The organism is Acidimicrobiia bacterium (assembly GCA_016650365.1).
Classification (GTDB): domain Bacteria; phylum Actinomycetota; class Acidimicrobiia; order Spongiisociales; family JAENVV01; genus JAENVV01.
This window is the reverse complement of record JAENVV010000141.1, coordinates 1-45,010: the sequence shown is the minus strand read 5'-3', so window position 1 is coordinate 45,010 and position 45,010 is coordinate 1. Positions and strand designations below refer to the sequence as shown.

The following is a 45,010-nucleotide window of genomic DNA, read 5'->3' as shown; positions in this document are numbered from 1 at the left end:
GCGGCAGGCATCCAGGCCGGTTCGTTCTACAACCTCTTCCCCACCAAGGACGAGGCGGTCCTGACCGTCGTCCGAGATGCGATCAGCACGTTCGATCCCGACCCGGACGGAGAGGGAAACGATACGGTCGAAGCTCTCGTCGATGCGTATACCGGTTTTGTCATCAAAGACCCTGAACTCGGGAGGGTCTACGCCCATATGGCCGTTACGGCCGCCCTCACCCAGGACCACCTCGCCGGACGCATCCAGAGACATCACGAACAGCGTGTCGAACGATTCACAAATGCCTATGTGCGAGAACACCCGAACGTACCACGGTCCCTGGCCGGTGACCGCATGGAGATCCTGCTCGGGGCCCTCAATGGACTGAGCATTCGATGGTCAATCAACCCAACCTTCGACATCTGTTCCTATGCCAGCCTCATGGTCGACGAGCTCTCGACAACGCCCTGACCGAATGGCTGCGCTAAGTTCGGATCATGGACTTTGAGACCCTGCTCTTTGACGTTTCCGACCACCTGGCCACCATCACGCTAAACCGGCCTGAGGCAGCCAACGCCATCAACCTCACCATGAGCCGGGAGCTCATGCAGGTCGCCATCGAGTGTGACGAGAACCCTGAAATCCGGGCGGTCCTGATCACGGCACGCGGCAAGATGTTCTCCGCTGGTGGGGATTTGAAAGCGTTCATAGCCGCGGAAAGCATGGCCCACTTGCTCAAGGAGATGACGATCTATCTCCACGGGGCCATCTCGCGTTTCGCCAGGATGAACGCACCGGTGATCGTCGCTGTCAACGGAACGGCAGGCGGTGGTGGCTTCAGCCTCGCCATGGTCGGGGACCTGATCCTCGCTGCCGAATCAGCCAAATTTGTTTCGGCGTACACCAAATCGGCGCTATCTCCAGATGGCGGATCGACCTATTTCTTGCCGCGGGCCGTCGGACTCCGCCGGGCGGCCGAACTCATGCTGACCAACCGGGTACTGACGGCAGCCGAAGCGCTCGATTGGCGGTTGATCACCCGGGTGGTCGCCGATGACGACCTGCTTGCCGAGGCAGTTGCACTTGGCAAAGAACTCGCCTGCGGACCGACGCTGGCTCACGGGCGGGTCAAACAAATGCTACTAACAACGTTCGGCGAGTCTCTCGAGACGCAGATGGAGTCCGAGGCACGGAACATCGCCGACATGTCTCGCAGCCGCGATACAGCCGAAGGAATCGCCGCCTTCCTGGAGAAACGTCCGCCCGACTACCGGGGTGCATGATCTGCGCCTAGATCGGCGGCGTTATCTCGAAGTCACCATCGAAGTCGTAAAGCTCAAACGATGCCCGGTAGAACTCCGTCACAGAAGAGTTAAGTCGAGTTCCTCCGAAGGCATAGGCAGCCTTGCTGACAAAGCCCGCCTCGTCGATCCACACGTCGATCGATCCGATATCAAGACTCGAAAACTGGTCAAGCTCGGGCGAGCCACCAAGCCAGGTCTGCACGTCGGATGTGCCACCTTGATAATGCGTCGCCGGGCGCCCATTCACGTCTTCGATACCGACGTCGGTCAACTGGGCCAACACAGGCGTCAAGCTGTCCGGGGTGAGAGCGGTGACGCTGGTCAGGCCCAAGACCTGCTCGGCCGCCGGGTTCTCTTGCCATCCCGATCCATCATCGATCCAGAAGATTTCACCGATGCCGATGACATGCGCCACCCGTTCGCCAGAGGTGATGGTCGCCTCGATACTGGCGGGCTCACGGCTGTACGCAGAAGCGATGTTTGAAGAAATGATCACATCGGTACCGGCCTCGTCCCGGCTCAACAGAATCTCGGTCGACGATCGAAACCGCTCGAGGTCGGTTGATACAAACACATCACCACTTGGGGGAGCCGCTCCTGGCCCGTCACCCTCGTCAGGGACAACCACCCCCGTGGTCGTCGGACCCGGCGGAAGCGTGCTGCTCGACCGGACTGTGGTAGCCGGCGGCGGCGGTGCAACGGTGGTGGTGGTCACGGCCGAACTGCAGGCACCTAACAGCACAAGAACAGCAACGAAACCACGGCGCATGGAAGACACGGTACTCATACGTTGAATCGAAAATGCATTACGTCACCATCGACCACGGTGTACTCCTTGCCCTCCACCCGCATTCTTCCAGCCGCCTTGAGAGCTGCCTCCGATTTGAGCTCAAGCATGTCCGCGATGCGATACACCTCGGCGCGGATGAAGCCGCGTTCGAAGTCGGAGTGGATGACGCCCGCCGCCTGAGGCGCCTTGGTTTTGGCTTTGATCGTCCACGCTCGGATCTCCTTTTCGCCAGCCGTAAAATAGGTCTCCAGGCCCAACAACAAATATGCAGCCCGGGCGAGCACCGCCAGACCCGGCTCATCAAGACCCAACTCGGCAAGGAACTCTGGACGTTCCTCCTCGGGCAGTTCGGCGATGTCGGCTTCGGCCTGAGCACACAGGATGATGCAACCTGCCCCCTGTTCGGAGGCGAGTTCCTGCACCAAAGCCGTATAGGCGTTGCCGGCGAGACCGGATTCGTCGACGTTGGCTATGTAGAGGACCGGCTTGAGCGTGATGAGCTGTGCGTCCCACAGTGAGGCCCGCTCATCGGCAGTAAAACCAATCGCTCTCGCCGGGATCCCGTCGTCGAGGGCCTTGATGAGTCGCTCCGTGACATCACGGGCAAATGCCGCGTCTTTATCCCCTGTACGGACCGCTTTGGAGAGCCGATCAAGTCGCCGATCGACCACAGCCAGGTCCGCAAGGATCAACTCGGTCTCGATCGTTTCGATGTCGCGGCGGGGATCGACGGTACCCTCGACGTGAGTGATGTCATCTGAGTCAAAACACCGAACAACATGCAGCACGGCATCTACTGAACGGATATGGCCGAGGAATTGATTACCAAGGCCTTCGCCCTCAGAAGCCCCCCGGACCAGACCGGCAATGTCCACGATCTCAACTGCAGCCGGGATCACCTTGCGGGTTTCAATTACGGACTCAAGCTGTTCGAGTCGCCGGTCAGGCACCGACACGATCCCCACATTCGGCTCGATGGTGGCAAACGGATAGTTGGCTGCCTCAACCCCGGCCGCCGTGAGAGCGTTAAAGAGGGTCGACTTGCCTACGTTTGGGAGACCAACAATTCCGGCCTGCATGCTGAATCCTTATTGGGTGAGCGGAAAACGTTAGCGGCCCTCGCCCGCCCCAAGATCACCGGATGCGATACGGTATAAAAGACAGGAGGCACAAATGACCACGCTGGCTGGCAGCATCACAAGACCCGAGGGTGCTTCGCATATACCACCCACCCCCATTGGCGAGCTTGAAGCGACCCTCGAGCTGCTCAGCAGCCATCGTCGAGCGTGGCTCGAGGTGGACATCGACGAACGTATCGCGCTACTTCAGTCCGTTATCGATAATGCCGTGGAGGTCGGTGAGGCCTGGGTTCGGGCTGCCTGCGACGCCAAGGGGATCCCGTTCGACGAACCGGTGGCCGGCGAAGAGTGGCATGCCGGGCCGGTACTCACCGCTCGCAATGCCCGACTGCTCATCCGGTCCTTGGAGGCTATCAAGGCGACCGGGACCCCGGTTATCCCTGGTCCGATAACCACCCGACCAAACGGGCAGACGGTCGCCCAAGTGTTCCCTGTCGATAATTGGGACAAGGTGCTCTGGCAGGGATACACCGGCCAGGTGTGGATGAAGCCAGGGATCACTCCCGGAAACCTCCGCTCGACGATGGCCGCCGCCTATCAGCCCAATGCAATACGTAACCCCGAGCTGGCCCTCGTGCTTGGTGCGGGCAACATCTCGTCAATCGCTCCCACCGACACCCTCTACAAAATGTTCGTCGAGAATGCCGTGGTTGTGTTGAAGATGAGCCCTGTCAACGAGTACATCGGTCCGTTCCTCGAACAGGTTTTTGCCGGCTTAATCGGGCGGGACTTTATGTCGGTGGTCTATGGCGGCGCCGATGTTGGCGCCTATCTCGCCACCAACCCAAACGTCGACTCCGTCCACATCACGGGCTCGGACAAAACGCACGATGCCATCGTTTTTGGTTCGGGGACCGATGGTGCCGAGCGCAAGAAAGCCAACGAACCACTGCTGACAAAACCGATCTCGTCTGAACTTGGCAACGTGAGCCCGGTCATCGTCGTGCCCGGACCCTGGTCTGAGAAGGATCTCGCCTTTCAGGGAGAGAACATTGCCGGAATGCTTACCCACAACGCCGGCTTCAATTGCATCGCCACCCGAGTCGTGATCACCCACGAAAAATGGAACCAGCGGGAAGCTCTTTTGGATGCCATCTCCGACGCGCTGCACGCGACGCCTGATCGGCGCCCGTACTACCCGGGGGCCAGAGAACGTTGGGAACACTTCCAGGCTTCACATTCCTCCGTCCGCACCCACGGGGATCATGCTGAAGGCGCCGTTCCGTGGACTCTGATTCACGATCTCGACACGGAGGACCCGGAACACTCCTGCTTCGCCGTCGAGGCGTTTGCAGGAGTCTTCGGTGAGGCACCGCTCAAGAGCGAGCGCTCCGTGGTCAGCTACATCCGCGACGCCGTGCGGTTCGCCAATGAAACCGCCTGGGGCACCCTCGGGGCTTCTCTCATTGTTCACCCGAAGTCACTCAAAGACCCCGAAATTGCCGCAGCCGTCGAACAGGCGGTCGCCGACCTGCGATATGGCACGGTCGGCGTGAACGTATGGGTTGGACTGGGCTTCGCCTTCATGAGCACCACCTGGGGAGCATTCCCCGGCCACCCGCTGAACGACATCCAGTCGGGGCGGGGCATCGTGCACAACACGCTCATGTTCGACCAGGCCGAGAAGTCGGTTGTACGGGGACCGTTCCGCCAGCCACTCAAGCCACTCTGGTTTGCGTCGAACAAGCAAAGCCACAACATCGCCAGAGGTTTGGTAGCGATGGAGTCAGACCCGTCAGGGATGGCACTGGCCCCCATTCTGGGAGCCGCCATCCGCGGCTGAAATACTGACCGCATAACAAAGAAGGGCCGCGGAAACCCGCAGCCCTTCTCTTGATTTCAGGTACTCCTACTTGGTGATCAGTTCAGCTTCCATACCACCATTGAAGTGATCCTCAATGGCACAAATGACCTGATAGGTACCGGCCGCTGGAGCCGTGAACGTGAAGGTCCCCGTATTGCCAGGATCAACTTCCTCTTCCCAATACACGAAGTCGGCCAGAAGCTCTTCCTCGGTCTCGGGGAGGTCGGCTTCACTGGCAATGGTGACGCCATCCTGGAGAATCACCCATTCATGACCCACAGTGCCATCGTTCGTGATGTTGATCGTGATCTGCTCACCTGCGGCAACGGTCCATGACGTCGGGTTCATTTTGAATTCGTCGAGTGTCACGTCGATCTCGCTGGCAGGTGCGGACGACCCACAACCCGCCAAAGCGAAACCAAGCACGGCGATCAGAATCAGTATCTTTCTAAACTGCATTAGTGCCTCCCGGACTATATATATATATTGGAGTCACCGTACCATTCTGAATCAACGAGCCGTCGCCAAAACCCACTGGTTGTTCTACGGCAGGGGAAACAATTCTTCCCTCATGCCAGCCTCGAAATGGCCGGGGATCAAACACACCAGGACCGTGAACGGATCGGTTTGGTCAATCGGAACCGCCACATCCAGAGTCTCACCCGGCTTCAGCTTGTAGACAATGGTGGTTTCATCAAAAGCCTGCTGGGCGAGCGCTACGTCAACAGCGGTCGGCAAAAGTGCCATGAACTCAGATAGGGCAGCGTCTGTGGTCAGTCGAAATTCGTGCGAGACCAGACCCTCGTTGACTATATGAAAGCCAACGGTTTCACCGCGAAAGAACTCGGTCGTAGCGAGATGGAACTCAAATTCCTTGATCGAGACGTCGACGGTCCGGTTGGTTCCCTCAATCAATACCCGAGGGGCGGGTGCCGAAGACTCGCCAGCGCAGGCGGCCAACGCAACAGCCAGAACGACAAGCACCTTCCAGCTAGCCACGAATCCTCCCGTATCGTCCGCTCCAGCCACGTTAGCAAGGGGCAGTGCGAAGAGGGTCTACAAACCGCCGCAACTTTCGGGATTCCCGGGTATTCGATAGTCCCTGCGACTCCTGACTTCGTCAGGCGTGCAGGATCATGTCAGCGGCCTTCTCGGCGATCATGATCGTTGGGGCATTGGTGTTCCCACGGGTGACCGTCGGCATGACGGATGCGTCTACGACCCGGAGTCCGTCGACTCCGAACACGCACAACTGTGCATCAACTACCGCCTCAGACTCATCTGATCCCATCCGGGCCGTACACGTCGGGTGGTAGAGCAATTCCGCCTTGGCCCGAATGTAGGAGACCAGCTCGTCGTCCGTCTTGGCGTCGTCGCCCGGGTGGAGCTCAGCGCCCCGATAAGCGTCAAGAACCCGCGAGCGGAGGATCTCCCTCGTCATCTTGATCCCATCAACCATCGACCGCAGATCGTCTGGATGGCTCAGTGCCGTACTCAAAATATCGGGATGAACTTCGGGATCCCTGCTTCGTAGTCGCACGTATCCGCGACTCTTCGGCGCCACCAGGGTCGGCCCGGCCGTCATGGCGTCTCCGTCATGTAGGTCGAAACCGTGACGATTGAAGTAGCCAGGTGCAAAATGAAACTGGATGTCCGGTGCGTCGAGCCCGTCGCGCGTATGGACGAAACCGCCCGCCTCGCCGACGTTCGATGAGAGCATGCCCTTCTTGAAAACGAGGTATTCGACCAGCCGAGCAGGCTTCTCGGCATGCGCCAGGCTTACCGGTTTGTGGACCTCGAAGGCATTCATGACCACGGGGTGATCTTGCAGATGATCCCCAACGTTCGGGTTGTCAACCAGCGCCTCAAATGCCAAAGTTCGTCAGGTGATCAGCAGGACCGATGCCGGACAACATCAGCAAGTGAGGGGAATTGTATGAGCCGCCCGACGCAACGACCTCGACATCGGCCCGGGCAGTCTTCATCTCGCTGCCGTGGCGGTAGCGCACTCCAACCGCCCGGCCATTCTCGATGAGAATCCTGTGTGCCACCGCGTTGGTTTCGACCGTGAGGTTGGGTCGCCCCATCACCGGTCGCAGATATGCCCTGGCAGTGCTCCAACGGACCCCTCCTTCTGAGTGACTTGGTACGCTCCCACCCCCACCTGATCGGCTCCGTTGAAGTCAGGATTTCGCGGGTGCCCTAAGTCAACGGCTGCTTCGACAAACGCTTCGGACAGTTCGTTGATCGATCGCTGATCGGCAACATTCAAAGGTCCGCCGATGCCGTGAAAAGCGTCCGCCCCCCGTTCGTTGTGTTCCGCTTTCTTGAAATAGGGAAGCACCTCCTCATAGGACCAGCCGCCACAACCGGAGGACGCCCAAGCGTCGTAATCAAGACGGTTGCCCCGGAAATAGATCATGGCATTCATCGAGGAAGACCCACCGAGCATCTTCCCCCGAGGCAAGTAAAGCTGACGATCGTCTGCATCGGGTTCTGGCTGCGTGAAGTAGTTCCAGTCCCGTTTCGACTGAAAGAGCTTGGAGAATGCGGCCGGCGGGTCAACATTCAGATGTCGGTCGGATCCGCCAGCTTCTAGGAGGAGAACCCGCCGTGCAGGATCGGCGCTCAGGCGGTTGGGAGGACCGAACCAGCCGAACCCGCCCCGACGATTACGTAGTCGAAGGTGGACATCCGCCGAGCTTACCGCACCCCGTTTCTGGGTCGAGTGTGCGTCCGATTTGTCATAGCCAATCTGGATGCACACTCGTCCTAGAAAGCGGGCGGGTTACTTGCGGTCCCGCACCGCTTCGACGTTGGCGAGGGCTTCGCGTAGGTCAGCCAACCAATCGGTTTCGTGCTGGCCAACCAGTTGCACGCACCAGGCGAGGGCTTCACTCCGACTTCTGGCGACTCCACCGTCGATCAGGGTATCGAGCAAGGCCCGTTCCTTGAGGCGAAGCCGCGTCATGGCCGGAACGGCCAGGTGGGTGAATACGGCGCGGGATTCCCCACAACTTGCCCCCCAAGAGACCTTCCGGTCGAACGTTCGCTGCGCTTCGTCCGCAATCTTCATTCGCTGCGGCCGGGTATCTTCCCGAAAACCCTCGATCCGACTCCGCTCGGCGACCCGGAGGTGATCCGCGTCGAGTCCTTCGGACGGTGGGCCGGGCAACGTACCCAAGACGAGGATCTCATCCCGGTCGCCACTCACCGCAAAGTCCTCAAACCAACCTTCCGGAAGTCTCCCCACAAACCAGGCTTTTACATCGTCCATGCTTATCCCTTCGTCAAGATTCCTTGATTGTAATAGATATTACATCATTACACGTGATTCTCGAACCTTGGTTGAACTTTCCGAACGCACACGGAAGCCGACGTAAGCTCCGCTCGAGAAGCACGTCCGACTCCACACCTTCGGCCAACCCGTCTCGGACGGATTTTCGCTCAAGAGCATTGAGGAACAGCTTCTGTGTGGTCGCGGCCTGACTGCTGAAGGGATTTGCCCGTAGCTTTCGCCTGACGTCCGAGCGACACAACCTCATCAGACTCGGTACCGTTGTCCAAGGAGGATGACGATCTGATATGAGTTACGCCCGGACGTACGAAGCATCCCAGCTCGATCCAGCACAATTCTGGGCGAAGGCTGCTGAAGAAATCGACTGGCTCATCCCCTTCGAAGTCGTACTCGACGACACCCGCCGCCCGTTCTACCGTTGGTTTAGAGGCGGTGTGATGAACACCTGCTACAACGCTCTCGATCGCCATGTGGCTGGCGGACGGGCGGCGCAAAACGCCCTCATCTACGACAGTCCCATGACCGGACAGATCCAGAGCATCACCTATGCCGAGCTACTTGAGAGAGTGGCGTTGTTCGCCGGAGCCCTCAGAAACCTCGGAGTCGAAAAAGGCGATCGGGTCATCATCTACATGCCAATGGTTCCCGAGGCCGTCATTGCCATGTTGGCATGTGCTCGAATCGGGGCCGTTCACTCAGTGGTATTCGGTGGCTTCGCAGCAAAAGAGCTGGCAACCCGGATCGACGACGCTCAACCAACGGTGATCGTGGCGGCCTCGTGTGGATTGGAACCGGGCAGAACTGTGGCGTACAAACCTCTCCTTGACGAGGCAATCGCCATGTCGGCCCACGACCCTGGGGCTTGCATCATCCTGCAACGGCCCGAGCTGGAAGCCGACTTGATCAAGGGCCGGGACGTAACCTGGGAGCAGGCGATCGAAGGGGCCGAGCCAACCGAATGTGTGGCGGTCATGGCGACCGACCCGTTGTACATTCTCTACACCTCGGGCACGACCGGGGTTCCCAAGGGCGTTGTTCGCGACAACGGTGGCCATGCGGTAGCTCTCAACTGGTCAATGCGGAACGTGTACGGAGTGGAACCCGGGGATACGTTCTGGGCAGCTTCCGACGTCGGCTGGGTGGTCGGGCACTCGTACATTGTCTACGGTCCCCTCCTGGCCGGATGCACCTCCGTCCTATTTGAAGGCAAGCCAGTCGGAACTCCCGATCCGGGGACCTTCTGGCGGGTAATAGCCGAGCACAACGTCAAGGTCCTTTTCACCGCACCAACGGCTTTCCGGGCCATCAAACGAGACGATCCCACCGGCAGCTACCTCGCCAACTACGACCTCTCGGGTTTCAAAGCTCTTTTCCTGGCCGGCGAGCGTTGTGACCCCGACACCCTCAACTGGGCATCCGAAAAGCTCGGCGTTCCGGTACTCGACCACTGGTGGCAAACCGAGACGGGCTGGGCCGTGGCAGGCAATCCCCTCGGCATCGAACTCTTGCCAGTCAAACCAGGTTCGGCCGGTGTTCCGATTCCGGGCTATCGGGTGGAGGTCGTTGACGACGAAGGCACGATCGTTCCGCCCGGCGAGATTGGCTCGGTCGTGATCCGACTCCCCATGCCGCCTGGCACGCTGCCAACACTTTGGAATAACGAAGCCGGATATGAATCCTCGTATCTCTCCCGATATCCAGGCTATTACCTGACCGGCGACGCCGGGTTCAAGGACAACGACGGTTATATCTCGATTATGAGTCGCATCGACGACATCATCAACGTGGCGGGCCACAGGCTCTCGACGGGCGGGATGGAGGAGATCCTGGCCGATCATCCCGACGTCGCCGAATGCGCGGTGATCGGGGTAGATGACGACCTCAAGGGTCAGGTCCCGATCGGGTTCGTAGTTCTCAAGAGCGGCGTCGATCGAGACCATGCCGAAATCGTTGCCGAGCTGGTCGCAGCCGTCCGACAGCGGATCGGCCCGGTGGCCGCGTTCAAGGAGGCCACGGTCGTTGCCCGGCTGCCCAAGACCCGATCGGGGAAAATCCTACGATCGACCATGCGGAAGATCGCCGAAGCACAATCGTGGTCGGTCCCGGCCACGATTGACGACCCCGTCATCCTCGAAGAAATCGGAGAGGCGCTCGCCACTATCGGATATCCGAAGGTTTGACGATGGAACATCATGCCGATTTCGCGGTGGCTCTGACCCAACATCTCGTCGTCACCACCAGTGCAGATCCCGATGACGGACACGGGCCGATCGAGGGCCATGTCATCTCTCTGGGATGGTGGGTCCAGCCAGGTGCAGATGCCAACCCCGACCATGAGCCTGCCGGAACGCTCTACCTCGTTGTTGACGAACGTCGACCCCGCCCGATGTGGGTACGACAGGCACACCTCACGTCCGTGCGTCTCGCCAGATGATCGAATGGTTCCGGCAGGCAACCGTCGATCCTTCACTCGTAGTTCTTGAGGGTTTCCACGCCGTGAAACACGCCCACCGTTTCGGGGCGGAAGTGGTGGCAGTGATTCACGATCAAGAGCGGGTACTCGATCAACTGACAGCCGTTGCTCCCGACATGATGCGGGTCGTCCAACAGGCAAGTCCCGTTGACGCGGAGACCTTTGCCAGCCTGTTCCGGCACCCACACCCGACCGGCCTGGCGGCGGTCGCCAGGCGGCCACTGCCGATTGATGTCAACGAGATCACACGGACCTCGCCAATAGTATTCCTCGACGGCCCACGCCACCTCGGCAACATCGGGGCGACCATTCGCATCTCGGCGGCAGGTGGAGCCTCGGGGCTCATCGTGACTGGCGACGTGAACCCGTGGCACCCGGCGGCCCTCCGGGGGTCGGCCGGACTCCATTTCGCCTTGCCAATAATTCACGCCGCAGAGATGCCGCCCACCGACCGACCCATCATTGCGTTCGACCCCGAAGGCGACGATGCCGCCGGATACATCCCTCCAACCGACGCCATCCTGGCATTCGGGAGCGAGCGCACGGGATTATCCGATACAACGAAGGCCGCCGCTGACCACCTCATCGCCTTTCCGATGAGAGGCGGGGTGTCGAGTATCAACCTGGCAGCCTCAGTCGGAATCGGTCTCTACATGTGGCGCCTCAATCAAGCCACTCAAGCCGAGGTATAGGCTGAGCCTCATGAGCGATCCACTCACAGCCTGGCACCGGTTCATCGCCGAAAAAGACATTGCCTACCTCGACAATCTTCTCGACGACAACGTCAGCTTCCGACCGCCAACGTATTGGAAGACCCGGATTGGGAAACCAATCACCATGCTGATCTTGTCGAGCGTGATGGAGATTTTTGAAGACTTCGAATACCGCCGACAGTGGATCGACGGCGAAAATTGGGCGCTGGAGTTCTCGGCCCGTATTGGCGACCTGGCCCTCAAAGGCGTCGACCTCATCCGACTTGAGAACAACAAGATCGTCGACCTCGAAGTGCTCATTCGCCCACCGAATGCCATCAATGCTCTCCGCCACGAAATGGTCACACGATTGGCCGCCCTCGGCGGCGAATGACGAGGTATTCCCACATCCGACCAAGGCACACGCCTTGTACGCGAAGGGAACGCCCCCGTCTAACCCATACTGCCCCCGACCTCGTCATCGTTGAGGCGTTCGAGCGAGACCTGGCAGCGGCGCTCAGCTAGGGCTTGCACTCCCAATGACCCCAGGCGTCGCCCGGATGACCACTACGAATAGAGAAGTCAACGAGATACGCAGCAACAGCCACGTTGGCCTCCGGATCAAGCCGGGAGTAGCCGTTCCATCCTGACAGGACGCTCATCCACGCCCAGGTGCCGTCAAGAAACTGGAACAGGCCAGTGGCACTGGAGTTCTTATTCTTGGCATTGGGGTTGCCGCGCGACTCACAGGCCATAACCCGCATCGCTTCATCAACCCGGTCGGCCGGAAAGTACTTCTCAACCAACCAGCGCCACTGTTCAACGGACCCTGTCCACCTCTGCTTGGCCTGCTCCTGTTTAAGGGTTGCTTGCGCCTCCCGGTAGGCAGTATCAGCAGCTTCAAGGTTGCGAAACGCTTCGGCGACTCGTTCATCTGCCAAAGCGAAGAGCCCATCGAGCTCGATTCGCATCGCGGCCAACTCATTGTTGAGGGCGGCCAACTCATCGAGTGCCAACTGCAGCTCCACTGTGTGTTCCGCCAGGTCGGCCCGGCGAGTGTCGAGTTCCTCGAACAGCCCTTCGTCGAGATCCGAGGCTCGCTTGATGGTTTCGTTGGCGACCGACATCGACTCAAATGACCCACTGAGGAAGAGCGCGCTACCTGGCGCCGCCAGACTCCGGATGTATGCACCAACCGCTCGCTCTTGCGATTCGCGGTCGAGATTGATGACCTCCGAGCGGACAACGTCCATGTCGGATCGTTGCGCGGCGATCTCCAACCCGACCGATTCGAGATCGGCGTTCACCCGTTGGTACGTGGTCAGGGTTTCGCTTAGCCGGAGCTCAAGATTGGTCGCCGTCGCCTGATCCTGGACGTACACGCCTTCAGCCGTCTGGCGGGCGCCCTGCGTTTCGGCGGCCACTCGCTCCGCCTTCTCAAGTTCAGTCTCTGCATTCGCCACCAGGCCGCCGAACAGGAGCCCGGCGACAAGCACACACACAAGAAGAGCCGTAAAGGCCCGGAATCGAGACACGCCGCGCAGGCTACCGCCAGATCAACTTGATCTGGGGGACCTACCTTCGGCCGCTGAATTCGGCATGCGGGCACGGCGCACGCCAGACTGGCGACATGACAGCAGTATCCGATCTCGACTGGCGACTCATTGCCAGCGCCGTTCTGGTGATTACGGTCTCGACGCTCCCCGCCTTTATCACGGCTGCCGCCATCGCCCAGGCCGGCCCCGATATCGGATACGGCCCCCAGAAGCTGGGCATCCTCACCTCGATCTACTTCCTTACGGCGGCGGTTTCGTCCTCGAGGATCGGCAATCTGGTAGAACGCGTCGGGTGGCGTCGAACGATGCGATTCAATGCGATCGCGGCATCAATCCTTCTCCTGGTGGTGGCAACGGCAGTTCGCAACATATGGACGCTTGGACTGGTACTGGCCGTCGCCGCGGCGATCTACGGTGCGGCCAATCCAGCCGCCAATCTCGCCCTGGCGAGACACATCCCCGAGGATCGCCGCGGCCTCGTCTTCGGTATCAAACACGCCGGGATTCCCACCGCCAGCTTCCTGGCTGGGATCGCCATCCCTGCGGTCGTACTGACGCTCGGATGGCAGTGGGCCTACGCATTCGGAGCGATGATCGCCGTCGGGGTGTTCTGGCTAATCCCCACCGATACCGGTCGCCCGACGGACAGTCAACCGACCGATCAACGAACGCCGATGACGTCGCGTTGGCTGGCCGTCCTGGGGATCGGGAGTGGCTTCGCCACCCTGGCGGCCGGGATCCTGGGCACCTTCCATGTCGATGCGGCCATCGCATATGGTTTCTCGGAGGCCGATGCCGGCACACTGCTGGCGGTCGCTTCGCTCACAACGATCGTCGCCAGGGCCACCTACGGACACCTGGCCGATCGGACCGGGGCGAGCGGTCTTGGGTTCATGATCTGGCTTTCGGTTCTTGGCGCGGCGTGTTTCTTCGCGCTCGGTACCAGTCGTTCGATCTGGTTCGCGGCGATCACCCTGGCGGCGTTTTCAACGGGATGGGCATGGCCGGGGTTGTTGACCTACGGCGTGGTGCGGGCCAACGCCGGTCGGCCCGCCGGATCCACTGCGATCACCCAGGCGGGAATCTTCCTGGGAGCGGGTGCCGGCCCGGCGCTATTCGGTTGGCTGATCGAAAATCGGTCATATCAGGCTGCCTGGAACGTCACCGGTATCAGCCTGCTCGTTGCCGCCGGACTGGTAGCTACCGTTCGGACACGAGGCGTACCTGTCGCGTAACGTTCAAACCATGAAATCGAACGCCGCCACTGTGACCCAATACCTCGCCGAGCTTGCACCCGAACGACGCGAAGCTATCGAGACGGTCCGCAAGGAGATTCTCCGACGCCTCCCCGAAGGGTATGTCGAGACGATGGGCTTTGGCATGATTGCCTACGTCGTACCGCTCGACGTTTACCCCGATACCTACAACAAACATCCGCTCATGTACGCCGCCCTGGCCAACCAGAAGAACCACATGGCCTCTATCTGTCTGCCATCTACGGCTCACAACCACACCGCGCCAAGTTCAAAGTGGCCTACGCAGCCACGGGCAAGCGATTCGATTGTGGCAAAAGCTGCGTACGGTTCCGACGACTCGACGACTTACCATTACAAGTGGTTGGCGATGCCATCGCCTGTCGAGGGTTCGAGCCCGAGGCCGTCCACCCGGCCAGGCGGTCTAAACCCGACCAGCCTCGACGTCAGCCACCAGGACGAGACCCGAGCGATCATCGAGCGTTGTGAGCGTGACTATGGAGTCGCCAAGCAGACGATCAGAACGGGCGACGAGCGAGCCCAACTGGGTGTACACCGCGTCCCCCGGGCACGAGGTGCTCGCTACATCACGATGCCCGAACACGGTATCCAAGCCGACGCCGAACTTGGAGGAACCCCAGGCGATAAGACCGACTGTAGAAGCGAGCTGCGGTTCCGATGGCAGCTGGCTGTTGAATTCCCCTTCACAGCAGATAAGCAAGTGGCCGGTCGGGTCATAGTTGGTGGAGGTATCTCCGACCGCCCAGACAGGACGGCCCTCGTAAATGTGCCCGTTCCGATCGACGATGTAGTGATAGGCAAGATCGGGCCATCCCAGGTCCTGCTGGTGATACGCCTGATGCTCGCGCATACGGCCGGGAGCATCGCTGTTGTCCTCAAGAAGCGAGGCCGTGTGATGGATCGTGATGCGGGTGATTTCGTGTTCGACGAACGTGCCCACCACCGGCGATGCGCCCCAACCTTCTTTGGAAATGATGACCAACTCGAGCGGGGCGAGGCTGTCAGGCGCGGTCGTAGGAACCGGAGGCGGGACCGTCGAACTCGAAGCAACCGACTCGAAGGAGGCTTGTCCGAGCGTAACCGGCAGGGCGGCGCCGGCCTCTTGCCGTAGCCAACCAACCCCGGCGCCGACGGTTCCGAGCCCAACAATCAATTTGAGAAACCGACGACGACCAAACATGGAATGGCAAGGTTAGGCGATGGCCTCGACCCGAATCACGGACCACGCCGCCACCGACTCTCACCGCTGTCACAGACGGGACCTCTAGGGTCAATACCGTGCCTAAACGAGTGCAGCCAAGTGACCCGGTGCCCGGACAGCCGCACGATCTGATCTCAGTGCTGCTCGATCGATCGGCTCCCTACGGCGATAGTGACCATGGCGCCATGGACCTCGGAGCCTATGACGACCCCGAAGTAGCTGGTGCCCACGAGCAAATCTGTGCGGACCCGACCGAAGACCGCGAGCGCGTCGACAGCTGCCGAGAATCGCTGCTGGAGATAGGTCTCAGGCGCACTGTGAGTCTGCACTAAAACCGCCCTACCGTTCGCCCCACCCGCTGGTCAGCGGGTTGGCAGAGTGCTGATTGCCTCAATCCGGGCCATAGCCATCCGCACGGCCGCCTCGTTGGGGGTTATCGAAAGAGCTCTGGCCGATTCCAAAATGGCCAGAGTCCGGTCGCCAAGCCCTTGAACCTGGGCAATAGCCCGCTCGGGTTTGTACCCATGCAGTTCGTCGGCGACGTTGATGACCCCTCCGGCATTGGCGACGAAATCAGGGACGTACACGATGTTGCGTTCGGCGAGTCGCTGAGCGTCTGCATCGGTGGCCAGTTGATTGTTGGCCGATCCGACGATGAGACGACAGTTGAGCTTCGGAATGCTTTGCACATCAAAGACGGCTCCAAGAGCACACGGCGAAAGAATGTCGACGTCGGCAAACAAGATGTCTTCCTTCGGGATCTCTTTGACGCCAAACCGCTCCACGGCCCGGTCGACCGCCGGCTCCCAGGCGTCAGCGACGAGGACCTCGGCTCCGGCTTCAACGAGCAGTCCGACGTAGTCCATCCCGACCTTTCCGACCCCCTGGACGGCCACCCGGCGGCCCCGCAGGTCGGTTGAACCGAAGACGTAGCCGGCCGCCGCCTGCAGAGAAAAGAACAAGCCGAGGGCAGTAGCGGGCGAAGGGTCGCCCGATCCGCCATTGACCGATGACGTTCCGGTGACCCATCTCGTCTCGCGCCGGACGCATTCCATGTCCTCGATCGTGGTCCCGACATCCTCAGCGGTGACGTACCGGCCGCCCAGCGACTCGATCAACCGGCCGTAGGCCAGGAGAAGATCCTCGGTCTTGATCTGGCGGGGGTCCCCGATAATGACCGCCTTTCCGCCGCCGTGATCGAGTCCTGCTGCGGAGTTCTTGAGGGTCATCCCCTTGGAAAGACGCAAGACGTCTCGAAGCGCCTCTTGGTCGGAGGTATACGGATAAAAACGGGTGCCACCCAGGGCGGGCCCGAGGGCAGTCGAATGAATGGCAATGATGGCCCGCAGGCCGCTCGCGTCATCAGCGCCGTACAGAACGTGGGTATGCCCGTCACGGTCCGCTGAGGAAAATACACCCATGGTGAGGGTCCCTTCCCTGATCGGTTGTTAGGTACCAGGCTACCTCTGGCGTCCGGTCAGTGGCCACCACCAAACGCGCACAATTGGTGAGTCATTCGACCCTCGTTCAGCCCTCCGCGGGCACACGGGCTACTCGACGTAGATGATGGTCTTGCGCTTGGTGACCTTCCCCCGGCGGAGCGGGAGTACCGTCGTCAAGATCTTGTAGGTCGTGCCGAGGAATGGAATCTTGGCGAAGATTCCTTGCGGTCCTCGCACCATCCGCCCGGTTTCCACATCGTATTTGGCGTGGTGCCAGGGACACACAAGGCAGCCGTCCGACGCGATCGAACCGTCTGCCAGGTCGGCCATCAAATGGCGACATCTCCTCGTGACGGCGAACAATTCGCCATCGGCGTTGCCGACCGCGTATGGTCCGGCGCCGACGACTTTGCCGGGTGGCAGCTTGGCGACCGAACAGACTTTGATCTCTTCTGACATAGCGCCTCCTGGTGGTTCTCTCGCGAAGCCTACTGCGTGCGTACGTTGGCTGAGGATGGATGATCGCCATCGTCCGGTCAGAGTTGATGGAGCCGACCATCTTGGAATCTATGATCTAAAGGTCGCCCCGAGGAGTGTCACCGTGCAATTCACCGACGAGCACCACCAGTTCCGAAAAGTCGTGCGAGAGTTTTTCGAACGTGAGATCAACCCACATGTCGATGAGTGGGAAGAACTCGGCATGATGCCGCTGCATGACATCTTCCGGCAAATGGGGGCACTGGGTTTCCTCGGCCTCGAGTATGACCCGGAATTTGGCGGTCAAGGTGCCGATCATCTCTTCACCGTGGTTCTCGCAGAGGAAGCTGGCCGCGCTCACAACGGGTCAATCGGCATGGCCCTCGGAGTTCAGGTCGACATGGCTACCCCATCCTTGGCCCAATTCGGGACCTCCGAGCAGAAGACGAAGTTCCTGGTGCCGGCACTGCGCGGGGAGATGGTGTGTGGCGTTGCCGTAACCGAGCCCGACGCGGGGTCCGACGTCGCCGGCATCAAAACCCGCGCCGTTCGCGATGGTGATGAGTGGGTTATCAATGGGTCCAAGATCTATATCACGAGCGGCCTCCAGGCGGACTGGCTCTGTGTGTTGATCCGCACGTCCGATGAAGGCGGATACGAGGGAATGTCACAGGTCATTGTCGAAACCAAAACTCCCGGCTTTGACGTCTCGAAGAAGCTGGACAAGCTCGGTATGCGGGCTTCGGACACCGGCTTGCTGTCATTCACGGACATGCGAGTTCCGGTGGCCAACACCATCGGGAACATTGGAACGGGCTTCCAACAGCAGATGTCTCAGTTTGTCGTCGAACGAATGTGGGCGGCGTACTCGTCGGTCGGCGGTATGGATCTGGCACTCGAACGCACCAAGAACTACCTCAAGGAACGCCAGGCATTCGGCAAACCATTGATCAAGAACCAGTACATCCAGTTCAAGCTGGCCGAACTGGCGGCAGAGGTCGACCTGCTTCGCCACTACAACTATGCCCTGGCCGCCTCGCACATGCGGGGAGAGAACCCGGTCCGCATGGCCACGATTGCCAAGCTGAAGTCGGGCCGCCTGGCCAGAGAAGTTGGTGACTGGTGCCTCCAGTTCCACGGTGGCGTCGGGTATATGGAAGAGACCTGGACCGCCCGGTACGTGCGGGACGCTCGACTGGGATCGATCGGCGGCGGTGCCGACGAAGTCATGCTTCAAGTACTCGCCCGGATGGACGGCTATTCCTGAGTCGACTCGGGCAGCTCGAGCAGTTGGACCAAGTTGCCGTCGGGGTCCGCAAACGTCGCGACCCAACCGCCCCACTTCTCGCGTTCGGCATACCGGACGATTTCAACGCCTGCCCGGGCGAGATGAGCAACCGCCGCCTCGACGTCCCCGGTGGCAAAGTTGATCATGATCCGTTTTGGATCCTGGGATGGCCCTTCGACTTCTGAATGAACGGCCACGGTCAGGCGCTGATTTTCAAACTCAAAATTGATAAAGCCCTGGCGATCAGATCGAACAGGCAATCCAAGAGTATCCCGATAGAACCTGGCCATCGCCTCGAACCGATCGAGGGAGGTGAAGATCAAAATTCCGGCCGGTTGGACAGGCCCGAGGGACATCAGTGGGTGACTTCTGCGAAGCCGCGTCGCCAATACACCAGTGGGTCACGTTCGGCAAGGAACTGTCCGGCCTCTACCCGGCCGATGAAAACAAAATGGTCACCTGCGTCGATCTCAGATTCCAAGCGACACTCAAAGTAGGCATACACCGACTCCGACAATATCGGTCCGCCGACTTCAGTAGCAGGCTCGTCATAAGAAATACCCAGAAAACGGTCAGCGGACTTCGAGGCCATCGTGAGAGCCAGGTCCCCGGTACCGGCGGCCAGGAAATTGACCGTGAAGCCCCGGCGATCGCGGATCGCTTCCAGTGATGAGGAGTCCTTGCCAAGACATACCAACACGAGCGGCGGATCAAGGCTCACCGACGAAAACGCACTCACGGTCAAACCAGTTGGTCGGGCGTCGCTGTCGAAGGTGGTGACGACGGTTACCGAGGCAGCCACGTTCCCCATGACCGTCAGGAAGGTGTATTCATCCACGTGCTCAGGCTCCTCAGGTCGACCCGGTGAGGGTACCTGGCTCGCTCAAAACCTGCGCGATCACGTCACCAGAAGATCGTTGAGGTAGAGGCTGATCTCGTGGGCGAGATCAAGCTCGTCGCAGAGCTGCTCTTTCCCCAAAAATATGTCTGCAAGTGAGATTCCGATTCGGCCGACGACCACCACCCGCCGTTCGGCTGCGTCGGTCACTGCCCCGAATGAGTCAATAGCCGACACCTCGACCGGAAATCGCATTCCCCCGATCCCGGCAAGTTCTGTCGCGAGAAGCAACAGATCCGGCTGCTGATCGAGAGGCGGCAAGGCCCAGTTGAAACCCAGTGTCAGACCAAAAACATCGTCGGGCGCCTCAACGTCGACTGGCATATCCTGGACGTGATCCTCGAAGTCGAGGATCACACGAGGATCGACATCAAGCGCCATATGAAGGTCGAGCGCACCACCGCACGTTTGTTCGGGATGGACGTCGATCTCCCACATCTGGCTGAGCGAATAGGTTTCGATGAAATGGCGCTCGTCGTGGACATGGAACCCATGATCCATGGCGTGACTTTTCAGATCGGCAACAAAGCCGGCGATATCAACTGCAGCCACACGGTCCTCTCAACAATTCGGCCAGGGAGTCCAGCCACTTTGGGTATACAGCCAATAGGCAACGGCCGTATTTGCTTCACCATCGTAGATGCTGGCGCCCGACCATCCGGCTGCGGCAGCCCGACTGTCCCACGCGGAGATCGAGTGTTGGAAAAGCCCGCCATACCCGTTCGGGTTGTAGGCATTCGTGTTGAGTCCGCTTTCGCACACGGCGATCCGGATCGCCACATCGACCTCGTCGCCGGAGAAATATCGACTGAACAGGTCACGGGCCTCGGCCTGGGTCAATACACCCGAATAGGCCGATCCCGTCGTCGTCGTGGTTGTGGGGGGTTCGGTCGTAGTCGTGGTCGGCGCCTCGGTGGTCGTCGTGGTCGGCGGCTCGGTAGTAGTCGTTGGCGCATCCGTGGTCGTCGTGTGCACGTGTGTGGTGGTCGTGGAGGGGGCAAGCGTGGTCGTCGTGGGGTCGATGGGCGTAGTCGTGGTCACCGGCGCCTCGCTCGTGGACGAGGTCGTCACCGCAAGGGCACCGGACCGTTCACGGGCGGCCGGAGCCAAAGAATTCACCGCCCTGGCTTGGATCACAAGCTCCTCGACCGTGATCGGGGCAGCTTCACCGAAGGTCGGGTCAGGTACCGCCATGATCGTCGTCGTCGACGATGTTGTGGCCGCCGCCTGAATCCGCGCGTTCGCTCCACCGGTGAGCCAGATCAGCCCGAAGATCAATCCGGTGAGTAGAAGTGCGAGAACCGCACGAACAGATGCCTTGTCCGCCACAGACACCCGCAGAAGGGTACCGGCGACAGGTTGCTATTCACAAATGAAATTGGCGTGCTTGTATTGCTACATGACGTGGCCCTTCAGTCCTCCACTCGAAACCATGGAAGCGAAAGTGTCCGAAAAGTGGCCAAAAGGGAGCTTCGCGTACGAACCAAAATGGGATGGATTCAGGGCAGTCGTGTGGTCGAACCCGGGCGGTCGGATCGACTCACGAAACCAACGGCCCCTCCTTCGGTACTTCCCCGAACTCGAAGGTGCCATCGCTCAACTCCCGGAAGGCACGGTGGTTGACGCCGAGATCGTGGTTGTCATAGATGATGTGACCACCTTCGACACGCTCCAACTTCGTCTCCATCCGGCCGCCTCCCGTGTTGAAAAACTCTCGAACGAGATCCCCGCCCGACTCGTCGCCTTCGATCTCTTGGCCGACCGGGGTGAGGACATTCGCATGCTCCCGTTTTCAGAACGCCGCGCACGACTTGAAGAGCTGATGCGGTCGCTCGATCAACCCTGGAACCTGACCCCTTCCACCACCGACGAAGCCACCGCCAAACGATGGTTCGACGAGTTCGAGCCAACCGGCTGCGACGGGATCATCGTAAAGCCGCTGGACCAGGCCTACATCCACGGAAAGCGAGCGGTGATCAAGATCAAGCATCGCCGGACCATCGATTGTGTCGTGGGCGGCTATCGGGTTCACAAAGATGGCGACAAGATCGGTTCGCTGTTGCTGGGCCTCTACAACGATGGCGGTGACCTGCATTTCATCGGCCACTGCTCGGGTTTTCAAGATGCGGACCGGGTAGAGATGCTCAACCAATTCGAAGCGCTTCGCTCCGACGAGTCCTTCGGTGAGGAAGCCAGGGTGCCTGGCGGAGATAGCCGGTGGTCGGCAGGCAAGGATCTGTCCTGGGTTCCCATCGTGCCCGGAGTCGTGGTCGAAGTCAGTTATGACCAGCTGGAGGGCTATCGGTTCCGGCACGCCACCCGGTTTCACCGGTGGCGCCCCGACAAAGATGCGGTTGACTGCACGATGGACCAGCTCGAACGGCCGGACGGCCTGGGGTTCTCGGACATGATCGCCTATGGCTAGCGAAGCCTTCATTGAGGTAGACGGCGAATCGATCCGCATCTCGTCGCCGGACCGAATCGTCTTTCCAGAGCGGGGTTGGACCAAGCTCGACGTCGCGAACCACTTTGCGGCAGTCGCCGACGGCGCCCTCAACGGGATCTTTGGTCGCCCGACCATGTTGAAGCGGTATATGAAAGGGGTGCGCGAACCGCCGGTCTACCACAAGCGGGCCGACAAGAACTCGCCGTTCGAGACCGTCGAAATTCGGTTCCCTTCACAACGGCCCGGCATCATGAACGTGCCGCGAACCAGAGCTGACATTCTGAGATTGGTCCAACTCGGGTGTCTTGACTTTCATCCGTGGCCGGTGCGGGCCGAGGACATCGACCATCCAGACGAGCTCCGGATCGATCTAGACCCGACCGACGGATTCGGTTTCGAAGACGTCCGCGAGGCTGCTCGGGGTGCCAAGGCGTTGTTCGATGAGGTGGGACTCGTGAGCTGGCCTAAGACATCCGGCAGCCGGGGCATCCATATCTATGTGCGCATCGAGCCGATCTGGGATTTCTTCCAGGTCCGGCGGGCGGTGCTGGCATTTGCGAGAGAGTTAGAACGGCGCATGCCTGGTGCCGTGACGACCAAATGGTGGAAAGAAGAACGAACCGGGATCTTCATCGACTTCAATCAGATGGCCCGCGACAAGACCGTATCGTCTGCCTATGGCGTTCGACCAACCGGATATATATCGACCCCGTTCGACTGGGACGAACTCGATGAGGTGTCGATCGAACGGTTCCCCATGCAAGGATTTGCCGATCGGTACGCCGACGTCGGCGATCTCACCGCCGGAATGGATCATAACGCCGGCTCTATCACAACCCTCCTGGAGTGGATGGCCCGCGACGAAGACAACGGAATCGGTGACGCTCCCTGGCCACCTCACTACCCGAAACAGCCTGGCGAACCTCCTCGGGTCCAGCCGTCCAAACAGCGGCGCCCCGACGAGGACTATTAAATGCGGTTTCGTCTCTTCGGGTTTCCAATCGAGTTCAACATCACCATCCTGTTGCTGTTCTATTTCGTCGGCCAGGGATTCGAACCGGCCATCGCCGTTGTGGCCGGATTGGCCGCGGTGCTCTCCATCCTCGTCCATGAACTCGGCCACGCTTTCATCGCGAAAGGGCTCGGCGGAAAGGTGCAGGGCATCACCTTGCATGGCCTCGGAGGTGTCACCTCCTGGACCGGGGGTCGCAACACCGGATGGCCGCGCATCGCAGTCGCAGCGGCCGGATCGGTCACTTCGATCGTCATCGGGGCAGCCATCTGGTTGCTCGCCTCGTTCGGTGTCCTCGGTGATCTCGCTCAACTGGTCCTCGACGCCCCCTGGCGGGTGTATCTCGGCGACGCTCTCAATGCAGGCAACTCACTCGTGTTCTTTCTCGGAGTTTTCGTGTGGGCCAACACGATCCTCGGCGCTTTCAACCTTCTCCCGATCGGAGGCCTCGACGGTGGGACGATCCTCAGCGAGCTCATCGAGAAGGCCCTGCCTGGTTCGGGACGGCTTCATGGCGCCATCATCGGGCTGATCGTGGGGGCGGCCGTGGCCATCCTCCTGTATCAACGGGGGTTCACGTTCGCCCCGATCATTATCGGTATCTTTTCGGTGCAAGCCCTGGTCAGAGCGTTTTCTTCACGACCGGTCAAGTAACCTTCCGGCGATGGACATCATTGAAACGATCCGATCGTCGGTCATCGGCGATTCCGATGTCGTTGATGGACCGTTCGGTCCTCGACTGGTCACCTACGCCGATTACACGGCCTCGGGCCGTTCACTGACCTTTATCGAGGACTTCATCCGGAACGAAGTTCTTCCGCTATACGCCAATACCCACAGCGAAACCTCGGGCACCGGTCGCCAAACGACCCGGTTCCGCGACGACGCCCGGCATCTCGTCCGGCGCGGGGTGGGCGCTACCGATGAGCACGCTGTGGTGTTCGTTGGTTCTGGAGCGACGGGGGCGGTCGACCTGATGATCAGGGTCCTCGGCTTGCGGATCCCGGCCGAACTGGACGCGCAGTACCAGTTGACCCAACACATCCCGGCGCAAGAACGGCCGGTGGTCTTCTGCGGACCCTACGAACACCACTCAAACGAGCTTCCGTGGCGCGAATCGATCGCCGACGTCGTGCGAATCCCGGAGGACCGCGACGGCCACATCGACCTTTCGGCACTCGAGGTCTCCCTCAAGGAGTACGAGGCGCGACCACTTAAGATCGGAACATTCTCAGCTGCTTCCAACGTTACGGGCATCATCACCGACCACGCCGCAGTCGCGGCACTCTTGCATCGTTACGGCGCCTACTCATTCTGGGATTACGCGGCGGCCGCCCCGTACATCGGCATTGACATGGACCCCGTTAGCCCCGAAGACGCCCATAAGGACGCCATCTTCATCAGCCCCCACAAGTTCATCGGGGGACCCGGCACCCCGGGGGTCCTGGTGGCTCGCAAGGAACTCTTTCAGAACAAGGTCCCCGCCGTTCCCGGTGGAGGCACCGTGGCCTACGTCAATACCGAAGAACATCTGTATCTAACCGACATCGAACATCGTGAAGAAGGCGGGACACCTGCCATCATCGAATCAGTACGGGCCGGTCTCGTGTTCCAGCTCAAGCTGGCCGTCGGCTCCGACCGGATACGAGCCCTTGAGCATACGTTCATCAAGCGGGCCATCGCCTCGTGGAAGACCAATCCGAACATCGAAATCCTCGGGAACATTGACGCTGACCGACTATCGATCGTGTCGTTCGTCATCCGCTACGAGGGTCGGTACCTCCATCACAACTACGTGGTCGCCCTTCTTAACGACTTGTTCGGCATCCAAAGTCGGGGAGGCTGCTCCTGCGCCGGTCCGTACGGGCATCGATTGCTCGGCATTGATATGGATACCTCACATCAGTACGAACAAGAGATTCTTCGTGGCTGTGAAGGGATTAAGCCTGGCTGGGTGCGAGTCAACTTCAACTATTTTCTCGCAGAGGAGACCTTTGACTTCATTGTCGAAGCCGTTCATCTCGTCGCCAACGAGGGCTGGAAGTTGCTCTCGTGTTACCGCTTCGACTCCCATACCGGTGTATGGCGACACAAGGACGCCCCCGAGGACACGGCATTGAGCCTGACCGACATCAGCTATGAATCGGGTTCGATGACCTATCCGGATCGGCGCCGAACCGCCGACAGCTCGGCCCTCGGTGACTATCTTGATGAAGCCCGGATTCTCCTGGACCGGGCCCAGACCGAACCTCCCTGCGAACCTGCTCCCCACCTTGACCTCGAAGCCGAGGCACTACGGTGGTTTCCAGTCGCTGCCGAGATCCGACCGCGACCAAACGGTTCGTGACCGAAGTCGCTCCGTCGCCCAGTCGTCGCGACGAAATACGATCTGGCCTTATTGATACGCTCCCCCTGCTGCTGGCTGTCATCCCCTTCGGGTTCGTCGTCGGCGTCGCGGCGGTTGGCGCCGGTCTTTCAACACCGTTGTCCATCGCCGCGTCCGGAATCATCTTTGCCGGTGCGGCTCAACTTGCGACCATGTCACTAGTGGGCGCCGGGGCGGCCTGGCCGACCATCATCGGTACCGCCCTAGTGATCAATGCCAGGCACGTCATGTACTCGGGAACCCTGGTACGACCACTCGGACATCTCCCCAGAGCCTGGCGCTGGTTGGTGTCCTACCTGATGATCGACCAGGTATTTGCGTTGACCGTCACCCGATCACGCGATGGAAACGACCATCCCGACCTCCATTGGTACTCGGTGGGCATCGGCCTTACGCTCTGGATCGTTTGGATGATCGCCACCTCGGTTGGGGTGATCGTCGGGGCAAGTATTCCGGGTTCCTGGGGACTCGGGTTCGCGGCTCCCCTCGTATTCATTGGTCTCATCTTTCCCGCACTAATCGATCGGGCGTCAGTTGCCGCAGCCGTGGCATCAGGAATCACCGCCATACTCGCCGTCGCGTTACCGTTCAATCTCGGACTGCTGGTCGCCGCGCTGGTCGGGATTGCGACGGGTGTTGCCGTGGACCGAACCCGATGAATCCCTGGCTGATTATCTCCGTCATCGGGATCGGCACCGTGCTGCTACGGGGGAGCTTTTTGGCGATTCTCGGCCCGGGGAGCATCCCGCCTGCCCTCGAACGGGCGCTCCGGTTCGTCCCGGCGGCCGTATTCCCCGCCATCGCTTTGCCCGCGGTATTGGTGGTGGATGGCTCGTACGCGATCGGCTTCGACAACTACCGCATTTATGCGGCGGTGGTTGCTGGAGTGGTCGGATATCGAACCAAGAATCTCTCATTCACAATGGTGGCCGGACTGGCCACCCTGTGGGTACTCGAAGGCCTTTTCTAACGATTCACAGTTGGCGACACATCGTCGTAAAATGCCCGATCCTGGCTTCAAGGACCACGGCCACAGGGAGACCTCATGACAGACACAATTGTTCAAGCCGAGCACATCGTTCATACCTTCGGTGGGACCATCAAGGCCCTCGACGACATTTCGGTTTCGTTCGAAAGAGGCATTATCTATGGATTGCTCGGCCCGAACGGCGCAGGCAAGACCACCCTCATCCGGGTTCTCACAACGCTGCTCAAACCAGACTCGGGATCGGCGTTCGTGGCCGGCGTGGATGTCATTCACAACCCGACCGGCGCTCGAGAGAAGATCGGGTTAGCCGGACAGAACGCCGCCGTGGATGGGTACCAAACGGGACGTGAGAACCTCATCATGGTGGGCCGTTTGTACAACCTCTCCAAAAAGCAAGCCAAGGAACGCGCCGACGACGTGCTTGAACGCATCAACCTCACCGAAGCCGCCAACCGTCAGGTGTCGACCTACTCGGGTGGCATGAAAAGGCGCCTTGACCTGGCTGCTTCGATCGTCGGCCATCCGGAGGTCCTGTTTCTCGACGAACCGACCACCGGAATCGACCCCCGCTCCCGGCTCGGATTGTGGGAGATCATCAACGAATAGGTCGCCGATGGGACCACCCTGCTCCTCACGACGCAGTACCTCGAAGAGGCCGATCGGCTCGCCAATCGCATTGGCGTCATCGATCAAGGAAAGCTGATCGCCGAAGGCACGGCCAACGAGCTCAAAACCCAGGTCGGCGGCGACGTGATCGAAATCCACACGGACGATGAGCTGGCCACGGTCGTAGAGACCTTGAGGGGGGTGGCCGCATCCGAACCGATCGTCGACCAAGGGCGCAAGACCGTAACCATTCCGGCTCCCAGGGCCGCTGCTTCGCTACTCGAAGCGGTGCGGGTGCTCGACGACGCCGGAATCGAAGTGCACGATGTGGCGCTCCGGCGTCCAACCCTCGACGATGTGTTTCTCACACTGACCGGTCACGCCACCGAGGAACTTCCCAAGCCAGAGAAAAAGAAAGGTACGAGGAGCGCGCGATGACCACCTTGACCCAGACCGCAACCCATATCGGGATCATTACCCGCCGCAATGTGCTGCGCAACATCCGACTGCCCCAGCTGCTGCTGTTCTCGACCGTGCAACCGGTCATGTTCTTGCTGCTGTTCAACTATGTCTTCGGTGGCTCAATCGCCCAGGCAATCCCACCAGTATTCGGCAACTACATCAACTTTCTACTGCCAGGCATCATCATCCAGAACGTCGTATTCGGCGCGACCGCAACCAGCGTTGGCCTAACCGAGGACTTGCAGGCTGGAGTAATCGACCGGTTCCGATCATTGCCGATGGCTCGATCAGCCGTCCTGGCGGGGCGTACCTTCGCCGACATCTGGCGGTCTGGATTCGTGATCACGCTGATGACCGCCGTCGCCTACCTGATCGGGTTTCGGCCGCTTAACGGGTTCTTCTCCCTGGTTCTGGCCGTCGCGCTCGCCCTCGGATTCGGTTATTCGATGTCATGGGTCATGGCCTGGATCGGGCTCAAAGTCAAGACGCCGGAAGCTGCTCAATCCGCAGGCTTTCTTCCCGTCTTTCCCTTGACGTTTGCGAGCTCGGTGTTTGTACCGACCTCAAGCATGCCATCGTGGCTGGCGACGTTCGCCGAGAACCAACCGGTATCGGTCCTGGCAAACACGGCGAGGGCGCTCATTCTTGGCGACGCCTATATCCAAAGCGACCCGAGTCTGGTTGCCAGTGGGGCGACGACCGGATCACTCGTTCTCTTGTCACTCGCCTGGATTGTCGGGATCGTGGTAGTTGCGGCACCCTTGGCGGTCCGCTCATATCGCAAGACTGCGGAGTAGTCGCTCGCATCAGGGGACCGGTCGCCTGACGAGTGTGCATACGAATCGCGCTATCGAGTGTGGATGCACACTCGTTCAGGAAACCAGTAGGTCCCAAGAGCGGGGCGGACGCTACGATTCCGGGTATGCAGCACAAACACGAGTTCTACATCAATGGCCAGTGGGTGGCCCCCTCGACCACCACGACACTCGAGGTCATCAACCCGGCCACCGAAGAGGTCATCACCACCATCGCCATGGGTGGCCCGAAAGACGTCGACGCGGCAGTCGCAGCAGCCAGAACCGCTTTCGCTTCCTATAGCGAGACGAGTCGGGAAGAGCGCATGGAGCTCCTCGACTCGATCATTTCGGTCTACAAAACCCGAATGGATGATCTGATTTCAGCTGTCAGTGACGAGATGGGCGCACCCGTCGCCCTCTCATCCAAGTCCCAGGTGCCGTCGGGCTTGAACCACTTCAAGACCGTCCGCCGGGTGCTCGAAACCTACGAGTTCGAAGAGGAAATCGGCACGACCCTCGTCGTCAAAGAGCCGGTCGGGGTTTGCGCGTTGATCACGCCATGGAACTGGCCTCTAAACCAGATCGCTACCAAGGTGGCGCCGGCGCTGGCGGCGGGCTGCACCATGGTCCTGAAACCTTCAGAACTGGCTCCATTGAATGCCATTATCTTCGCCGAGATCCTTGACGAAGCCGGAGTGCCAGCCGGAGTCTTCAACCTCATACAGGGCGATGGAATCAACGTCGGCGTGCCACTCTCTTCGCACCCCGAGGTAGATATGGTGTCGTTCACCGGCTCGACCCGAGCCGGGGTCGAGGTCGCCAAGAACGCAGCTCCGACGGTCAAGCGGGTAGCCCAGGAGCTCGGCGGGAAGTCGGCCAATATCGTCCTCGACGACGCCGACCTGGAAGCGGTCATCAATCGCGACGTCAAATTCATGTGCCGCAACTCGGGCCAATCGTGCAACGCCGGAACGAGAATTCTCGTGCCGCAGGATCGGATGGCCGAAGCTGCCGGCTACGCGAAAGCGGCTGCCGAGGGCATCGTCGTCGGCCACCCGGGCCACGAAGCCACGACAATCGGTCCGGTGGTTTCCGCGGCGCAGTACAACAAAATCCAGGCACTGATCGAAAAGGGCATCGACGAGGGCGCCGAACTCGTGACCGGTGGGCCCGGCCGGGCCGAAGGCCACGACCGTGGCTACTTCATCAAGCCGACCGTGTTTGCGAACGTGACCAACGATATGACCATCGCCCGGGAGGAGATCTTCGGGCCCGTCGTATCCATCATCGGGTACGAAGACGAAGCGGACGCCATTCGCATCGCCAACGACACCAACTACGGGTTGTCTGGCTATGTATCGTCGGGCGACCAGGATCGTGCCCGCCGGGTGGCTCGTCAGATCCGGACCGGCATGGTGCATGTCAACGGAGCCCTAGGCGATCCCAATGCACCGTTCGGCGGTTACAAGCAATCCGGAAATGGTCGCGAGTGGGGCGAGCACGGGTTCGAGGAGTTCCTCGAGGTCAAGTCGATCTTCGGCGCCAACGTATAAGCGCTTCAGACCGTCGCCTCGGCGAGGGTCTTGATGCCATCAACCACGCCCTGCATGTTGGCGGCCTGTTCGGAATCGCGTGCTGCGATGATTGCATCATGCTGGCCGTTAGGCCACTCGGCCCCGGCCCGAGCCGGCGGTGAAACGTCAATCGGGTACCGGCAGGAGTTTCAGATAGGCGGAAGGTCCAGGTTGCTCCAGGATTGTTCGGGTCCGAAACGGCCCACCCGAACGACCGGAGCGGCACATACTCGACGACCCACGACGACGTGTCCCACTGAAAACCTTTCCGTTCGTTGTAACCGACGAACTCAGCCCCGAGCGCCGGGCCGTCAGTGGCCCATTCAGCCCGCTTGAACTCGTCCTGAAATCGAGCCGGCAGGTTGATGTCGGATACCAGCTCCCAAACCCGTTCCGGAGGCGCGGCAATATCCACCGAAACCTCGACAACCGGGCCATCTGCAAGCCGAACCACGTGACCTCCTCCGATTCAACTATACGGTCGGCTTGAGCCGGTCGCCATGACCGGTTCGTACCACCACAACGGTTGGCTATCGTCGGCCAGATGCGCAATGACGAAGTGCTGACACTTCAGCGACCAACCCGCCTGGAGATCGAAAAGATCAGCGGATCGCGATTCATCGGAGATGCGGTGGCCGTCAGCGACGAGGCCGGCGCCTTGACATTCGTCGACACCATCCGCCATCGCGAACCGAACGCCACGCACCACTGCTGGGCGTTTCGCCTCGCCGACGGTCGCGAACGAAGTTCCGACGCCGGAGAACCAGGCGGAACCGCCGGACCACCGATCCTCCGTCGAATCATCGGATCGGGCCTGCACGATGTGGTGGTCGTGGTGACCCGCTATTACGGCGGGACCAATCTCGGCAGGGGCGGTTTGGTCAGAGCCTATGGCGAAGCGGCCGCCGCCGTTTTGAACAACGCTCCCAAGCTGACGAAGCCAGTCTTCACCTATTGGTCGGTTACCCACCAGTACGACCTGTCTGCCCCAGTCGCCCAGGTGCTGGCCAGGCATGAAGCGGTGACCGTTTCGGCCGACTATGGAGAAAAGGTCGTTCTCGTGCTGGCGGTTCGCGCCGGCCTGTCGACCGGGTTCGTCGACGCCCTCACCGATGCAACCGCCGGAGCCGTGGTCGCTCAGCCGACGACGATCTCCTGAATCGATCCGATCACCCCATCGCACAATTCCCCGATCGGGCTCGAGTGGTTGCGGGGTGCCACCGCCAAGATCCCCGCCGCGCCCGCATTGCGTGCCGCGCCAAGGTCGGTGTACGAGTCACCAACCATGAGCATACGGCGGACCGGGATACCGACCCTATCGCTCAAATAGGTCAAGCTGGCCGGGTGCGGCTTGGGGGCTACCAGGCCGTCGCCTCCGATCATGTCCGAGATCAGATCCGCCACCCCGAGTTGATCGAGGTGTTTTTGTATGGTCACCTCAGCGTCGCTTGAAGCAATGCACAGCACGAGTCCCGCCGCGGCCAATCGTCGCATCGACCCTTCAACGTCACCGATGGGTGCCACCGGTAGGTCCCGGATAGTCGAGGCAACCATCGTTCTTGCTTCCTCGATGCACCGATCGACTTCAGCGGACGCCTCATTCAGTGCCTGGCGGGTGGCGTATTCGATCTCACGAAAGGTCCCTGTGGCCGCTACGCCACCCGGGACAAGAAAGCCTCGCCGATCAACGCCCAGCGCCGCCTGAAGCAGGGCAATTCGAGTGGGATTGCCGCCGCCAGCCGCCTCAACCCAGGCCTCAGTGATCCCCAGCCAGGTGGTGTCGAGGTCGATAAGGGTGCCGTCCTTGTCGAAGACAATGGCGTCAACATCAAATGACGCTCCGGCGCCCGAAACGATCATGCCACCCTCATTGGCACCAGCCTAGATGCCGATTGGAGCCACTCTCTCAGGTCCGAGTCGAAATCCTGATAATGTCTCGCTTGATGAACACCCCTGCGAAATCATGATCTATGACTACGTCATCGTCGGTGGAGGCTCCGCCGGTTCAGCCCTGGCCAACCGTCTGAGCGCCGACCCGGCCAACCAGGTACTCGTGTTGGAGGCTGGTCGACCTGACCGCAAATGGGACATTTTCATCCACATGCCGGGCGCCTTTTCGATTCCCATCGGCAACCGCTTCTACGACTGGAAGTATGAGTCGGAACCCGAACCGGAGATGGGTGGTCGCAAGGTCTACCACGCCCGCGGCAAGGTCCTGGGAGGATCGAGCAGCATCAACGGGATGATCTTTCAGCGCGGCAACGCCATGGACTATCAACGGTGGGCTGCCGACCCGGGCATGGATACCTGGAATTACGCACACTGCCTCCCATACTTCAAACGGATGGAGACCTGTCTGGCGGGCGGCGACGATTGGCGAGGCGACAAGGGTCCGTTGGTCCTGGAACGGGGTCCCGCCGAATCCCCTCTGTTCGACGCCTTTTTCGAGGCTGTCGAGCAAGCCGGCTACCCGTTGACCGACGACGTCAACGGTTTCCGACAAGAGGGCTTTGCCCGGTTCGATCGCAACATTCACCGCGGCCGCCGCCTCTCCGCAGCTCAGGCCTACCTACATCCGGTGATGAATCGACCCAATCTCACCGTGATCACCAGGGCCATGACGACGAGGATCCGCTTCGAAGGCACGACGGCGGTCGGCGTCGAGTACACCAAGGGCGGCCGGTCGAGGTTTGCCGCCGCCAAAGATGTCATTTGCGCAGCCGGGTCTATCAACACTCCACAGCTACTTCAACTGTCAGGCGTGGGCAACGCTGCCGATCTTGAGAAACTTGGCATACCGGTGGTGGCGGACGTACCAGGCGTTGGCGAGAACCTCCAGGATCATCTTGAGGTCTACATCCAGTATTCCTGCACCCAACCCGTATCCATGGCGCCGGCACTCGACTGGTGGCGCCGGCCAAAGATCGGGTTCGACTGGCTGTTCAGACGCAAGGGCGCCGCCGCCACCAACCACTTCGAAGCCGGCGGATTCATTCGTTCAAACGACGACGTCGAATGGCCCAACCTCATGTTCCATTTCCTTCCGATCGCCATTCGCTACGACGGAACCGTGCCCACCAAGGGACATGGGTATCAGGTGCATATCGGCCCGATGTTTTCGGACGCCCGTGGATCGGTGAAGATCAAATCGACAGATCCTTTGGTCAAACCGGAACTCCGGTTCAACTACCTCTCAACCGACCAGGACCGGCGAGAGTGGAAGGAAGCAGTGCGGGCGGCGCGCACAATTCTCACCCAACCGGCATTCGATCAATTCAACGGCGGTGAGCTTTCACCTGGCCCTTCGGTGTCCACCGACGAGGAAATACTCGACTGGGTCCGCAAGGATGCTGAGACCGCCCTCCACCCGTGCGGCACAGCCAAAATGGGAACCGGTCCCGAAGCAGTCGTCGACCCCCTCACCATGAAGGTGCATGGGGTAGAGGGGGTCCGGGTCGTGGACGCTTCCGTGATGCCCTTTGTCACCAACGGGAACATCTACGCTCCCGTCATGATGTTGGCCGAGAAAGCTGCCGATCTGATCCTGGGCAACGACCCATTACCTCCCGCCACCGCAGGTTTCTACCGACACGAGCCATAGAGCGTTCACCGGCCAAGGTAACTCCAAATCCCAGGCGAGTCGAGACCGCCTTGTTTTCGGTAGAACTGCGGGTCACACCAGCCAACCAGAGCCGCGATGGCATCACCTACTCTGTGCTGATGCGAATCCGGACCGGCATCATGCTCGCACTTGTCGCGGCCACCCTGTGGGGGGTAGCCGGAGTCTTGGCGGCAGCCGTCTTCGCAGAGATTCCCGTAGCCCGGGTCGCAGAAGTGCGGGCTCTCGCCGGCACACTGGCCTTTGTGCCATACGTTCTGTGGAAAAGAGAGTTCCCGTCGCGCCGGACCTGGCCGTATGTCGTTGCCTTCGGGGTAGCTCTGGCAACCGTGACCTACACCTTCTACCTGGCTATCGACCTTATCGGAGTCGGGCCAGGAGCCACCATCCAATTCATCGCTCCCGTGTTCCTGCTGGCATGGAATCGCTGGATTCGCGGCGACGCAGTTCCGGCCGTGGCCTGGTCGGCCGCGGGCGCCGCGATCATCGGCGTCGGCCTGGTGGCCAGGGCGTGGGAAGGCGCCGCTCTGAACCTTCCCGGGCTGGCAGCCGGACTCATTTCATCGGTGGCGTTCGCCTTCTACCTCGCTTTGGCGGAACGACTCAGCAAGGACCTCAGTTCACCGGGAATCATGGCCTACGGGTTCGGGGTGGCAGCGGCCATCTGGATTGTTGCGGTGCCGATCTGGAACTTCCCGACGGATCTTTCCAATACCGCCTGGTGGCAACTGGGCGCCGTGGTCATCATCGGAACCATCGTGCCATTCGCGCTTGAAATCAAGGCACTGGGACTTGCCCCCGCCCCGCTTATCGGTCTGACCGCGACATGGGAGCCGCTGGTTGCCACGGTCCTGGCGTGGGGATTCCTGGCTCAGAAACTGACCATCGGCCAAATCGTGGGTGCCGTCATGATCCTCGGAGCCATCTCGCTCATCCAACGCAACGCAGGCGAACATCAGCCAGAACTCATCCCGGCTGCCTGAGAATATTGCGACTAACCGATCCTAAATAGGCCGACGGTTCGTGCCGATACAGAACAAATGCAATCAGCGCCGCCCGCCGTCCCTACCGTGCTTGCCGCAGCTCCGCTCGGCTCCCAGGTCGCCTCCACACTGTTCGCCAGCCTCTCAAGGGTCATTCGCGGTAAGCCCACCGAACTACGCCTCATCATCGCCACCCTGCTTTCCGGAGGCCATATCCTGGTGGAAGACGTCCCGGGCGTTGGCAAGACCCTCCTCGCCAAGTCTCTGGCAGCCTCCATCGGTGGCACGTTTCGCCGGGTGCAAGGCACCCCCGACCTCTTGCCTGCCGACCTCACCGGCGTTGCCATCTACCGTCGATCAACGGAGTCGTGGCACTTCCGTCCGGGCCCACTCTTCGCCAACGTCGTGATCGTTGATGAAATCAACCGCGCCACTCCCCGCACCCAGGCCGCCCTCCTTGAGGCCATGGAGGAAAGACAAGTATCCGTCGACGGCACCACTCACCCCCTGCCCGACCCCTTCTTTCTGATCGCCACCCAGAACCCCTTTGAGCACGCAGGAACGTTTCCCCTTGTCGAAGGGCAACTTGATCGGTTCAGTGCCATCTTCGAAATGGGCTTGCCTGACCGTGAAACGGAGCGGGGCCTTCTGATGGGCGACGGAGGGGCCGGTCAGCTTTCCGGGTTGCAGGCAGTCGTCAGTCCAGAGAACCTTGCCAGGGCGATTCAGGAAGTTCGCAGCCTGCATTGCAGCGAAGCTGTCGCCAATTACATCCTTGATATCGTGACCGCCACCCGCCACCATCCAGAGATCTCCCTCGGAGCGTCCCCCCGCGCCAGTCTTGGCCTCCTGGCCGTGGCGCGCGGCCATGCCACCACCGTCGGCCAACGCTTCGTCACACCTGACGACGTGAAGGCCGTCGCCGGTTCGGTGCTGTCACATCGGATCATCTTGTCAGGAGGGACCAACGTGACCGCTGCGCGATCGATCATGGACGACGTGCTCCGCTCCGTCACCGTTCCCCGTGGGTAACAAACGGATTCGCATACGACCTACCCGGGGGGTGTACGCCATCGGGGCGCTCGCTACCGCGTTTCTCGTCGCCTCTCGTACCACCGGCGCTGGTTGGCTAACCGTGCTGCTCGCTATGGCGGCCGGACTCCTCGCCATCGGTGCGATTGGGCCCTGGTTGGCCATCCGGCGCGTCACCATCTCCGCGGTCGCCCCGAGCGATGCCGTCGCTGGCCGACCGTTCTCGATCAAGCTGGCAGTCGACGGCCCCTCCTCGTCTATTCAGGTCCGCCTGCTCAAACCAGCTTCTGAATGGGTCGAAGCGAACCTTCCGAACGCTGGAGAGCTCCAGGCAGTAGCCGACCGACGAGGGGTCATCACTCAACTGGTGGCTGAGGTGTCGACCGCCTCGCCGGTGGGTCTTATGTGGGCGAGCCGCCAGATTGTCGTCGCTCTACCAACCCCGGTGGCGGTGGCACCACGAGTCGAGCCGGTTGTGTTCGCCGTCACCACCTCCAGTCCTGCCACCGGTTCGGAAGCGATCGGGCGCCGGGTTGGTGCAGGGGAGACGGTTCGCTCGATCCGCGACTACCGGCAGGGCGACTCTCTTCGCATGATCCATTGGCCGGCAACTGCTCGACTGAACCAACCCATGGTCAAGGAATTGGAGTCACCCGACGCCCCCCACCTCGTGGTCCGCCTCGATCTCAACTGCACTCCAGACGAGGCTGACTGGCGAGCCGGCATCGCCTACGGCCATGTGCAGAAGGGCCTGGCGGCCGGGGTCCCCGTCCGACTGCTGACGGCCGAGCGAAGCGGCCCGCACGGCGGTGCGGTCGGTTCCATGCTCGAAGCCGGGCGGCGACTGGCGCACGCCACCAACGGTCGCCCAGCCGAACTCCCCGACGACGAACGACCGGTCACGATCGTCGACGTGCCATGAAACTTACCGAAACCATCCGACAGGCCAACCTGGCCACAGACCCCGAACGGTTCACGGCCGTGAGGGTCGCCGTGGGTATCACCGTTATCGTCTCGGTATTGGCTCTGATCGCCCAGGGGTTTGTACGTACGGCCCCCGCCCTGGTCGCAATCATCGGTATTCCTGCGGGGTTCCTGCTTTCGTATCGCATGCGCCACACCGATGCCTTGAAGCTTAAAGCGGTCCTCGCAATCGCACTGATCATCTCGGTCATCGGGTTCTTCGGAGAACTGGTTTCGTCGTTCCAGGACGGTCTGGTTGATATTCAGGTCCCTCTGGCCGAACTCTTTTTGTGGGTGCAGGTCATTCACTCGCTCCACGTGCCGGCCCGTCGGGACCTGATGTTCTCCCTGGCATCGTCGGCGGCCATGATGGCCATCACCGCCGCCCTGTCGATTTCGTCGAGCCTCGGGATCTTCATCGCCCTCTGGGCAGTCGGGGTGATGGTCTCCCTCATGCTTGCCTACCGCAGCTCAATCGCCGACCTACCGCCCCTCGGAGACCCCGTGGCTTCCATCACGCCTGGAGCGACCAAAGCCGCCGCCAGATCGGTGGCGATTCTCGGGCTGACCTCGATTCTTGTGTTCCTCGCCTTGCCGAGCGCCCGAGCTTCCCGTTCGTTCACCTTCCCTGCCGAGCTTCCCTCGTCAACCGCACTGGGTAGTCCCGGGTCACTGTCCAATCCCTCACTGGGCAGCCGCGCCAACCGAAACCAATCGGATACGTCGAACGGGGTGGCGGGCTCCGGCTACTTCGGTTTTGCCGAACAGCTCGATACGTCGGCAAGAGGCCGACCGGATGACACCCTGGTGATGAGAGTGCGGGCATCTGCTCCAGCCTTCTGGCGAGGGCAGACGTTCGATGTTTGGGATGGGGTCACCTGGACCGTTTCTGACAACGCCTCAACGACCATCGGCGGCCAGGCGCCCATCCAGGTGCCGCTGACCATCGGAGACCTTCCCCAACCGGCCGATGACTTCATTCAAACGTTCTACATCGAACAACCGGGTCCGAACCTCGTCTTCGGCGCCTACCGAATGTCCGAGGTCTACTTCGACGCCCGATTCTTGTTCCAGCAGCCAGACGGGGCACTGCGAGCCGGATCAGATCTCGGGCGAGGAGCGGTTTACACGGTGATCAGCCAGCGGCCGTACGTCACCGAGTCGCTCCTGAAGGTGAGCGACCCGCTTCGAACGGATTTGCCCATTTCGATGGATCCCTTCCTACAACTACCGGACGGGATTCCCCAACGGGTGCTCGATCTGGCGCAGGAGATCACCGCGGATTCGCCAACCACATACGACAAGATCCAGGCGCTTGAGGACTGGATGGCTCAGAACACCACATACAGCCTGGACATTCCACCCCTACCCGACGGCGCCGACTCGGTTGACGAATATCTGTTCGAAACCCGCCAGGGATTCTGTGAACAAATCGGAACCAGCCTGGTTGTGATGCTCCGGTCCCTCGGCGTCCCAAGCCGGTTGGCGGTCGGGTTCATCCCAGGAGAACGGAACTCTTTGACCGGGTTGTACGAGGTCCGAGCGTCCGATGCCCACTCGTGGGCTGAGGTCTACTTCCCTGGAGTCGGTTGGCAGGGGTTTGATCCAACCGCCCAGGTACCGCTCGCCGGGGAATTCGAACCACCGGCCACCGCCGGGTCAGCCGTCGTCGCCTGGATTCGTGACAACGCTTCGCTGGTAGGTCGGACATTGGGGATTACGCTTGCCCTGGTACTCGTTATCGGGTTCGGCGGCATGCTGACAATGGTCATCGGCCGAATCGTGACGGAGCGCCGTCGCAAGGCCAACCGCAGCTGGGTCGAACGGATCACCGAAACCCTCGAATACGCCGGCTCGACCCACGATCGACCGAGACAAGACCACGAGACAATCCGAGAGTACGTCGCCGCCCTCGCAGCTGGACCGCTCCCGGATCCGCGACTTCGTGAGGTGGGTGAGATCATCGCCAGGGAAGCCTTCGGACTGATCACCGATCATGAAGGCCGCGCCACCGGGGAACGTCTACTTGAAGAGATTACCGGCCGCTCGCCCAACTGATCGCCTGCACCTTTGCTAGCAACCTACCCGGCGGGCCGGGAGTAGGGTAGGGCGGTTGTCAAGCGGGATACCAGTGGACTACTCACGTAAATGGTTTGTGATGGGCGCCGTGTCAATGGGCGTCTTCCTGTCGACCATCGACGGCAGCATCGTCAACATCGCCCTACCCACGTTGCAAGAGGAGTTTGGAGCCCAATTCTCGTCGGTCCAGTGGGTGGTCCTCGCCTACCTACTCGTGCTGGGGACCTTATCCCTGCTCATCGGCCGCCTCGGCGACATGATCGGGAAGAAGCGCATCTACACCACCGGGTTCGTTGTATTCACAGTCGGTTCCCTGGCATCGGCCACTTCACAATCGGTCGGGATTCTCATCGGGTGGAGAATCATCCAGGCCGTGGGGGCCGCCATGATCCTTTCACTCGGTATCGCCATTCTGACCGAGGCCTTCCCCCCCACCGAGCGCGGAAGAGCCCTGGGTCTCATCGGCACGACCGTCTCGGTAGGCATCGTCGTTGGACCGACTCTGGGCGGCCTGATTCTTTCGGCCTCGACATGGCGATGGATCTTTCTCGTCAACGTCCCCGTAGGAATCGTCGGCACGATTACCTCGATCCGATACATTCCCAACACCATTCCAGGCGGGAAACAGAGGTTTGATTTCGCAGGGGCCGGCCTGTTCGCGGTGGCCATTACCTCGTTCATGCTGGGAGTAACCCTGGGCGGGTCGCGAGGGTTCGGGTCGGGAATCGTACTCAGCCTGTTGACGATGGCTGTCGTGCTCGCCATAGCCTTCGTGATGTGGGAGCGGAAGGTTGATCAACCGATCATCGACCTGGCGATCTTCGAGAACAAACTGTTCTCCATCAACATCATCACTGGACTGTTGGCATTCGTGTGTGTCTCCGGGGTCTTCTTCATCTCGCCGTTCTATCTCGAGCGGACGCTGGGATTCGAATCCCGCCAGATCGGTTTGCTTCTGGCCGCCTCACCGATCCTGCTGGCGATCTTCGCTCCAGCCAGCGGCTGGTTGTCCGACAAGATCGGCGCGCGCCCCATCACGATCGCCGGGCTCCTTGTGTTGCTCTTCGGCTACTGGTCCTTCCGCCGGTTGGGCGTGGACACCACGCCGACCGGGTTTGTTCTCGCACTCGCCCCGATCGGGGTTGGAATGGGTCTATTCCAGTCACCAAACAACTCGATCATCATGGGATCGGTGCGACCAGAACGGCTCGGCATAGCCTCGGGCCTCCTCAACCTGACGCGCATTCTCGGTCAGATAACCGGCATCGGCGTCCTCACCACGTTTTGGTCTATCCGGGCTGACGCGGCCGGCGGCCAGAACGACCCGGCAGGGATCGTGAGCGGCCTCCACGACACCATGTTGGTCGCAATAGCTTTGATCGGTTTCGGGTTTAGTCTGGCAGTGTGGGGATACCTCGCAGAGCGACGGCAACAGACGGAAGGGGCCACCGTATGAGCACTGAAAACCAGGACACCAATCTCACGCCGGAGCAGTATCACGTGATCAGAGAGGGTGGGACCGAACCCGCTTTCACGGGAAAGTACTGGGACAGCAAGGCGACCGGCCAGTACAAATGTGTCGGTTGTGGTCAACCGTTGTTTGGCTCGGATACCAAATACGACTCGGGATCCGGTTGGCCGTCCTACTGGGAGCCGCTTCCGGACGCCCGGCTGACTGAAATCGTCGACCGATCACTCGGAATGGTTCGAACCGAAGCCAGGTGCGCCAACTGCGACGCCCACCTCGGTCATGTCTTTCCAGATGGACCACAACCAACCGGCCAGCGGTACTGCATCAACTCAGCGGCGTTGGACTTCGAGCCCGAGACCTAGACCTGGCTCTCTGAGCCGACCTTCGCCACCCAATCCAGCATGGCACCAGCGGCTTTTTCCAGCCGTCCCGAGATGGCATCATCGATGAGAGTCATACCGTCAAAGGAATCGCGCAGGTGGGCAAACGCAATCATGCCTGGCAGAAGGGGACAATTCATATACACGAGGATATGGCGAAGCATCATCTGAGCATGGGCCGTGCCAAACCGGCCGGTGGTTCCCCCGATGATGGCAGCGGGCTTCCCCTTGAGTGGATCGGGCGCCCGCGATGCCCAATCAATGAGGTTCTTCATGCTGCCGGGAATGCTTCCGTTGTACTCAGGTGTGGCGAAGACCACCAGATCGGCCCTGGCGATCGCCTCTTTGAGGGCACTCACCGATGGGGGATCACCGTCGACCTCGAGATCTGCGTTGAACACCGGGACGTCGACGGCGTCGAAGATGGAAAACGAAACGTCGTCAGGAAAGAACCCACCAAGCACCACCAGCAGTTCACGATTGTATGAGTTCGCCCGAAGGCTGCCGCAGATTCCAAGAATTCGAGTCATGCCCAGAGGTTATCGCACTCCTTACCTGGTTCGGCGGTCGGTTATCCTCATGCCAATGCTCCCGGTGAGATCGACCCGACCTGTTCTTGCGTTTGCCATCATGGCGGTTCTCGTTGCAACGAGCTGCTCGTCGAATGGTTCGGCACCGACGACTAGTGCCTCGACCGTGAGCCTGACGAGTCCGGCGACCACCAGTTCTCAACCAGGCGAAATGGCTTCGACCACGCTGACCACCCTCGCCGCGTCTGGCGATGCCTGCCGACCCAATGCCGGTCCGAACGTTCGAATCAGCTGGGAGAGTTTGCCGGAACGGTGGGCGGAAGTGGATGAAGAGACCCCCTTGAATGCGACGTACGAAGCGGGCACCGGGCAAGATTCCGGGCAATTCACGTTGGCCGACGGGACCATCGTCCAGGCGACGTTGAGTCAAGATCAGGGCGAAGTCACGAAACTGTTCGTAATAAGTCAGGTCGACCCCCAAAACCCCACCGCCGAGCTACCAACCATCTTGAATCACTGGGTGGCGATGTTGTCTCTGACCGAGCCGCTCCTTACTCCTCAGGAGCGAGTCGACATCCTGTCGGCTCTAGGCGTGGTCGGCAACAATCTGACCCTTCTTGAAATGAACGGAGTCGTGGACTGCGGGCAACGAGCCTACGAGGTCGCCTTCGACATCGAACTGGCCGCATTCGTCTTCGGAGTAGACCTGGCGCCTTAGAAATACACCCTGGTGAGGGTTTCTGCCACGCACGCCGGTTTCTCCGAGCCCTCAAGTTCGACGGTCACCTCGGTTTTGAGCTGGAGTCCTCCAGCCACTTCCGAGACGTCGACCAGCTTCGAACGGGCCCGAACCCTTGAACCAGACGGAACTGGCGTCACAAACCTCACGCGGTCCAGGCCGTAGTTGATGGCCATCCGGACACCGGGAATCTCGACAGGTTCGGCAATTCCGGCGATGAGGGACAGCGTCAGAAATCCGTGGGCGATCCGTTGACCGAACGGGCCGGCGGCAGCCTTGGCCTCATCGACATGAATCCATTGATGATCGTGAGTAGCGTCCGCAAACTGATCAATCATGTCTTGAGTCACGGTCGTCCACGACCCGAGGCCGGTTTCGGTACCGATGCGGCCCTGCAGTTCTTCGAGTGCGCTCATTCGTACCCTCCGCTCGTTGCACAAGAGCCTATCCGATCGGGCGCTCAGCTAGCGCGGCGAATCTCCTCGATCCACTGGCGCTTGAGTTTCCGGCGTTCGCGGGGCGTAGTAGCACCCCAGATCCCGACTGATTGATTCGTTTCGATGGCATATGCCAGGCAGTCGTCGGCCACCGGGCAGTCAGCACAAATGGACTTGGCGCGCAGGATGGCACCAACGTCACCTTCGTCGGGGAAGAAGATCCCCTCGGTGTCATCAGCGCACGCTGCCCCCTCACGCCACTCTTCGTATTCGTAATCGGCAAAGTCGTTCATATTCATCCTTGACAACGCTCCAACCCCCGAACGCGTTCCCACATTCCACTCCATGACGAAATTCCGCTAATTTGTGACTTTGGTCCCCATCGAACCCCGAGACGTTGGTGCCATTCTGGCGCCCGACCTCACACAGGAGCTAACCAATGGCAGAAAAAGACGATCCGTTTATCTCGGTCATCCGTCTATCGATCGTTGCCGTCATCGTCGTATTGTCCTTCTGGGCACTCTTTGCGATCGTCAACAATGAATCGGGCGGATCGGCCGCAGCCGACGGAGCAGCCGACGGAGCAGCCGGCGAAACCGCCAGCGCCTCGCTCAACCTGACCGAATTCTCAATCACCGGGGACCTCACCATCCCGACCGGCGATGTCGACTTGACCGTCATGAACGTGGGCGGCGTAGACCACGACCTTACAATTCGTGGAGGGGCGGCAACCCCACTCATCTCGGCTGGACAGTCCGGCATCCTTGAGTTGCGTAATCTTCAGCCAGGCACGTTCGAGGTGTTCTGTTCGGTCCCCGGACACGAAGCGGCCGGGATGGCTGCCACCATCACCGTTGCCGAAGGCGCGGTCGTAACCGGCGGGGACGCCGGAGCCACAGAACCGGACTGGGAAGCTCTCGACAAGGCCATGACGGACTCCATCCTCGCGTTCCCGGCCGACACCGCCGGCCTCGGCAACGAACCACTCGAACCAACCATCCTGGCCGACGGCACCAAGGAGTTCGAGCTCACCACCGAAATCGTGGACTGGGAAGTGGAGCCCGGCAGAGTTGTTCAAGCCTGGACGTACAACGGAATGGTCCCCGGACCGGCGATCAAGCTCGATATTGGCGACAAGGTCCGAATAATTCTTCACAACAAGCTGCCGATGGGTACTGACGTTCACTGGCACGGGATCGACACTCCGAACAACATGGACGGCGTAGCCCCCCTGACCCAGCCGCTGATCAAGTCGGGTGAAGACTTCGTCTACGAGTTCGTGGCCGATGCTCCAGCCATCGGCATGTACCACGCTCACCATCACGGACAGATGCAGGTCACGAACGGTCTATTCGCCATCTTCCAAATCGGCGACATGCCCATTCCGTACGGCCAGACGATTGGCGGGGTGACCATTCCGTCCAACTTGAAGGTCGTAGATGAGATCCCGATAGTTCTCAACGACGCCGGAGTCATCGGATACTCGATCAATGGCAAGTCCTTCCCTGCGACCGAACCATATGTGATCAACAAAGGCGACTGGATCGTGGCGACCTACTACAACGAAGGCCTGCAGATCCACCCCATGCATCTTCACCAGTTTGGACAGCTGATCTTCGCCAAGGATGGGTTCCCCCTGGACAATCCATATTGGGCTGACACGATCAACGTAGCCCCTGGTGAGCGGTACAGCGTGTTGATTCATGCCGAAGACGCCGGCGCCTGGGTCTGGCATTGCCACATCCTCACCCACGTCGAACGAGAACAGGGCATGTTCGGCATGGTCACCGCCATCATCGTCCAGGACAACTAGAGAAAACGAGGGCCTTGCCCGAGTGTGGAGAGCCGGCCCTGCGGGGCCGGCTCTACTTCTGTTCCGACTACCAGGGCTGATAGGGATACGGCTCAGGAACAAACCCGGGCTCATACCGCTTGAGCTCACGTCTGGCCACCGCCCGCTTGTGGACCTCGTCGGGACCGTCGGCAATCATCAGCGTTCGAAGATGGGCATACATCGCGGCCAGCGGATAGTCGCCAGACAGGCCACCCGCCCCGAAAGCCTGAATCGCCCGGTCGACGATCTGCACCGCCATGCGAGGAACGGCCACCTTGATAGCGCTGATCTCAATCCTGGCCCCCTTGACCCCAACGGTATCAATCAGCCACGCCGTCTTGAGGGTCAGAAGTCGAGCCTGCTCAAGAGCAATACGGGCTTCGGCGATCCAATCCTGAACCACACCGTGCTCGGCGATTGGCTGACCAAAGGTTTCCCTGGCAAGCACCCGCGAACACATCAGATCAAACGCCCTCTCGGCCATGCCAATCGCCCTCATACAGTGATGGATCCGCCCTGGTCCCAATCGGGCCTGAGCGATGGCAAACCCGCCACCTTCCACACCGAGGAGATTGGCCTTCGGAATCCGGACATTGTTGAAGTGGATCACCGGGTGCCCGCCGCGATCGCGATACCCGAGCACCGTCAGGTCGCGCTCGATCTGCACCCCGGGCGAATCAAAGGGAACGATGATCATCGACTGTCGTTGATATGGAGGGGCATCAGGGTTCGTGACCCCCATCACGATCGAGAACTTGCAGCGCGGTGAGAAGGCGCCCGAAGACCACCACTTCCGTCCCGCCACAATGTAGTGATCGCCATCACCACGAATCTGGGTGCGGATATTCGAGGCATCCGAGGAACCAACATCAGGCTCGGTCATCGAGAAGGCCGACCGGATCTCAGCATCGACCAACGGCCGTAGCCACTGTTCCTTTTGCTCAGGTGTCCCGAACATCGTCAGGATCTCCATATTTCCCGTATCAGGAGCGGCACAGTTCAACGCCTCGGGAGCCAGGTTGGGACTGCGCCCGGTGATCTCGGCGAGCGGGGC

General features: G+C 60.6%; 47 protein-coding genes and 3 pseudogenes. 29 read left to right on the top strand and 21 right to left on the bottom strand.

The window, feature by feature from the left end; genetic code table 11:
* Positions 1–453 (top strand): TetR/AcrR family transcriptional regulator (locus tag JJE47_08520; protein MBK5267465.1); only part of this gene is annotated, 453 nt, incomplete at its 5' end.
* Positions 454–476: 23 nt separating this feature from the next.
* Entirely contained in the window at positions 477–1,265 is a 789-nt protein-coding gene (locus JJE47_08515) for an enoyl-CoA hydratase/isomerase family protein (GenBank protein ID MBK5267464.1), read from the top strand.
* A 7-nt stretch (positions 1,266–1,272) separates the two neighbouring features.
* Here JJE47_08515 and JJE47_08510 read toward each other — a convergent pair whose 3' ends face one another.
* A complete protein-coding gene (locus tag JJE47_08510) occupies positions 1,273–2,055 on the bottom strand; it encodes a hypothetical protein (GenBank protein MBK5267463.1) in 783 nt (260 codons plus the stop codon).
* 14 nt (positions 2,056–2,069) lie between these two features.
* Complete coding sequence (ychF, locus tag JJE47_08505) at positions 2,070–3,155, bottom strand: redox-regulated ATPase YchF (protein ID MBK5267462.1); 1,086 nt, start codon at positions 3,153–3,155, stop codon at positions 2,070–2,072.
* Between the two features lie 94 nt (positions 3,156–3,249).
* On the opposite strand from ychF, the gene JJE47_08500 reads away from it, so the two are divergent.
* Positions 3,250–4,998: an aldehyde dehydrogenase gene (locus JJE47_08500; protein ID MBK5267461.1), complete on the top strand. Its 1,749-nt coding sequence runs from the start codon at positions 3,250–3,252 to the stop codon at positions 4,996–4,998.
* A 66-nt stretch (positions 4,999–5,064) separates the two neighbouring features.
* Here the strand turns inward: JJE47_08500 and JJE47_08495 are convergent, their stop codons facing one another.
* From JJE47_08495 to JJE47_08480, 4 genes and pseudogenes are all read right to left on the bottom strand, one after another.
* Positions 5,065–5,478 carry a cupredoxin domain-containing protein gene (locus JJE47_08495; protein ID MBK5267460.1) on the bottom strand — a complete coding sequence of 138 codons (414 nt, stop codon included), beginning with the start codon at positions 5,476–5,478 and terminating at the stop codon, positions 5,065–5,067.
* Positions 5,479–5,562: 84 nt separating this feature from the next.
* Entirely contained in the window at positions 5,563–6,018 is a 456-nt protein-coding gene (locus tag JJE47_08490; protein MBK5267459.1) for a hypothetical protein, read from the bottom strand.
* A gap of 121 nt (positions 6,019–6,139) precedes the next feature.
* Positions 6,140–7,713: pseudogene (locus tag JJE47_08485) on the bottom strand (choline dehydrogenase).
* 94 nt (positions 7,714–7,807) lie between these two features.
* Positions 7,808–8,296, bottom strand: a complete 489-nt coding sequence (locus tag JJE47_08480; protein ID MBK5267458.1) for a hypothetical protein — start codon at positions 8,294–8,296, stop codon at positions 7,808–7,810.
* A 308-nt stretch (positions 8,297–8,604) separates the two neighbouring features.
* On the opposite strand from JJE47_08480, the gene JJE47_08475 reads away from it, so the two are divergent.
* Genes JJE47_08475 through JJE47_08460 form a run of 4 tightly spaced genes read left to right on the top strand, consistent with a single transcriptional unit; the run spans position 8,605 to position 11,876 of the window.
* Positions 8,605–10,497, top strand: coding sequence for a propionyl-CoA synthetase (locus tag JJE47_08475; GenBank protein MBK5267457.1), 1,893 nt, complete (start codon positions 8,605–8,607; stop codon positions 10,495–10,497).
* Positions 10,498–10,499: 2 nt separating this feature from the next.
* Positions 10,500–10,751, top strand: a complete 252-nt coding sequence (locus tag JJE47_08470; GenBank protein MBK5267456.1) for a hypothetical protein — start codon at positions 10,500–10,502, stop codon at positions 10,749–10,751.
* Positions 10,748–11,482 (top strand): rRNA methyltransferase, encoded by a 735-nt coding sequence (locus tag JJE47_08465; GenBank protein MBK5267455.1) that lies wholly within the window; start codon positions 10,748–10,750, stop codon positions 11,480–11,482. The genes JJE47_08470 and JJE47_08465 overlap by 4 nt, the downstream gene beginning before the upstream one ends.
* A gap of 10 nt (positions 11,483–11,492) precedes the next feature.
* Positions 11,493–11,876 carry a nuclear transport factor 2 family protein gene (locus JJE47_08460; GenBank protein ID MBK5267454.1) on the top strand — a complete coding sequence of 128 codons (384 nt, stop codon included), beginning with the start codon at positions 11,493–11,495 and terminating at the stop codon, positions 11,874–11,876.
* Positions 11,877–12,153: 277 nt separating this feature from the next.
* Here JJE47_08460 and JJE47_08455 read toward each other — a convergent pair.
* A pseudogene (locus JJE47_08455) lies at positions 12,154–12,246 on the bottom strand (transglycosylase SLT domain-containing protein).
* An 866-nt stretch (positions 12,247–13,112) separates the two neighbouring features.
* Here JJE47_08455 and JJE47_08450 point away from each other — a divergent pair.
* Positions 13,113–14,273 carry an MFS transporter gene (locus JJE47_08450; GenBank protein ID MBK5267453.1) on the top strand — a complete coding sequence of 387 codons (1,161 nt, stop codon included), beginning with the start codon at positions 13,113–13,115 and terminating at the stop codon, positions 14,271–14,273.
* Here the strand turns inward: JJE47_08450 and JJE47_08445 are convergent.
* Complete coding sequence (locus JJE47_08445; GenBank protein ID MBK5267452.1) at positions 14,239–14,544, bottom strand: hypothetical protein; 306 nt, start codon at positions 14,542–14,544, stop codon at positions 14,239–14,241. The two genes, JJE47_08450 and JJE47_08445, sit on opposite strands and share 35 nt — an antisense overlap.
* Positions 14,545–14,715: 171 nt before the next feature.
* On the bottom strand, positions 14,716–15,492 hold the full coding sequence (locus tag JJE47_08440) for an N-acetylmuramoyl-L-alanine amidase (protein MBK5267451.1): 777 nt from the start codon (positions 15,490–15,492) through the stop codon (positions 14,716–14,718).
* 98 nt (positions 15,493–15,590) lie between these two features.
* On the opposite strand from JJE47_08440, the gene JJE47_08435 reads away from it, so the two are divergent.
* Positions 15,591–15,845 carry a hypothetical protein gene (locus tag JJE47_08435; GenBank protein ID MBK5267450.1) on the top strand — a complete coding sequence of 85 codons (255 nt, stop codon included), beginning with the start codon at positions 15,591–15,593 and terminating at the stop codon, positions 15,843–15,845.
* Positions 15,846–15,875: 30 nt separating this feature from the next.
* Here JJE47_08435 and JJE47_08430 read toward each other — a convergent pair whose 3' ends face one another.
* On the bottom strand, positions 15,876–16,934 hold the full coding sequence (locus JJE47_08430) for a Glu/Leu/Phe/Val dehydrogenase (protein MBK5267449.1): 1,059 nt from the start codon (positions 16,932–16,934) through the stop codon (positions 15,876–15,878).
* A 129-nt stretch (positions 16,935–17,063) separates the two neighbouring features.
* Complete coding sequence (locus JJE47_08425) at positions 17,064–17,414, bottom strand: Rieske 2Fe-2S domain-containing protein (protein MBK5267448.1); 351 nt, start codon at positions 17,412–17,414, stop codon at positions 17,064–17,066.
* A 142-nt stretch (positions 17,415–17,556) separates the two neighbouring features.
* On the opposite strand from JJE47_08425, the gene JJE47_08420 reads away from it, so the two are divergent.
* The gene (locus JJE47_08420) at positions 17,557–18,699 is read left to right on the top strand and encodes an acyl-CoA dehydrogenase family protein (protein MBK5267447.1); all 1,143 of its coding nucleotides are present in this window, start codon (positions 17,557–17,559) and stop codon (positions 18,697–18,699) included.
* Here JJE47_08420 and JJE47_08415 read toward each other — a convergent pair.
* Genes JJE47_08415 through JJE47_08400 form a run of 4 tightly spaced genes read right to left on the bottom strand, consistent with a single transcriptional unit; the run spans position 18,690 to position 20,953 of the window.
* Positions 18,690–19,076: a VOC family protein gene (locus JJE47_08415; GenBank protein MBK5267446.1), complete on the bottom strand. Its 387-nt coding sequence runs from the start codon at positions 19,074–19,076 to the stop codon at positions 18,690–18,692. The two genes, JJE47_08420 and JJE47_08415, sit on opposite strands and share 10 nt — an antisense overlap.
* The gene (locus JJE47_08410; protein ID MBK5267445.1) at positions 19,076–19,558 is read right to left on the bottom strand and encodes a flavin reductase family protein; all 483 of its coding nucleotides are present in this window, start codon (positions 19,556–19,558) and stop codon (positions 19,076–19,078) included. Before JJE47_08410 ends, JJE47_08415 begins: the two co-directional genes overlap by 1 nt.
* Positions 19,559–19,618: 60 nt before the next feature.
* The gene (locus JJE47_08405) at positions 19,619–20,170 is read right to left on the bottom strand and encodes a hypothetical protein (protein MBK5267444.1); all 552 of its coding nucleotides are present in this window, start codon (positions 20,168–20,170) and stop codon (positions 19,619–19,621) included.
* 9 nt (positions 20,171–20,179) lie between these two features.
* A complete protein-coding gene (locus tag JJE47_08400) occupies positions 20,180–20,953 on the bottom strand; it encodes a transglycosylase family protein (protein MBK5267443.1) in 774 nt (257 codons plus the stop codon).
* Positions 20,954–21,017: 64 nt separating this feature from the next.
* Between JJE47_08400 and JJE47_08395 the strand changes: the two genes are divergently transcribed.
* The 9 genes and pseudogenes from JJE47_08395 to JJE47_08355 all read left to right on the top strand — a co-directional run bounded on the left by JJE47_08395 (position 21,018) and on the right by JJE47_08355 (position 29,868).
* Positions 21,018–22,043 (top strand): ATP-dependent DNA ligase, encoded by a 1,026-nt coding sequence (locus tag JJE47_08395; protein ID MBK5267442.1) that lies wholly within the window; start codon positions 21,018–21,020, stop codon positions 22,041–22,043.
* A complete protein-coding gene (locus JJE47_08390; GenBank protein ID MBK5267441.1) occupies positions 22,036–23,037 on the top strand; it encodes an ATP-dependent DNA ligase in 1,002 nt (333 codons plus the stop codon). The genes JJE47_08395 and JJE47_08390 overlap by 8 nt, the downstream gene beginning before the upstream one ends.
* Entirely contained in the window at positions 23,038–23,730 is a 693-nt protein-coding gene (locus JJE47_08385) for a M50 family metallopeptidase (protein MBK5267440.1), read from the top strand. It abuts the gene before it with no gap.
* Between the two features lie 10 nt (positions 23,731–23,740).
* Positions 23,741–25,423: an aminotransferase class V-fold PLP-dependent enzyme gene (locus JJE47_08380; protein ID MBK5267439.1), complete on the top strand. Its 1,683-nt coding sequence runs from the start codon at positions 23,741–23,743 to the stop codon at positions 25,421–25,423.
* Positions 25,420–26,121 carry an AzlC family ABC transporter permease gene (locus JJE47_08375; GenBank protein ID MBK5267438.1) on the top strand — a complete coding sequence of 234 codons (702 nt, stop codon included), beginning with the start codon at positions 25,420–25,422 and terminating at the stop codon, positions 26,119–26,121. The genes JJE47_08380 and JJE47_08375 overlap by 4 nt, the downstream gene beginning before the upstream one ends.
* Positions 26,118–26,432 carry an AzlD domain-containing protein gene (locus JJE47_08370; protein ID MBK5267437.1) on the top strand — a complete coding sequence of 105 codons (315 nt, stop codon included), beginning with the start codon at positions 26,118–26,120 and terminating at the stop codon, positions 26,430–26,432. The genes JJE47_08375 and JJE47_08370 overlap by 4 nt, the downstream gene beginning before the upstream one ends.
* Before the next feature lie 75 nt (positions 26,433–26,507).
* A pseudogene (locus JJE47_08365) lies at positions 26,508–27,494 on the top strand (ATP-binding cassette domain-containing protein).
* Positions 27,491–28,315 (top strand): ABC transporter permease, encoded by an 825-nt coding sequence (locus JJE47_08360; protein ID MBK5267436.1) that lies wholly within the window; start codon positions 27,491–27,493, stop codon positions 28,313–28,315. The pseudogene JJE47_08365 and the gene JJE47_08360 overlap by 4 nt, the downstream one beginning before the upstream one ends.
* A 125-nt stretch (positions 28,316–28,440) precedes the next feature.
* Positions 28,441–29,868 (top strand): aldehyde dehydrogenase family protein, encoded by a 1,428-nt coding sequence (locus tag JJE47_08355; GenBank protein MBK5267435.1) that lies wholly within the window; start codon positions 28,441–28,443, stop codon positions 29,866–29,868.
* On the opposite strand, the gene JJE47_08350 is transcribed toward JJE47_08355, so the two are convergent.
* Positions 29,840–30,343, bottom strand: a complete 504-nt coding sequence (locus JJE47_08350; protein MBK5267434.1) for an SRPBCC family protein — start codon at positions 30,341–30,343, stop codon at positions 29,840–29,842. The two genes, JJE47_08355 and JJE47_08350, sit on opposite strands and share 29 nt — an antisense overlap.
* A gap of 90 nt (positions 30,344–30,433) precedes the next feature.
* On the opposite strand from JJE47_08350, the gene JJE47_08345 reads away from it, so the two are divergent.
* The gene (locus JJE47_08345; protein MBK5267433.1) at positions 30,434–31,048 is read left to right on the top strand and encodes a YigZ family protein; all 615 of its coding nucleotides are present in this window, start codon (positions 30,434–30,436) and stop codon (positions 31,046–31,048) included.
* On the opposite strand, the gene JJE47_08340 is transcribed toward JJE47_08345, so the two are convergent.
* A complete protein-coding gene (locus tag JJE47_08340) occupies positions 31,027–31,749 on the bottom strand; it encodes an HAD family hydrolase (protein MBK5267432.1) in 723 nt (240 codons plus the stop codon). The two genes, JJE47_08345 and JJE47_08340, sit on opposite strands and share 22 nt — an antisense overlap.
* Before the next feature lie 103 nt (positions 31,750–31,852).
* Between JJE47_08340 and betA the strand changes: the two genes are divergently transcribed.
* From betA to msrB, 7 genes are all read left to right on the top strand, one after another.
* Positions 31,853–33,490, top strand: a complete 1,638-nt coding sequence (gene betA, locus JJE47_08335) for a choline dehydrogenase (GenBank protein MBK5267431.1) — start codon at positions 31,853–31,855, stop codon at positions 33,488–33,490.
* A 119-nt stretch (positions 33,491–33,609) separates the two neighbouring features.
* A complete protein-coding gene (locus JJE47_08330) occupies positions 33,610–34,491 on the top strand; it encodes an EamA family transporter (protein ID MBK5267430.1) in 882 nt (293 codons plus the stop codon).
* 57 nt (positions 34,492–34,548) lie between these two features.
* Complete coding sequence (locus tag JJE47_08325) at positions 34,549–35,523, top strand: MoxR family ATPase (GenBank protein MBK5267429.1); 975 nt, start codon at positions 34,549–34,551, stop codon at positions 35,521–35,523.
* On the top strand, positions 35,516–36,445 hold the full coding sequence (locus tag JJE47_08320) for a DUF58 domain-containing protein (GenBank protein MBK5267428.1): 930 nt from the start codon (positions 35,516–35,518) through the stop codon (positions 36,443–36,445). The genes JJE47_08325 and JJE47_08320 overlap by 8 nt, the downstream gene beginning before the upstream one ends.
* Positions 36,442–38,544 (top strand): hypothetical protein, encoded by a 2,103-nt coding sequence (locus JJE47_08315; protein MBK5267427.1) that lies wholly within the window; start codon positions 36,442–36,444, stop codon positions 38,542–38,544. The genes JJE47_08320 and JJE47_08315 overlap by 4 nt, the downstream gene beginning before the upstream one ends.
* Before the next feature lie 73 nt (positions 38,545–38,617).
* Positions 38,618–40,021: a DHA2 family efflux MFS transporter permease subunit gene (locus JJE47_08310; GenBank protein ID MBK5267426.1), complete on the top strand. Its 1,404-nt coding sequence runs from the start codon at positions 38,618–38,620 to the stop codon at positions 40,019–40,021.
* A complete protein-coding gene (msrB, locus tag JJE47_08305) occupies positions 40,018–40,398 on the top strand; it encodes a peptide-methionine (R)-S-oxide reductase MsrB (GenBank protein ID MBK5267425.1) in 381 nt (126 codons plus the stop codon). The genes JJE47_08310 and msrB overlap by 4 nt, the downstream gene beginning before the upstream one ends.
* On the opposite strand, the gene JJE47_08300 is transcribed toward msrB, so the two are convergent.
* Complete coding sequence (locus tag JJE47_08300) at positions 40,395–40,946, bottom strand: NAD(P)H-dependent oxidoreductase (protein MBK5267424.1); 552 nt, start codon at positions 40,944–40,946, stop codon at positions 40,395–40,397. The genes msrB and JJE47_08300 overlap by 4 nt on opposite strands.
* 55 nt (positions 40,947–41,001) lie before the next feature.
* Between JJE47_08300 and JJE47_08295 the strand changes: the two genes are divergently transcribed.
* Complete coding sequence (locus JJE47_08295) at positions 41,002–41,664, top strand: hypothetical protein (GenBank protein MBK5267423.1); 663 nt, start codon at positions 41,002–41,004, stop codon at positions 41,662–41,664.
* On the opposite strand, the gene JJE47_08290 is transcribed toward JJE47_08295, so the two are convergent.
* Both JJE47_08290 and JJE47_08285 read right to left on the bottom strand, forming a co-directional pair.
* On the bottom strand, positions 41,661–42,101 hold the full coding sequence (locus JJE47_08290; protein MBK5267422.1) for a MaoC family dehydratase: 441 nt from the start codon (positions 42,099–42,101) through the stop codon (positions 41,661–41,663). The genes JJE47_08295 and JJE47_08290 overlap by 4 nt on opposite strands.
* 44 nt (positions 42,102–42,145) lie before the next feature.
* The gene (locus JJE47_08285; protein ID MBK5267421.1) at positions 42,146–42,415 is read right to left on the bottom strand and encodes a WhiB family transcriptional regulator; all 270 of its coding nucleotides are present in this window, start codon (positions 42,413–42,415) and stop codon (positions 42,146–42,148) included.
* Positions 42,416–42,561: 146 nt separating this feature from the next.
* Between JJE47_08285 and JJE47_08280 the strand changes: the two genes are divergently transcribed.
* Positions 42,562–43,935, top strand: coding sequence for a multicopper oxidase domain-containing protein (locus tag JJE47_08280; protein MBK5267420.1), 1,374 nt, complete (start codon positions 42,562–42,564; stop codon positions 43,933–43,935).
* Positions 43,936–44,002: 67 nt separating this feature from the next.
* Here JJE47_08280 and JJE47_08275 read toward each other — a convergent pair.
* A partial coding sequence (locus JJE47_08275; protein MBK5267419.1) for an acyl-CoA dehydrogenase family protein occupies positions 44,003–45,010 on the bottom strand: 1,008 nt, incomplete at its 5' end.

Bases quoted from the DNA above. Each gene is read 5' to 3' on its own strand.
- JJE47_08480 (MBK5267458.1), bottom strand. From the start codon at position 8,296: ATGGACGATGTAAAAGCCTGGTTTGTGGGGAGACTTCCGGAAGGTTGG.
- msrB (MBK5267425.1), top strand. From the start codon at position 40,018: ATGAGCACTGAAAACCAGGACACCAATCTCACGCCGGAGCAGTATCAC.
- JJE47_08345 (MBK5267433.1), top strand. From the start codon at position 30,434: ATGCGCAATGACGAAGTGCTGACACTTCAGCGACCAACCCGCCTGGAG.
- JJE47_08380 (MBK5267439.1), top strand. From the start codon at position 23,741: ATGGACATCATTGAAACGATCCGATCGTCGGTCATCGGCGATTCCGAT.
- JJE47_08475 (MBK5267457.1), top strand. From the start codon at position 8,605: ATGAGTTACGCCCGGACGTACGAAGCATCCCAGCTCGATCCAGCACAA.
- JJE47_08290 (MBK5267422.1), bottom strand. From the start codon at position 42,101: ATGAGCGCACTCGAAGAACTGCAGGGCCGCATCGGTACCGAAACCGGC.
- JJE47_08390 (MBK5267441.1), top strand. From the start codon at position 22,036: ATGGCTAGCGAAGCCTTCATTGAGGTAGACGGCGAATCGATCCGCATC.
- betA (MBK5267431.1), top strand. From the start codon at position 31,853: ATGATCTATGACTACGTCATCGTCGGTGGAGGCTCCGCCGGTTCAGCC.
- JJE47_08495 (MBK5267460.1), bottom strand. From the start codon at position 5,478: ATGCAGTTTAGAAAGATACTGATTCTGATCGCCGTGCTTGGTTTCGCT.
- JJE47_08325 (MBK5267429.1), top strand. From the start codon at position 34,549: ATGCAATCAGCGCCGCCCGCCGTCCCTACCGTGCTTGCCGCAGCTCCG.
- JJE47_08465 (MBK5267455.1), top strand. From the start codon at position 10,748: ATGATCGAATGGTTCCGGCAGGCAACCGTCGATCCTTCACTCGTAGTT.
- JJE47_08450 (MBK5267453.1), top strand. From the start codon at position 13,113: ATGACAGCAGTATCCGATCTCGACTGGCGACTCATTGCCAGCGCCGTT.
- JJE47_08370 (MBK5267437.1), top strand. From the start codon at position 26,118: ATGAATCCCTGGCTGATTATCTCCGTCATCGGGATCGGCACCGTGCTG.
- ychF (MBK5267462.1), bottom strand. From the start codon at position 3,155: ATGCAGGCCGGAATTGTTGGTCTCCCAAACGTAGGCAAGTCGACCCTC.
- JJE47_08340 (MBK5267432.1), bottom strand. From the start codon at position 31,749: ATGATCGTTTCGGGCGCCGGAGCGTCATTTGATGTTGACGCCATTGTC.
- JJE47_08330 (MBK5267430.1), top strand. From the start codon at position 33,610: ATGCGAATCCGGACCGGCATCATGCTCGCACTTGTCGCGGCCACCCTG.
- JJE47_08460 (MBK5267454.1), top strand. From the start codon at position 11,493: ATGAGCGATCCACTCACAGCCTGGCACCGGTTCATCGCCGAAAAAGAC.
- JJE47_08395 (MBK5267442.1), top strand. From the start codon at position 21,018: ATGACGTGGCCCTTCAGTCCTCCACTCGAAACCATGGAAGCGAAAGTG.
- JJE47_08300 (MBK5267424.1), bottom strand. From the start codon at position 40,946: ATGACTCGAATTCTTGGAATCTGCGGCAGCCTTCGGGCGAACTCATAC.
- JJE47_08315 (MBK5267427.1), top strand. From the start codon at position 36,442: ATGAAACTTACCGAAACCATCCGACAGGCCAACCTGGCCACAGACCCC.
- JJE47_08440 (MBK5267451.1), bottom strand. From the start codon at position 15,492: ATGTTTGGTCGTCGTCGGTTTCTCAAATTGATTGTTGGGCTCGGAACC.
- JJE47_08415 (MBK5267446.1), bottom strand. From the start codon at position 19,076: ATGTCCCTCGGGCCTGTCCAACCGGCCGGAATTTTGATCTTCACCTCC.
- JJE47_08280 (MBK5267420.1), top strand. From the start codon at position 42,562: ATGGCAGAAAAAGACGATCCGTTTATCTCGGTCATCCGTCTATCGATC.
- JJE47_08385 (MBK5267440.1), top strand. From the start codon at position 23,038: ATGCGGTTTCGTCTCTTCGGGTTTCCAATCGAGTTCAACATCACCATC.
- JJE47_08295 (MBK5267423.1), top strand. From the start codon at position 41,002: ATGCTCCCGGTGAGATCGACCCGACCTGTTCTTGCGTTTGCCATCATG.
- JJE47_08510 (MBK5267463.1), bottom strand. From the start codon at position 2,055: ATGCGCCGTGGTTTCGTTGCTGTTCTTGTGCTGTTAGGTGCCTGCAGT.
- JJE47_08500 (MBK5267461.1), top strand. From the start codon at position 3,250: ATGACCACGCTGGCTGGCAGCATCACAAGACCCGAGGGTGCTTCGCAT.
- JJE47_08430 (MBK5267449.1), bottom strand. From the start codon at position 16,934: ATGGGTGTATTTTCCTCAGCGGACCGTGACGGGCATACCCACGTTCTG.
- JJE47_08355 (MBK5267435.1), top strand. From the start codon at position 28,441: ATGCAGCACAAACACGAGTTCTACATCAATGGCCAGTGGGTGGCCCCC.
- JJE47_08470 (MBK5267456.1), top strand. From the start codon at position 10,500: ATGGAACATCATGCCGATTTCGCGGTGGCTCTGACCCAACATCTCGTC.
- JJE47_08285 (MBK5267421.1), bottom strand. From the start codon at position 42,415: ATGAACGACTTTGCCGATTACGAATACGAAGAGTGGCGTGAGGGGGCA.
- JJE47_08360 (MBK5267436.1), top strand. From the start codon at position 27,491: ATGACCACCTTGACCCAGACCGCAACCCATATCGGGATCATTACCCGC.
- JJE47_08425 (MBK5267448.1), bottom strand. From the start codon at position 17,414: ATGTCAGAAGAGATCAAAGTCTGTTCGGTCGCCAAGCTGCCACCCGGC.